Annotated in this window: 60 protein-coding genes and 1 tRNA gene (2 of these 61 cut by a window edge); 18 read left to right on the forward strand and 43 right to left on the reverse strand. The window is 59.3% G+C overall.

Annotation, left to right across the window (positions count from 1 at the left end):
• From PBDP_RS20715 to PBDP_RS20730, 4 genes are all read right to left on the reverse strand, one after another.
• Nucleotides 1-44, reverse strand: partial view of an SMI1/KNR4 family protein gene (locus PBDP_RS20715; protein WP_212801257.1) — the 5' end (the start) only. The gene continues 580 nt to the left of window position 1, outside the view; only the first 44 of its 624 coding nucleotides appear in the window; its start codon is at nt 42-44; its stop codon lies beyond the left edge, outside the window.
• An 88-nt stretch (nt 45-132) separates the two neighbouring features.
• The gene (locus PBDP_RS20720) at nt 133-945 is read right to left on the reverse strand and encodes a suppressor of fused domain protein (RefSeq protein ID WP_212801258.1); all 813 of its coding nucleotides are present in this window, start codon (nt 943-945) and stop codon (nt 133-135) included.
• A complete protein-coding gene (locus PBDP_RS20725; RefSeq protein WP_212801259.1) occupies nt 902-2038 on the reverse strand; it encodes a sterol desaturase family protein in 1137 nt (378 codons plus the stop codon). The genes PBDP_RS20720 and PBDP_RS20725 overlap by 44 nt, the downstream gene beginning before the upstream one ends.
• 100 nt (nt 2039-2138) lie before the next feature.
• Nucleotides 2139-2627, reverse strand: coding sequence for a GNAT family N-acetyltransferase (locus PBDP_RS20730; RefSeq protein ID WP_116833120.1), 489 nt, complete (start codon nt 2625-2627; stop codon nt 2139-2141).
• A gap of 101 nt (nt 2628-2728) precedes the next feature.
• Between PBDP_RS20730 and PBDP_RS20735 the strand changes: the two genes are divergently transcribed.
• The gene (locus PBDP_RS20735; protein ID WP_109754522.1) at nt 2729-3301 is read left to right on the forward strand and encodes a nucleotidyltransferase family protein; all 573 of its coding nucleotides are present in this window, start codon (nt 2729-2731) and stop codon (nt 3299-3301) included.
• A gap of 6 nt (nt 3302-3307) precedes the next feature.
• Here PBDP_RS20735 and dapF read toward each other — a convergent pair whose 3' ends face one another.
• The 3 genes from dapF to PBDP_RS20750 all read right to left on the reverse strand — a co-directional run bounded on the left by dapF (nt 3308) and on the right by PBDP_RS20750 (nt 5758).
• On the reverse strand, nt 3308-4111 hold the full coding sequence (gene dapF, locus PBDP_RS20740) for a diaminopimelate epimerase (RefSeq protein ID WP_109754286.1): 804 nt from the start codon (nt 4109-4111) through the stop codon (nt 3308-3310).
• Entirely contained in the window at nt 4102-4467 is a 366-nt protein-coding gene (locus PBDP_RS20745) for a VOC family protein (RefSeq protein WP_109754287.1), read from the reverse strand. The genes dapF and PBDP_RS20745 overlap by 10 nt, the downstream gene beginning before the upstream one ends.
• A gap of 127 nt (nt 4468-4594) precedes the next feature.
• Complete coding sequence (locus PBDP_RS20750; RefSeq protein WP_116833122.1) at nt 4595-5758, reverse strand: PDZ domain-containing protein; 1164 nt, start codon at nt 5756-5758, stop codon at nt 4595-4597.
• Nucleotides 5759-5900: 142 nt separating this feature from the next.
• On the opposite strand from PBDP_RS20750, the gene PBDP_RS20755 reads away from it, so the two are divergent.
• Nucleotides 5901-7070, forward strand: coding sequence for a S1C family serine protease (locus tag PBDP_RS20755; protein WP_212801260.1), 1170 nt, complete (start codon nt 5901-5903; stop codon nt 7068-7070).
• A gap of 34 nt (nt 7071-7104) precedes the next feature.
• On the opposite strand, the gene PBDP_RS20760 is transcribed toward PBDP_RS20755, so the two are convergent.
• Complete coding sequence (locus PBDP_RS20760; RefSeq protein WP_109754290.1) at nt 7105-7665, reverse strand: GNAT family N-acetyltransferase; 561 nt, start codon at nt 7663-7665, stop codon at nt 7105-7107.
• A 253-nt stretch (nt 7666-7918) separates the two neighbouring features.
• On the opposite strand from PBDP_RS20760, the gene PBDP_RS20765 reads away from it, so the two are divergent.
• Complete coding sequence (locus tag PBDP_RS20765) at nt 7919-8887, forward strand: DMT family transporter (protein ID WP_109754291.1); 969 nt, start codon at nt 7919-7921, stop codon at nt 8885-8887.
• A 16-nt stretch (nt 8888-8903) separates the two neighbouring features.
• Here PBDP_RS20765 and PBDP_RS20770 read toward each other — a convergent pair whose 3' ends face one another.
• Nucleotides 8904-9542, reverse strand: a complete 639-nt coding sequence (locus PBDP_RS20770; protein ID WP_109754292.1) for a helix-turn-helix domain-containing protein — start codon at nt 9540-9542, stop codon at nt 8904-8906.
• Nucleotides 9539-9871, reverse strand: a complete 333-nt coding sequence (locus tag PBDP_RS20775; RefSeq protein WP_109754293.1) for a type II toxin-antitoxin system HigB family toxin — start codon at nt 9869-9871, stop codon at nt 9539-9541. The genes PBDP_RS20770 and PBDP_RS20775 overlap by 4 nt, the downstream gene beginning before the upstream one ends.
• A 155-nt stretch (nt 9872-10026) precedes the next feature.
• On the opposite strand from PBDP_RS20775, the gene PBDP_RS20780 reads away from it, so the two are divergent.
• A complete protein-coding gene (locus PBDP_RS20780; RefSeq protein ID WP_109754294.1) occupies nt 10027-10377 on the forward strand; it encodes a DUF7079 family protein in 351 nt (116 codons plus the stop codon).
• A 43-nt stretch (nt 10378-10420) separates the two neighbouring features.
• On the opposite strand, the gene PBDP_RS20785 is transcribed toward PBDP_RS20780, so the two are convergent.
• The 4 genes from PBDP_RS20785 to PBDP_RS20800 all read right to left on the reverse strand — a co-directional run bounded on the left by PBDP_RS20785 (nt 10421) and on the right by PBDP_RS20800 (nt 14352).
• A complete protein-coding gene (locus PBDP_RS20785) occupies nt 10421-11377 on the reverse strand; it encodes a 2-hydroxyacid dehydrogenase (protein ID WP_163857509.1) in 957 nt (318 codons plus the stop codon).
• Between the two features lie 31 nt (nt 11378-11408).
• Nucleotides 11409-12167: an SDR family oxidoreductase gene (locus tag PBDP_RS20790; protein ID WP_212801261.1), complete on the reverse strand. Its 759-nt coding sequence runs from the start codon at nt 12165-12167 to the stop codon at nt 11409-11411.
• Nucleotides 12168-12208: 41 nt separating this feature from the next.
• Nucleotides 12209-12901, reverse strand: coding sequence for a fumarylacetoacetate hydrolase family protein (locus PBDP_RS20795; RefSeq protein WP_109754297.1), 693 nt, complete (start codon nt 12899-12901; stop codon nt 12209-12211).
• 101 nt (nt 12902-13002) lie between these two features.
• Nucleotides 13003-14352: an MFS transporter gene (locus PBDP_RS20800; RefSeq protein ID WP_109754298.1), complete on the reverse strand. Its 1350-nt coding sequence runs from the start codon at nt 14350-14352 to the stop codon at nt 13003-13005.
• 572 nt (nt 14353-14924) lie between these two features.
• Between PBDP_RS20800 and PBDP_RS20805 the strand changes: the two genes are divergently transcribed.
• The 3 genes from PBDP_RS20805 (at nt 14925) to PBDP_RS20815 (ending at nt 17398) form a co-directional block, all read left to right on the forward strand.
• Nucleotides 14925-15860: a helix-turn-helix transcriptional regulator gene (locus PBDP_RS20805; RefSeq protein ID WP_109754299.1), complete on the forward strand. Its 936-nt coding sequence runs from the start codon at nt 14925-14927 to the stop codon at nt 15858-15860.
• A gap of 75 nt (nt 15861-15935) precedes the next feature.
• Nucleotides 15936-16412, forward strand: coding sequence for a GNAT family N-acetyltransferase (locus PBDP_RS20810; protein ID WP_212801262.1), 477 nt, complete (start codon nt 15936-15938; stop codon nt 16410-16412).
• Nucleotides 16413-16582: 170 nt separating this feature from the next.
• Nucleotides 16583-17398, forward strand: coding sequence for a DUF1206 domain-containing protein (locus tag PBDP_RS20815; RefSeq protein WP_212802528.1), 816 nt, complete (start codon nt 16583-16585; stop codon nt 17396-17398).
• 6 nt (nt 17399-17404) lie between these two features.
• On the opposite strand, the gene PBDP_RS20820 is transcribed toward PBDP_RS20815, so the two are convergent.
• A complete protein-coding gene (locus tag PBDP_RS20820) occupies nt 17405-17884 on the reverse strand; it encodes a nuclear transport factor 2 family protein (protein ID WP_249411815.1) in 480 nt (159 codons plus the stop codon).
• A 147-nt stretch (nt 17885-18031) separates the two neighbouring features.
• The gene (locus tag PBDP_RS20825; protein ID WP_212802529.1) at nt 18032-19012 is read right to left on the reverse strand and encodes a helix-turn-helix domain-containing protein; all 981 of its coding nucleotides are present in this window, start codon (nt 19010-19012) and stop codon (nt 18032-18034) included.
• A 256-nt stretch (nt 19013-19268) separates the two neighbouring features.
• On the opposite strand from PBDP_RS20825, the gene PBDP_RS20830 reads away from it, so the two are divergent.
• Entirely contained in the window at nt 19269-20075 is an 807-nt protein-coding gene (locus PBDP_RS20830) for an SDR family NAD(P)-dependent oxidoreductase (RefSeq protein WP_109754304.1), read from the forward strand.
• A 26-nt stretch (nt 20076-20101) separates the two neighbouring features.
• Nucleotides 20102-20398, forward strand: a complete 297-nt coding sequence (locus PBDP_RS20835) for a YciI family protein (RefSeq protein ID WP_116833130.1) — start codon at nt 20102-20104, stop codon at nt 20396-20398.
• Nucleotides 20399-20501: 103 nt separating this feature from the next.
• Here PBDP_RS20835 and PBDP_RS20840 read toward each other — a convergent pair.
• Nucleotides 20502-20591, reverse strand: a tRNA-Ser gene (locus PBDP_RS20840).
• Between the two features lie 307 nt (nt 20592-20898).
• On the opposite strand from PBDP_RS20840, the gene PBDP_RS20845 reads away from it, so the two are divergent.
• The 3 genes from PBDP_RS20845 to PBDP_RS20855 all read left to right on the forward strand — a co-directional run bounded on the left by PBDP_RS20845 (nt 20899) and on the right by PBDP_RS20855 (nt 23793).
• Complete coding sequence (locus tag PBDP_RS20845) at nt 20899-21588, forward strand: crotonase/enoyl-CoA hydratase family protein (RefSeq protein WP_109754346.1); 690 nt, start codon at nt 20899-20901, stop codon at nt 21586-21588.
• Between the two features lie 375 nt (nt 21589-21963).
• On the forward strand, nt 21964-22686 hold the full coding sequence (locus PBDP_RS20850; protein WP_109754347.1) for a 1-acylglycerol-3-phosphate O-acyltransferase: 723 nt from the start codon (nt 21964-21966) through the stop codon (nt 22684-22686).
• 135 nt (nt 22687-22821) lie between these two features.
• The gene (locus tag PBDP_RS20855; RefSeq protein ID WP_092204682.1) at nt 22822-23793 is read left to right on the forward strand and encodes a magnesium and cobalt transport protein CorA; all 972 of its coding nucleotides are present in this window, start codon (nt 22822-22824) and stop codon (nt 23791-23793) included.
• Nucleotides 23794-23976: 183 nt separating this feature from the next.
• Here the strand turns inward: PBDP_RS20855 and PBDP_RS20860 are convergent, their stop codons facing one another.
• The 3 genes from PBDP_RS20860 to PBDP_RS20870 form a co-directional block, all read right to left on the reverse strand.
• Entirely contained in the window at nt 23977-24711 is a 735-nt protein-coding gene (locus PBDP_RS20860) for an amidotransferase (protein WP_116833131.1), read from the reverse strand.
• Nucleotides 24712-24800: 89 nt separating this feature from the next.
• The gene (locus PBDP_RS20865) at nt 24801-26945 is read right to left on the reverse strand and encodes a 3-hydroxyacyl-CoA dehydrogenase NAD-binding domain-containing protein (RefSeq protein ID WP_212801264.1); all 2145 of its coding nucleotides are present in this window, start codon (nt 26943-26945) and stop codon (nt 24801-24803) included.
• Nucleotides 26946-26971: 26 nt separating this feature from the next.
• Nucleotides 26972-28177 (reverse strand): acetyl-CoA C-acetyltransferase, encoded by a 1206-nt coding sequence (locus tag PBDP_RS20870; protein ID WP_109754349.1) that lies wholly within the window; start codon nt 28175-28177, stop codon nt 26972-26974.
• Between the two features lie 611 nt (nt 28178-28788).
• Here PBDP_RS20870 and PBDP_RS20875 point away from each other — a divergent pair.
• Nucleotides 28789-29601: a c-type cytochrome gene (locus PBDP_RS20875; protein WP_109754350.1), complete on the forward strand. Its 813-nt coding sequence runs from the start codon at nt 28789-28791 to the stop codon at nt 29599-29601.
• 163 nt (nt 29602-29764) lie between these two features.
• Here PBDP_RS20875 and PBDP_RS20880 read toward each other — a convergent pair whose 3' ends face one another.
• From PBDP_RS20880 to PBDP_RS20945, 14 genes are all read right to left on the reverse strand, one after another.
• Nucleotides 29765-30568: a transglutaminase family protein gene (locus tag PBDP_RS20880; protein WP_109754351.1), complete on the reverse strand. Its 804-nt coding sequence runs from the start codon at nt 30566-30568 to the stop codon at nt 29765-29767.
• Nucleotides 30565-31515 carry an alpha-E domain-containing protein gene (locus PBDP_RS20885; RefSeq protein ID WP_109754352.1) on the reverse strand — a complete coding sequence of 317 codons (951 nt, stop codon included), beginning with the start codon at nt 31513-31515 and terminating at the stop codon, nt 30565-30567. Before PBDP_RS20885 ends, PBDP_RS20880 begins: the two co-directional genes overlap by 4 nt.
• A 9-nt stretch (nt 31516-31524) precedes the next feature.
• On the reverse strand, nt 31525-32934 hold the full coding sequence (locus PBDP_RS20890) for a circularly permuted type 2 ATP-grasp protein (RefSeq protein ID WP_109754353.1): 1410 nt from the start codon (nt 32932-32934) through the stop codon (nt 31525-31527).
• 332 nt (nt 32935-33266) lie between these two features.
• Nucleotides 33267-33608, reverse strand: coding sequence for a ribonuclease E inhibitor RraB (locus PBDP_RS20895; protein WP_003179463.1), 342 nt, complete (start codon nt 33606-33608; stop codon nt 33267-33269).
• 201 nt (nt 33609-33809) lie between these two features.
• On the reverse strand, nt 33810-34046 hold the full coding sequence (locus PBDP_RS20900; RefSeq protein ID WP_109754354.1) for a hypothetical protein: 237 nt from the start codon (nt 34044-34046) through the stop codon (nt 33810-33812).
• A gap of 140 nt (nt 34047-34186) precedes the next feature.
• Nucleotides 34187-34795, reverse strand: a complete 609-nt coding sequence (locus PBDP_RS20905; protein WP_109754355.1) for an START domain-containing protein — start codon at nt 34793-34795, stop codon at nt 34187-34189.
• 53 nt (nt 34796-34848) lie between these two features.
• On the reverse strand, nt 34849-35103 hold the full coding sequence (locus PBDP_RS20910; protein ID WP_109754356.1) for a YkgJ family cysteine cluster protein: 255 nt from the start codon (nt 35101-35103) through the stop codon (nt 34849-34851).
• A 146-nt stretch (nt 35104-35249) separates the two neighbouring features.
• A complete protein-coding gene (locus PBDP_RS20915) occupies nt 35250-35726 on the reverse strand; it encodes a translation initiation factor 2 (protein WP_109754357.1) in 477 nt (158 codons plus the stop codon).
• An 85-nt stretch (nt 35727-35811) separates the two neighbouring features.
• Nucleotides 35812-37254: an aminotransferase-like domain-containing protein gene (locus PBDP_RS20920; protein ID WP_109754358.1), complete on the reverse strand. Its 1443-nt coding sequence runs from the start codon at nt 37252-37254 to the stop codon at nt 35812-35814.
• Between the two features lie 198 nt (nt 37255-37452).
• Complete coding sequence (locus tag PBDP_RS20925; RefSeq protein ID WP_116833136.1) at nt 37453-38262, reverse strand: OmpA family protein; 810 nt, start codon at nt 38260-38262, stop codon at nt 37453-37455.
• Nucleotides 38259-38618 (reverse strand): DUF4398 domain-containing protein, encoded by a 360-nt coding sequence (locus PBDP_RS20930; protein ID WP_003204190.1) that lies wholly within the window; start codon nt 38616-38618, stop codon nt 38259-38261. The genes PBDP_RS20925 and PBDP_RS20930 overlap by 4 nt, the downstream gene beginning before the upstream one ends.
• 9 nt (nt 38619-38627) lie before the next feature.
• Nucleotides 38628-39452, reverse strand: coding sequence for a substrate-binding periplasmic protein (locus PBDP_RS20935; RefSeq protein ID WP_212801265.1), 825 nt, complete (start codon nt 39450-39452; stop codon nt 38628-38630).
• 75 nt (nt 39453-39527) lie between these two features.
• Nucleotides 39528-40457: an electron transfer flavoprotein subunit alpha/FixB family protein gene (locus tag PBDP_RS20940; RefSeq protein ID WP_109754361.1), complete on the reverse strand. Its 930-nt coding sequence runs from the start codon at nt 40455-40457 to the stop codon at nt 39528-39530.
• A gap of 2 nt (nt 40458-40459) precedes the next feature.
• On the reverse strand, nt 40460-41209 hold the full coding sequence (locus PBDP_RS20945) for an electron transfer flavoprotein subunit beta/FixA family protein (protein ID WP_003179445.1): 750 nt from the start codon (nt 41207-41209) through the stop codon (nt 40460-40462).
• Nucleotides 41210-41754: 545 nt separating this feature from the next.
• On the opposite strand from PBDP_RS20945, the gene PBDP_RS20950 reads away from it, so the two are divergent.
• Nucleotides 41755-43419: an electron transfer flavoprotein-ubiquinone oxidoreductase gene (locus PBDP_RS20950; RefSeq protein WP_109754362.1), complete on the forward strand. Its 1665-nt coding sequence runs from the start codon at nt 41755-41757 to the stop codon at nt 43417-43419.
• Between the two features lie 184 nt (nt 43420-43603).
• On the opposite strand, the gene PBDP_RS20955 is transcribed toward PBDP_RS20950, so the two are convergent.
• Nucleotides 43604-44494 (reverse strand): AraC family transcriptional regulator, encoded by an 891-nt coding sequence (locus tag PBDP_RS20955; RefSeq protein ID WP_116834261.1) that lies wholly within the window; start codon nt 44492-44494, stop codon nt 43604-43606.
• A gap of 178 nt (nt 44495-44672) precedes the next feature.
• On the opposite strand from PBDP_RS20955, the gene PBDP_RS20960 reads away from it, so the two are divergent.
• Nucleotides 44673-45725, forward strand: a complete 1053-nt coding sequence (locus tag PBDP_RS20960; RefSeq protein ID WP_212801266.1) for an NAD(P)-dependent alcohol dehydrogenase — start codon at nt 44673-44675, stop codon at nt 45723-45725.
• 6 nt (nt 45726-45731) lie between these two features.
• Here the strand turns inward: PBDP_RS20960 and PBDP_RS20965 are convergent, their stop codons facing one another.
• From PBDP_RS20965 to PBDP_RS20985, 5 genes are all read right to left on the reverse strand, one after another.
• Entirely contained in the window at nt 45732-46535 is an 804-nt protein-coding gene (locus tag PBDP_RS20965) for an IclR family transcriptional regulator (RefSeq protein WP_013693986.1), read from the reverse strand.
• Between the two features lie 59 nt (nt 46536-46594).
• Nucleotides 46595-47905 carry an MFS transporter gene (locus tag PBDP_RS20970; protein ID WP_109754365.1) on the reverse strand — a complete coding sequence of 437 codons (1311 nt, stop codon included), beginning with the start codon at nt 47903-47905 and terminating at the stop codon, nt 46595-46597.
• Between the two features lie 187 nt (nt 47906-48092).
• Nucleotides 48093-49241: a galactonate dehydratase gene (dgoD, locus tag PBDP_RS20975; protein ID WP_003179439.1), complete on the reverse strand. Its 1149-nt coding sequence runs from the start codon at nt 49239-49241 to the stop codon at nt 48093-48095.
• A gap of 49 nt (nt 49242-49290) precedes the next feature.
• Nucleotides 49291-49911 (reverse strand): 2-dehydro-3-deoxy-6-phosphogalactonate aldolase, encoded by a 621-nt coding sequence (locus PBDP_RS20980; RefSeq protein WP_047228220.1) that lies wholly within the window; start codon nt 49909-49911, stop codon nt 49291-49293.
• 19 nt (nt 49912-49930) lie between these two features.
• The gene (locus PBDP_RS20985; protein WP_212801267.1) at nt 49931-50914 is read right to left on the reverse strand and encodes a 2-dehydro-3-deoxygalactonokinase; all 984 of its coding nucleotides are present in this window, start codon (nt 50912-50914) and stop codon (nt 49931-49933) included.
• A 188-nt stretch (nt 50915-51102) separates the two neighbouring features.
• Between PBDP_RS20985 and PBDP_RS20990 the strand changes: the two genes are divergently transcribed.
• Nucleotides 51103-51735 (forward strand): glutathione S-transferase family protein, encoded by a 633-nt coding sequence (locus tag PBDP_RS20990; RefSeq protein ID WP_212801268.1) that lies wholly within the window; start codon nt 51103-51105, stop codon nt 51733-51735.
• A 5-nt stretch (nt 51736-51740) separates the two neighbouring features.
• On the opposite strand, the gene PBDP_RS20995 is transcribed toward PBDP_RS20990, so the two are convergent.
• Nucleotides 51741-52223: a GNAT family N-acetyltransferase gene (locus tag PBDP_RS20995; protein WP_109754368.1), complete on the reverse strand. Its 483-nt coding sequence runs from the start codon at nt 52221-52223 to the stop codon at nt 51741-51743.
• A gap of 184 nt (nt 52224-52407) precedes the next feature.
• Here PBDP_RS20995 and PBDP_RS21000 point away from each other — a divergent pair, with 184 nt between their 5' ends.
• A complete protein-coding gene (locus PBDP_RS21000) occupies nt 52408-52749 on the forward strand; it encodes a hypothetical protein (protein ID WP_212801269.1) in 342 nt (113 codons plus the stop codon).
• A gap of 32 nt (nt 52750-52781) precedes the next feature.
• A complete protein-coding gene (locus tag PBDP_RS21005; protein ID WP_212801270.1) occupies nt 52782-53162 on the forward strand; it encodes a Rho termination factor N-terminal domain-containing protein in 381 nt (126 codons plus the stop codon).
• Nucleotides 53163-53702: 540 nt separating this feature from the next.
• Here the strand turns inward: PBDP_RS21005 and araH are convergent.
• Nucleotides 53703-54671 (reverse strand): L-arabinose ABC transporter permease AraH, encoded by a 969-nt coding sequence (gene araH / locus PBDP_RS21010; protein ID WP_003204223.1) that lies wholly within the window; start codon nt 54669-54671, stop codon nt 53703-53705.
• 10 nt (nt 54672-54681) lie between these two features.
• A protein-coding gene (gene araG, locus PBDP_RS21015) for an L-arabinose ABC transporter ATP-binding protein AraG (RefSeq protein ID WP_212801271.1) crosses the window boundary here: on the reverse strand, nt 54682-55130 show its 3' end. It continues 1096 nt past the right edge of the window; 449 of the gene's 1545 nt are visible here — the last part of the coding sequence; its start codon lies beyond the right edge, outside the window; the stop codon is at nt 54682-54684.

Below are 55130 nucleotides of genomic sequence, written 5' to 3' on the forward strand. Positions count from 1 at the left end.
CCTTCACGGGTGTCTTCGAGGATGAGTCCGCGGTAGTCAGTCATTGATATCTCGAAAGGTATTGGGTGGGATGGGGTACCAAATCTAGCGACCGTTCACTTGGGCATTTTGTGGGGGCGACTCCATTCGGTATCACACCACACTCGCCCGATGCAGGCTGCTCATGTGCCCTACCCCCGCCGCCTTCAAACGGCTCACCAGATCCTCCCGCGCCGCTCGCCCACCGGAACGGACGTATTCCAGCTCCGCCGCCGTGATCAAGACCACCGGTACCAATCTGACCGGGGACAAGGGCATGTCATCCAGCTGGGTAGGGAAATCCGGCTCGGGGGCGCCGAGCAGGACGCCGGTGGAGTCGTCATCGGTCACGAAGAGCTTGGGCAGTTGATCGCTCATGTGGTGCGATTGGCTGAGCCCGGGAAGCTCAAGGGATAGCGCCCCGTACTGGTCGAGTTGGTGGGTGATGCCGCCAGCGTCGGCCACCGTTTTAGCGACGTGCTCCAGGAGCTCGAATACCCAACTGCGCTTGAAAGGATCGACCTCACCCACGGCGCCGCGGGCGTGCTCGGGGATATCTGCGGTTTCGACGAACAATTCCATCTCGAAACCGTTGCCCATTCCTTCCGTATCATCGAACGGATCGGACAGGCCTTCGGTGGCGAGGATGATCGTGTCGCCACGGCGAACCACGCGGTAGGCCTGGCGGGTCGAAGGCCAGTATGGGCCGCCGGAAAAGCTCGGGCTGATCAGGTAGGAAAGGACATCCCGCTCGACCGTGCCGACAGAATTCCAATGACGATCCAGGCAAGCTTCGCCGGCTTCCCGGACGGCCAGGTTGGCCGCTTCAGCCTCGGTCAGGTTGCTCTGTTCGTGGGGTTGCGGCACGTCTTGGGCTTGGGGCTCAGGACTTTTCGACGAACCGAGGAGCTTCTTGAAGAAATTCATGGGCGTTCCTTGCTGGATTTCGCTCGGCCTCTCTCGTCTCAGCACTCACTGATCCGATGGCTGGCGTGGCGTGCATTGTGGCGTGTTGGCCTGGATATGAAAACGCGGGCAGGCATTTGCGAGCAGTTTCGACGAAAGGCGTGACAATCAAGCTATACACCGTCAGGTAACGCTGGTGGTCCTGTTCTCCGGTGCCGAAACGCAAGTGCTCGGGCTGCGAAGTGGTGACATAAAGCGTGCCGAACATCCAGTCCCATAGCGACAGGTTGACGCCGAAATTGCGGTTGAAATGACGGGGCGCATCGCTGTGGTGGATCTGGTGCTGGGCCGGACTGTTCAGCACGTGTTCCAGCACCGGGCCAAAGGACAGCCAGACATGGGTGTGACGCAAATTCGCCGCCAGGCTATTGAAAATGAACACCAGGTACGTCACACCGAACAACGTGTAGCGACTGATCTCCCCCCCACAGGCATACCAGAAACCACCCGCGAACAGGCCCAGGCAGGCGGTGATACCGAGTTTCTCGACGATCTTCTCCACGAAATGCACACGACTCGCCGTGGCCGGCACCAGTACGGGCGCCGAATGATGCACCTTGTGAAAGGCCCAGAGCCAGCGCGAATGAAACGCCCGGTGCGCCCAGTAGTGGACGAAATCCTTCACCAGAAACACCCCCAGCCCATAGAACAACGCCAGCGAAAGGTTCTCCCCCAGACGCGGACGAGCGCCCCAGAGGTTGCTGAAAAAAGCCGAGTAATCTCCAGAGCGCAGAATGTACGGGTCCACCAGATGAACAATGGGCAACACCAAGGCAATCTTGAGAATGGCCCGTACGAAGTAGTAGCGATAATCCAGCAATGCCGAACGATGCAGATACACCTGGCTGCCACCGATGAATTGCCAGAACGAACGAGCATCGGTCAGGCGGCGGTGTTTTCTGAAACGAAACAGGCCATAGGCGACACCGTAGGAGGCGCAGAGAAACAGGACTCCGAACCGACCGTTCAGGTTGAAAATGCCGAAGAACTGCTGGGTGACGGGCGCGATGACCCACGCATTCAGGTGTTGGTAGACAAGGGAAAACGCATCCACGAAATGCCGGCCTCTGTCGAAGGAGCGGTATTGTAAATCAGTCGCGTTGGGCTCGGCTTGGGTTTTCAGGCATTTTCTGGGGGTGGCCGCTCAAAAGAATCTAGGGGCGGCCCGATCTAACGCGACGCATATGAATGAGTGCGGTTCTACGATTATCTGGAGAAACTCGCTCTTCGACAGCGAAGGGCAAAAAGCCCAACTTTGGATAAAGCAGCAAGCCTGCCGTATTTTCATTGAAACACGATACTTGCACCTCAGTGGCGTCATAGCGGTCGAACGCCAGGGCCGTCATCGTTTCCACAAGAAAGGTTGCAACGCCTTTACCTCGAGCCTCTTGGGCAACGATGACATTGCCGATACAGCAAACCCCACCTTTTTCAGCCCGATAGAAGTTAGCAAAACCAACGACACGGTTCCCAGCCTCGATGATCGTCGAATCGAATCGTTGAGCGATGGCGTCAGACATCTGAGCCTCAGTCAGAGGGTATTGAGCTTTCGGGAACATATAGAACAGTTCCCGAGCGTCCTGCGCCAAACTACAGAGGGTCTTGATGTCATCAGCCATCACTGGCCTGCTTTGCAATATCATTGGGTGTCCTTGAGATCTATGCACTTGGTGCCTTGGCTCACCTGATTTTGCTCAAACATCTGTCGGGGCGCCAGGACCGGACCGATTCCAAAAGGATGAATATGACATTGACGGTCGAACGGTTGGTCAGGATAGCAATGACCAATCCAATCAACGCGCATATCACCTCGCGCCTACCTTCACTCGGTTTGAATCAATGCATGCTCACCGCTGGCTGCCTGTTCCAAGCCGTCTGGAATCTTCAGTCGCAACGGCCACCGGCTTGGGGCGTGAAGGATTACGACGTTTTTTACTTCGACCCTGACCTGTCTTGGGAAGCCGAGAATGAAGTGATCAACGCCGCCCAGCGTCTCTTCCAGGACCTGGACGTCAACATCGAGGTCAAGAACCAGGCCCGCGTCCACCTTTGGTACGGTCAGCGGTTTGGCAAGCCATATCCTCAGCTTCAGTCGGCCAAGGATGGCATTGATCGTTACTTGATTGCGGGGACGTGTATCGGGTTGGATGTTGAAACCGGTGACGTCTATGCGCCCTATGGCCTGGACGACATAGAGCAAGGTGTTCTTCGTATCAATCCAAAGAACCCCCAGCCAGATTTGTTCGATGAGAAGGCGAAAAGTTATCAGGCTCGCTGGCCGTGGCTCAGGATCATGGAGACCAGAGGCGTTCGCTGATCCGACTCAGCCTTGGCTCATCGTCCCCGAAAAACTTGCCTCCACCGGCCCGATAAGAAAAACCGCCCCCACGCCATCCCATCGCACCGTCACGCTTCCACCATCACATTCAACTTCAACGGTGCTGTCCAACAAACCACGACGAATCCCGTTAACAACCGCCCCACACGAACAAGAGCCTGAACCCAGCGCAATACCCGCCCCGCGCTCCCAAATACGCAACCGAACACGCGTGCGATCAATGATCTGTACGAAATGCACGTTGGTCTTGAGCGGGAACAGCGCGTTGGTTTCGATGGCCGGGCCGATCGTCGCGATATCCACGCTAGCCAGGTCATCGACAAAATAGGTGCAGTGAGGATTTCCCATGCTGCACGCGGCTGGACTGCCGGCCAGTGGCAAGGCAGCGGTGTCCAGTTCCTGCGCTAAAGGAATGTCCGACCAGCCGAAAAGCGGCACACCCATGTCGACGGAAATGTCGCCGGTTGGGGTACGTTCGCAAGTAAGCAACCCACGGTTAGTGCGCAAGGCCACCGAAGTAACATTAGCTTCGCGCATGAGCAGGTCCGCAGCCCCCCGCGTCGCGCTGCCACAAACGTCCAGCGCGGAGCCATCTGCGTTCCAGAACATCACACGCGCATCGGCATCGTCGCAATCGAGCAGTACCGCCAGTTGATTGAACCCAACACCTCGGTTCCGATCCCCCATGCGCCGGGCCATGGCACTTGTCACCGGGTTGGCCGAATTTCGCGAGTCGACAATGACGAAGTCATCGCCATTGGCATGCATCTTATGAAAGCTCAGTTGCATGCAAACGCTCTGCTGGAGATGGAAATGGAATTGCCGTCGGGGTCTTTGGCGTTGGCAAAAGAGTAACCATCCGCCTTGTGGGTAGCGCCAAACTTCAGGCCCTGGGCCAGGCACTTTGCCTTGAAGCCCTCGACATCCTGGAGATCAAAGACCAGCTTTACGGTGACTTGTCCTGTTTTAACGGCCTTGCCCGCCGGGTGAACCATCAGGATCGCGCCACCGTTTGCAGGGCTCAATTCGGTGACGCGGTCATCGGCTTTTTTTTCATGGCTAAAGCCGAAGTGACGCTCGTAAAAATCACAGGTCGCTTGAACGTCCCGGACATACAGCATGATTCGATTGAGTGACGGTTGCATGTGGTCTTCCTTGATCGCTGTTGAAGATGAAGCCCTTTGCACGAAGCATGATTGCCCAGTGCCTTGGCATCACGGGCACTCCAGCGCTTCAAACCGTCCGATCATAACCGCAGAGAACGATTACAGCTCAAGGCCAATCAACAAGCACCGCTTTCGGATCCCCCTGGCGCATCTGGGCCAGTTCAGCATCTGCCTTGGCTTGTGTCGCATGGCAGAACTCGAAAGCGTTCTGTGTCTTGCCGGTCGGTCCCTTGGCCTCGGCCATGCAAACAACAGCGCCGGGGGCACAAACGGCACTGTTGAGTTTGAAATCCCCCCAAACGCCGGGCTGTTCCTGCTTCACTTTGGCGATATAGCTTTTGAGTGAGGGTTGCATGTCGCTCGTCACTCCGGCGATCAATTTGACCGGGCTGACGGCAGCGCCGTACGTATGCTGGGTGGTCAGCACGGCAGTGCAATACATTGCATTCGCCGGGATCGCAGCCGCTACACCGTTCGCCATCACCGTTGGGGTCATCGAGACTTGAGTGCCGCCAGGCCCCACCAGAACCGGAACGACGCTAAACGCGTTGTTTCGCCATACTTTCAGACTCACCCGCGAGCCAATTGACGCTTTTGCAACGGCTACCCTGAAATCGATTGAATCGGCGATAGGCCGATCATCAACTGCCACGATCACGTCCTGAGGCACTATCCCGGCCTGTTGAGCACCACTACCCGGAACGGTCGCCAACACAACAACACCGGCAGGTGGCTGCGCCAAAGCCATGGCCCGCTTCGGATCGATGGTATCGATGCTGGCGCCGATCTTACCGCGAGGTAAATTGGCAAGCTGGCAACCCTTCTCAAGCCATACCTGGCTGGCCGCTTCTTTTCGAGCCGTGGCGACCTGCTTCATGATCGGCTCAGCGCTTGCCTGGTACATCGGCACCTCGCTGAGGGACATTTCGATGTACTCACAGGACTTGGAGCGATACCGGTCAGGTGTTTCCCGGGTCACCAGTTTTTGCAGGTCAATGGGCGGCAGGCCTTGGGGCACGGCGACCGTGGAAGTCGCGGGAGAGACGCTGGCAGAGTCCGCAGTCGCGACCGAAGAGACCACGTAGGCGCCGGCCGCCAGGCCTACGGCACTGGTCATTACGCTGGTGTCGACGCCACCCGGCATGGGAAGCAGCATCGCACCGACCACTGCGGCCTCACCGAGCCCACCATCAGAGGCACAGCCCGTCAGGCCAGTGAAAGACAGTACAACGGCGAGCCTGGCGCTTGATTTGAAGGCGGTAGCAAACATTTCGCTTCTCGGTGCTTGATTCGAATGGATCGTGCCGCATCATGGCAAAGTGCCTTTAAGTTGTATATCGAATGCACGTTTGCCCGGATGTCACTCGCCTCAATCACCACGACAGCACAGTGCCTGGTTGAGGTTGGACAGAATGATGGCCAAAGAGTACCTTGCCTGGACCTGCCTAAACGTCACGACCTCAGAGAAGCCCATGTCGACAAAATGCCTTGCCGGAATGCTGGTGCTCCTCCCTCTCCTGGCGTCTTGCGTCAACCCCATGTACAGCGCCGCCGAGCGAGCCGAAACAGCGGAATACCTGCGCAAGGTCAGAGACCCGGCGACCTACTACGCCATGGATTGTGAAACGTTCCTGGCTACCAAACGGGGTTGGGAACAACATCCCAACATGGCGGCCGACCCCGTCAACCTGGTGATCCAACAGGTCGCCACACAACGCGACTGTTCCGCTGGCAGCGTCCCTGCGCCCAGTGCTGTTGCGGTGGCGCCAACGCCCGTGACGTCAGCGGCAATGCCCGTACCGATGTCTAATCAGTCGGGTGTATTGGGCCTGCACATCACCCCTGTGACACCAACGGTGGCTCGGCAATTCGGCTTAGCCGCGGTTAGCGGCGTCTTGGTCTTGGGGCCAGTGCCAGGAAGCGGCGCTGAAAAAGCAGGCATGTTGGCCGGCGATATCGTTTTGCAAATTGCCGGGACCTCGGTCAATAGCCCGGCCGAACTGACCGCTGTCGCCAGCCGTATTCGACCTGGTTTCACAGCGCCGCTGAAGGTATGGCGTTACCGGGCCCCCATCGACGTGCTGGTGGAAATAGGCGACTCATCGGGCTTGGCCCCCTCGGTGGCGCCTGCGGCTGTCGCTGCGCCGACGCGTCCCTTGGCCACTGCCGTCACTTCCCCGGCGAGCAATAGCGCAGCAAATATTTCGTTCTGTTTTGCCCTGTTCGAGGCCAGGCAAGTCCAGGGACTGAGCGACTATCCATCAAGAGGCCTCATCACCCCCGTCTGGCAAGGCCCGGCACTGACCGGCACACCGGCTCGCCTGGCCATGCCAGAGTTCCAGGCATTCACCCGGGCCCAAGGCTACGACGTGAAAATGCAACCGATGTTCTGCCAACCCATCGGCGCCAGCGAGCAGTGCCAGGCGATGGGATCGGAGAGTTTCATGCTGACCACTCGCAGTTTTACCGCGATGGTCAATTGCACTGAAACCTTGCAGGACGTAGAAACAACGCGCGGTCTACTGCTCAAACAGTGGCCTTATCTGCAGACCACCGCGTGGCGTCCCTTGGCGGGTCAGTAACCACCTCGAGGGGATGCTCTGGGCGACGTGGGAATCAGGTGTTCGATAAAGCTTTCGCTTTAAGCCATCCCTCACGCGTCATTTCCCAAACTTCCTTGAGCAATGTCCCACAGACAAAGTCCCCCTGCTGCGTCCCGATCATGCGCATGCCTTCGCGCTCCGAAATCCTGCGCGAAGCATCATTGCCCACCGCCTTGGGGACCTGCATGACGGGACGCTCCAGCGTTTCAAACCAATAGGCGTTGATCGTCTCGCACGCTTCGCTCATGTAGCCTTTCCCCTGCCATTGCGGCGCCAGCCAGAAACCCCGGTTGTTGCCGGGCTGGTCGTACAGGCTGATGCTGCCGATGCTCTGTGCCGGATTTTCGGCAAGACGGATCATCCAATGCCACTCGCGTCCGGCTGCAATCGCGCGGAGCGCATGGTCGCGCACGTACGTCAACGCACCGTCATCCGGGTAAGGCCAGGGCACGCGGCTATCCAGGTAACGGACCACTTCCCAGTGTGGAAATAACCGTTGAATCGCCGGCGCATCCGTCAGTTCAAGTGGGGTGAGGATGAGGCGGTGGGTTTGGAACGTGGGGATGGCTTCCAAGATGAATTCCTTTTCTAACGTTTTACGTCCAGGGGAACTTCCCTATCGAAATTACTCGTCGACCTGCAGAACGGATGTCGGAAAAACCAGGTTGCACATCCAATCATGTCACTTCGCGGCCTACACTGGATGCGCTCAGCCCCATTGAACCGCATAAGGACATCACCTTGCGACAACTTACCCTCAGCGACAAAAAACTCCGAGGTACCCCCTTTAAAGTCGACGTTCATTGGTGGTTTGACGGGGAATCCGCGTGACAGTGAAGCCCCACTCAAACCTCATCGCCGGATTGGCCCTCGCAGTCGTCGCGACGCTGAGCTGGGCGTTGAACTTCATTGCGCCCTACGTCACCGGCGCCTACACGATCTATGACTTGATGATCGTCCGGTTCCTGATCGCCGGCACGCTGGGGCTGGGTGTCGTGCTGCTCTATCGCGCCCAACTTCGGCTCCTGCGCCGCGATCAAGTGCTTCTGGCCGCCGGCCTGGGCGTGATCGGCTACCTTGGCTATAGCGCCTGCATCGCCGCCGGCATCATCTTCGGCGGGCCGGTGCTGACCCCAGCCTTCATTGGAATGGTGCCGGTCTTGCTGGCACTGCTGGGCAACGCCACGACCAAGACCCTCCAATGGCGAAAGCTGGCGATCCCACTGGTTTTCTTGACGGTTGGTTTGCTGCTATCGAATCTCGGCGCCATCCATCAACCCGTTGCAAGCGATGGCTCGTGGCTGATGGGCTTGTTGTTTTCAATCGGTGCCGTGCTCCTGTGGCTCGCCTTCAGTTGGTTGAACCAGCGCGCCCTGCTAACGCTGCCACCCCACGCGGCAGGCGCATGGACGGGCCTGATGATGGCTGGCGCCGGAATCGGTACCTTGTGCTTGTTACCGGCGGTACAAACGCTCGACCTGCTCAAACTGCCGAGCCTGGGTTTTGGTGTCTCCGTTGCGGGGGATTTATATCTCTGGGGTTTCGTGATTGCGCTGATGTCATCCGTTGTCGGGGCCTGGGCCTGGAACGCCGCGTCCCGGCGTTTGCCCATGGTGCTTTCCGGACAATTGATCGCCCTGGAGTCGCTGTTCGCGACGCTACTTGGCTTGTGGTTTCATGGTCGGCTGCCGACACTTCTGGAGATGTCAGGTCTTGCGGCTGTGCTTGTGGGAGTGATCATGGGGGTGCGGATCATCCTCAATTCCCGTGGATCGACAAGCGACCCTGCCCCTTGATCAGCAGACGATTGCCCTACTCCTTGTCTGGCTCTTTGACTGTCTTTCTGCGGGCCTTCGAAGCCATCACTTTGTATTCACCGGCGCCGGCCTCTTCCACTGAATGTGCAACCATGGAGTCACTGCGAAAACGGTCATACGTTGAGGTTTTCCTGACGGGAAGACGAACAGTTTCGATATGAGCCGCCTCTGCCGGGCCTGCGGTCAAGAAAGCACTCGGCTCCATCGCAAACCGCTCTGCCAGCGCGTACGCCATCTTGTGGCTGATAGGCCGATCGCCATTGAGGACCTTGGACACTGCCGTCTTATCGCCGATTTCAGGGAGGTCTGAACCCGTGAGCCCGTGCGTCTCCATCAGATCCTTGATCAATTGCACAGGCGTGCAGGTCGCCTCAAAAGCAGCATTCGATTCGCGAAACTGGTCGGAGTCGCGCTGGTAGGCCAGGATTTCATCCTCGAGTTCAACGAGAACTCTCTCCTCGGTCTTGCTCAGTTCGCGCCCGTCGGTGAGCTCATCGAGCAAATCGGTCGCACGCTCATAGTCGGCAGGGGTCTTGATGCCATGCACAAACTCACCGCGCAGGCGATCCAGTACGGCGTGTAGTTCGCCAAGCGTTGCGATCACGGTTTGAAAGTCGTTCCGGGCTGCGCTCATCGTCTTACCCCTTTGTTTCTTGCATACCAGACATTGGCAACGTCGTAATCGGCATGCGTGTAGATGTGTTTGACGTAGAACTTCTGCCGGGCGTAGTTGACTCCGCCTATCACCCTGAGGTTATTGCCACCTACGTCGATCACCACCCAATTCATTACGGCTCTGGGCTTGAACAAGTCGACACCGTGCGTACCGAAAAGCTTTTGCAGGTCCGCGAACGCCTTGGGGCGAGCCATCTTCAAAATGCGCAGGCAACGATCAAGCCCGGCCTTGTCGTTTGGGTACAAAATCGCAGCGTCGTCAAAACGTGATGGCGTGAGTATATCCATGGGCGTCCTTGTCTTTGAGCCGATGGTACTCTGGTTGTGTTTTTTCACAACTACGGTTTATTGGCGGCAACTGGACTCATACTGTGGCAAGCAGGCGATTGGGCCGGCAGCATTGGGCCATACGGGTTATCACCTACACATCCCGAGACAAAAACATGAACCCTGTCGACCCGACCCGCCTGAAAATCTGGCAAGCCCTTTCATCGCTCTTCCTGGATACCGAGATCGACGAGTTGACCTACGATTACATCGCTCGCGTGGTCGTTGAAACCGATTATTCGCCAAAGGAAATCCACAGCATCCTGTGGAATGAAGTATTCCCGGTGCTCGAAGCCAACCTCAGGTCCGTTGCGGGTGAGTGGGCGGGATGGACGGATGAGTGGCTGCTGGAGCACCTCAGTGCAAGCGATGGGATTGAGCCCAGGAAAGGCCGCGGCAGCATTGCCAAGGAGATTGTCAGGTGTTGGAGCCAGGTCGCGACGCGGCTCCCACCCGGATATGACTGACGCGATGCATCGCCCCTTCAAGCTTCCCTGAAGAGGCACCCGTTCAACCCGTCACACACCCCAACGGCACCTTCCCGGCAAAACTATCCACCAGACTCGCCACCACCATCTCCCCCATCCGCGTGCGGGTCTGCAACGTCGCACTCGCGCGGTGGGGTTGCAGCACCACCTGTTCATTACCAAACAATGCCTCAGGCACATGCGGCTCATCGACAAACACATCCAGCGCCGCACCGGCGATTTCCCCGGCGGTCAGCGCCACCACCAGGTCGGCCTCGTTAACCAGTTTGCCGCGGGCCACGTTGATCAGGTAGCCGCCCTTGCCCAGCGCTTGCAGCACCTCGGCATCGATGATGGCTTCAGCCTTGTCGGCAGCCGCCGCGAGGATCAGGGCGTCGCTGTCGCGGGCCAGTTGCTTGAGGTCGGCGACGTAGGTGTGGTTCACGTCGCTCATGGGCTGCAGGTCGGTGTAGCTGATCGGGCAACCGAACGCGGCGGCGCGGGTTGCCACGGCGCGACCGACCCGACCCATGCCGACAATGCCGATGCGCATGCCGGATACTTGGCGGGCCAATGGCAGTGGGGCCAATGGCGTCGGGCTCTGGGGCCATTGGCCGGAGCGCACGTAGCGATCACTGGTGCAGAGGCCGCGGCACACGGCAATCAATAAGCCGATGGCCAGGTCGGCAACGTCTTCGGTCAGCGCGCCAATGGTGGCGGTCACGCGGATTCCGCGATCCCTGGCGTAGGCCAGGTCAACGGCATCGGTACCGACGCCGTTGACCGCCACCACTTCCAGCTTGGGCAGTTGTGCCATGAGCGCCTGGCTGATGCCGGTGTGCCCGCCAGTGATCACGCCACGAATATTGGCACCGTGCTCTTGTAGATAGGCTTGTTTGTCGGCCTGTTCGAAATAGCGTCGTATCGTGAACAGCTCGCTGAGCCGGGCGTTGATTTCAGGGATCAGGATCGGGCTGAGCTGTAGGACTTCTGGCTTCATAAAAACCTCGTGCAGCGAATAAAAAACCGGCTCAACCGCGACCGGCAAACGGCATGGCCGTGGCCATGACTGTCATGTTCAAAACGTTGGCCGACAACGGCAGGCCGGCGATGTAGCGCACCGCGTCGGCCACGTGCTTGACGTCCACCATCGGCTCCACCGCGATGGTGCCGTTGGCCTGGCGTACGCCTTTGGTCATGCGCACCGACATTTCGGTGAGGGCGTTGCCGATGTCGATCTGGCTGCAGGCAATGTTGTATTCACGCCCGTCCAGGGCCAGGGATTTGGTCAGCCCCAGCACTGCGTGTTTACTGGCGGTGTAGGCACTGCTGAATGGCCGCGGAGTGTGGGCCGAAATCGAACCGTTGTTGATGATCCGTCCACCCTGGGGCTGTTGTCGGCGCATCAGGCCGAAGGCGCCACGGGCGCAGAGGAAGACACCGTTGAGGTTGGTGTCGATCACGTTTCGCCACTGCTCGAACGTCAGCTCATCCAGCGGCACGGCAGGCGCGTTGACCCCGGCGTTGTTGAACACCACGTCGAGGCGTCCGTAGACCTCGGCGATGGTTGCAAACAACCCATCGACACCGGCCGGATCACGCACATCGGTGGGCACCGCCAAGGCTTCGCGGCCCTGGCTGGCCGCCAATTCGGCCAATGCTTGCAACGGTTCTGGACGGCGGCCGGCCAATACCAGCGTGTAGCCGTCTTCCATCAGGCCCAGGGCCACCGCACGGCCAATCCCGCTGCCGGCACCGGTCACCAAGGCCACTTTCAATGTGTTGGACATGTGGGTTCTCCCCTCTCGAAATCAGTAAGACAAACGCGGACTCAAGGTCGCGGACCAACGCGCATTTCCAGTTGACCGATGCCGTCGATGCCGGCGCTGATGACATCGCCCGGCTGTAGCACATCGACGCCGGCCGGGCTGCCGGTCATGATCAGGTCGCCGGCCCGCAGCGCCACCGACTGGGAGATGCGGGCGATGACTTCACTGACCGACCAGATCTGACTATCGAGGCTGTCGCGCTGGCGCTCTTCGCCGTTCACGTTCAGCCACAACTCGCCTTCGGGGTGCCCCGCCCGCGAGACCGGCACGATGGCGGTCATTGGCGCGGCGCCGTCGAACACCTTGGCGCCCTCCCACGGCAAACCGTTGCGCTTGGCCATGCGCTGGACGTCACGCCGGGTCAGATCCAGGCCGGCGGCATAACCCCAGACATAGGCCAGCGCCTGGCTTTCCGGGATATGAGCGCCGCCCTCGCCGATGGCCACGACCAGTTCGATTTCGTGGACAAACTCCTCGGTCACCGATGGAAACGCCACTTCGCCGACCGCCTCCACCACGCTGCTGGCAGGTTTCATGAAAAACACCGGTGGCACCCGGGACTCACCCTGGGTATCAGGCCAAGGGTAGTTGCGACCGACGCAAAAGACCCGGCCGACGGGAAAACGCTGTTGGGTGCCGACAACCGGCAAGGTCACTGGCAGGTCCGGGGTAAAGACATACTCGAGCATGTTCATCCTGATAAAAGTCCTGTTGGAAGCGTCAGCGTACGGCGGCAATCCGTGGCGAAGTTGGAGGAATGCCGCCTCGTGTTGGAGAAAAACGGTTTTTTCCGGGTTCAGCGCGCCTTGAGCTCAATGCGATACAAGCGGCCGAGCAGCAACGAATAGGACAAGGTGCCGACCAGCGCCACACCGCCGATGAACCAGAAGGCCAAGGCAAATGAACCGGTCTTGTGGACGATTGCGCCAATCACGATGGGGGTGACGATGCCGCCGATGTTGGCCGCCAGGCTGGTGATCCCGCCGGTCAGTCCGATCAGTTCCTTGGGCGCCACTTCCGACACCGCCGCCCACGAGGACGAAGCGATGCCCTGGGCAAAGAAGGCAATTGTCAGCACGGCGATGCAGATCACGTTGGAATCGGTGAAATTCACCAGCACGATGGACATACCCAGCATCGAGCCGACCACCAGCGGCAACTTGCGGGCAAAAGACAGCGAATAGCCGCGACGGATCAGCAGGTCGGAGACGATCCCGGCGAGCAGGATGCCCACCGTCGCGCCCACGAACGGCAGCACGGCGAAGATCCCGGCCTTGATCATGGTCAGTTGACGCTCTTCGATCAGGTACGTGGGGAACCAGGTGAGAAAGAAGTACAGCGCCGACGTGCTGGCGAACTTACCGATGCAAATCGCCCAGACCTGCCGATAGCTGAACAGCTCGGCGATCTGCCGCCAGTTGAACCGCGTGCGCTCTTGACTGCTCTTGACCAGCCCGCCCCCGGCTTCGATGTACTTGAGTTCTTCCTTGCTGACTTTCTTGCAGTTCAACGGGTCGCGATACAGGAACAGCCAGGCCACACCGAAAACGATGCCGAGTGCGCCGGTGCTGTAGAACACATGGCGCCAGTCGTAGGTGGTCGCCAACCAAAGCAGCGCGCCGGTAAACAGCGCCGTGCCCAGGTACTGGCCGCAGACGTAAATGCTGCTGGCCAGGCCCCGCTCACGCGCCGGGAACCACACCGTGACCGCACGGCTGTTGGCCGGGAACGCCGGCGCTTCCATCGCGCCGACCGCCAGGCGCAGGCCGAACAGCGAAGCGAACCCCGTGGCCAAGCCTTGGCACACGGTAACGGTGGACCAACTGATCAGCGATACCCCGTAGGTGAAGCGAGAACCAAAGCGATCGGCGATGAACCCGGCGGGCACCAGCGCAATGGCGTAGGTCCAGGCAAATGCAGAAAAAATCAGGCCCATTTCGATCTTGTCCAGGCCCAGGTCCTTGGCGAGGAATGGTGCGGCAATCGAGATGTTTACCCGGTCGATGTAGTTGATGATCGTTGCGATCAGCAGCAACGACAGCATGAACCAACGCCGACGCGATGGCAGCCGCTGCGGCACTATGGCGTCCCGGGCGCCGGCAATCACCGGCGCGGCGGTGGCCTGGGAGGTGTGGGAATTCGACATGAAAAACCTCGTTATTGTTAGAAGAGTCGAAATGTCTACGAGCAGCCGAAGCCATTGCCCTCGATGCCGGGGCAAAACAATCGCTACTGGAATGAGAGGCGTGGACAGCCGATGTCAGATGTTCGAAAACGCTCTGCAACAGGATCTGTCGAGGGAGGTGCCGGGAGGATCAGCGAGGAATCGAAATAGCTTCATGATGTGCGCACCTTTGGATTTGTTTTTGGATAAGGTCGGGTTGCGTGGCCTCAACAGTGGTCGTACAACCATCCAAAATCAACCAAGGCGTTAGATCATTTTTCCCCGTAAAAACAGCGTCGGAGGAACCTGTCCAAAAAAATCAAATCTGCTGTTTTTTTCATCCTCTTTTTAAATTAAATCTAACCATATGTTTTTAAAGAAAAAACTATAGATCCAGTGGCTTATCGTTTTTGGACAGCCGCCCTTCTCCCTCAGGACTGCGAAAATTCACTCACAGCGCCTCATCATCGTATAAGTTCTTGAAAGTCGGCCAGATGCACCGTCACAATCCGCTTCATAGTCGTCGCCATGCACCTGTAGAGGATTCCCAGGAGATGTCAACACCGAGCCGAGTCCCTACCTACGTCATGCAGCAACGCAGCGAATTGACGGACTTCTACATCCGCGACAAAAAGGGCCGGCGCGCCGAAACCAGCCCCCATCGCCACGAGTACTTCCAGATCCAGATCAACCTCGGCGGCGACACCGTGCAGCACATTGGTAACGTCGAGCGCCCGTTTCCACGCAACACCCTGGCCTTCATCCTGCCCCACCGCGTGCATGTGATCCCGCACCCGGCCGAGAGCAATTTCATGGTGATCAATTTTTCCCAGACCTTTCTTCTGCCGCATTTGCAGTGCGACCCAATGGACCTGGAAGAAGTCTCGATTCTGCTGGCGCCCGAACTTTCGCCGTTCCGCTTCCAGGAACACCTGGACTTCATTCTGAGCGATGAGGACTTCGCCAAAGTCTGCGCCCTGATCGAACAGATGCGAGTACTGGACGAGAACCGCCAGTTCGGCACCCGCGAGATGCTCAAGGGCTTGTTGCTGCAATTGATCGGCAGCGTCTGCGCCTTGTACGCCGAGCCGCTCAAGCGCCTGGCCGAAGAGAACGCCGCCGAAGTCAGCCGGCGCGATGCCCTGGGCCGGATGTCCGAATACCTGCGCAAGAACATCGCCGACCCCGACCTCAACCTGATCAAGGTGGCAGCGGCGACGTACTTGTCCCCCACATACCTGACTCACTGGCTGCGCAAGGAAATCGGCAAGACCTTCACCGAGCTGGTACTTGAACGTCGAATGCACGCGGCGCGCAATTACCTGCTCAACGGCACGCGCCCGGTGGGTGAAGTGGCGAGGTTGTGCGGGTTTGCCGACGAAGCTTACTTCTCCCGGCGCTTTCGCCAGATACATGGCCAGCCGCCGGGGCAGTTCAGGCGCCAGCAACTGAATCCGGACAGTCCGCAGTTGCCGTTGAACAATGGCTAGCTGCATTCCACGCCATGAACCGGCATCGTCAGGTTATCTATACTGGCTTCCCGGACGAAAAACAGAGCGTGAATAATGCCCCACAAACCCAATCAAAACGCTCCCGTCATTTTGGTCCCTGCTCAACAAAGCGACGCGGACGCTCTGGTGAGTGTTCGAATCGAGGCCATGCGCGAAAGTCTGGAGCGTGTGGGGCGATTTGATCCAATACGCGCACGCGAGCGGTTCCTTAGTGGTTTCGAACCTCGCAACACGCGCCACATAGAGGTGTCGGGAGAGAGGGTTGGATTCGTTGTGGTCAAGCATCACAACAATGAGCTTTTGCTTGACCACTTGTATGTGAAACCAGATTCGCAAGGGTCAGGAACAGGCTCTGCTGTCCTCGACCATATTTTCAAGGAAGCGGATGCGGCCGCGCTCCCGATAAGGGTTGGCGCCCTTAAAGAAAGCGCTTCGAATCGCTTTTATATCCGCCACGGTTTCCAATTCGTCGAAAGCAGTGAGTTCGACAATTATTATGTTCGGCAGAGCGTTAGTGAAACCTCTGGGTGAGTGGCGTTTGAGTTCAGAAAAGACTAGCCATTTCCGGTTTTTATTCCTGGATCAAGCGTCGCTTTTGGGTTGCGCTGTGTGGAAAAGCGAACGGCTCCATGGAAATGCCAATAGAACCCCGCACAACGCCATAGGTCTGCTCCTGTATGACCTATCCGGAATTCAAGCCTATGTCCCCCCACCAAAGCCTGGTTTTACTTGCGCGCGGCGGTTATGCCGCTCGAGGCGTTATTTACCTGATCATCGGCATCTTCGCCTTGCTGGCGGCGCAAGACTCGAGCAAATCGAAGGACAGCCACCGCAGCCTGGAAGTATTGTTAAGCCAGCCATTCGGCCACGCTTTAGTCGGCCTGGTGGTGATGGGTCTACTTGCCTTCGCCGGATGGCGGGTGTTGCAGGCAACCCGTGATGTCGATCATCACGGTAAAGAACCCAAAGGCTTGGTGATTCGGGCAGGCTTGTTGGCGGGAGGTTTGATCAACGGCGCATTGGCATTTTTTGCGTTGGGTTTGCTGATCAGCGGCCTCAAAAGCTCAGGCGGCTCAGGCGGCGATCAAACCCAGGACCTACTGGCGCGCCTGTTGTCCTGGGATCACTCGAATGTGCTGATTTACCTCATTGCACTGATACCGCTTGGCGTCGGCATTGCTCACATCATCAAGGGTTGGAAGGCGTCGTTCGAGAAGTACTTCGAAGCTGACGAGGACGTCATGCGCTATGTACGCCCGGTGTCGCGCTTCGGGCTGATCGCCCGCGGGGTCGTCTTCATTGAAATCGCCCTGCTGCTGATCATCAGCGGCTCGACTTATAAAGCCATGGACCCACCCGGCATGAAAGACGCCCTCGATGCACTGCAAAACCTGCCGGCCGGTGGCGTGGTTTTAATGGTCATGGCGTTGGGGCTGATCGCGTTTTCGGTCTACAGCTTTTCCGAAGCGGCCTGGCGCAAGATAAACATGGATGTGCCTGGAATGTCGGGAACATAGCGTTATTTATTGCCGAACAGGTTTTACACGACGCAAAAGATCGTCCAGTACGTAGGTATCCAGAAAGGCTGTTACTTCAGTGACCCGGCCATCCTTGAAAGTCATGTGCCAGAGGTAAGTGTTGTTGTAGGGCTTTTGATCAAGGGCCGTGGCCTTACCGTTCCATAGAACGACCACGACATCGTCCTCGGCAATGATGCTTTGGACGGTGGGAGAGATAGGGCTGGCCAGCCGAGCGCTGATCGGCTTAACGGCCCGCTCCATTAAATCGGTCTTGCTGTTATATACAGCAGACACCGGGCTTGATCCGGCAACAGTCCATACAGCGTCAGGCGCCAGCAGATCGAACACAGTGCTTTTGCCTTGTTGCCAGTTCGTGAAGGCTTGGCGCACCTGATGTGCATTGGCGTCTTGTGTCATTGTTTCCGACGCGTTAACTGTGTTGATCGAAAGTAACAAACACAGTGCGGCAGCCTGAAGACGCATCGCCGAACTCATCCATATAGTCATGATCTTCTCTCACGCCCGTTGATAGGAATCTCTTCAAAAGAACCTTAACGGCTTGCGCCCAGAAGTCCGTGCTCAATACTGCTGCGGGGTTGCCTGATACTGTTTGGCGGTGCTCCAGCCAATTCAGCGCAAATGGTCAGTCATATCGGATCTCGCCATTCGTGGTGTTTTTCCAGTCCACGATTGAAAGGCCCTGGCAAAAGAATTGGAGTCTTCAAAACCCAAGAGGAAGGAGATCTCCGCGCTCGACATCGCCGTGGTACGCAGATAGTGATGTGCCAAAGAATCACGCAGTGCATCCAGTGTCTGCTGAAATGTCGTTCCCTCCTCCTGCAACCTGCGCTGGAGAGTGCGGGTACTGACCCCGAGTTTTCGGCTGACGGCCTGCATCGAGACTTCGCCCGCAGGTAACGTTTCAAGCAACGTGCTGCGCACCCGATCGACCATGCCAGAAGTCCTATCCAAGTCGGACAACCGTTGCCGTAGACTGGGCTCGAAAAACAACCACATCTTGTGGTTTTCCGTCAGGAAAGGCCGCTCGACGTCTGTGGTAGCGAATACTACGGTGGCCAACGGTGTGTTCATCACCGGCACGCCGAAGTAGGCGTGATACGCGTGGGACTTCAATTCAGGGGTTGGCGGCGATGGCCAACTCACTTGCAATGGTTGTACAGGACTGCGCGTTGCCAACCTTGCCAGTTGGACAAAGAAAACCAGTTTGAACGCCAAAAACACGCTCGGCGCCGGCTCCGTGGAATCCAGAAACTCCATCGTCACTGTCGTGTGCGCGCTGGTCCGCACGACCCGGATAGCCATGGGCGCAATCAACCTTACGTACTTGGCGATGCGATCCAGAGCACCGGCCATATTGGTGCTACACAGTGCAGCGAAAAGCTCTGGATCGAACCAGTCGGAAGACATGACATGGGCAATTTGCAACGGCGCTGGCAAGTCCGCATTGACAGTTTGCGCCTCCTCTTCTATCGCTCGCCATAGATTGAAGAAGTTCTTCGAATCCAAGCGCACGTTTTGCCGCGTAAACAAGTCGCCTGGCAGTTGTGCACGTCGCAGGACAGGAGCGGTCGCCAACCCAGCATCCTGCATTAATAACCGCCACCCTGGCCAAACCGAGTAATCCAAAGGTGAGCTGCGCTTGCCATTCATTGGAGTTCCACTTCCCACGCCCAACGTTGAGTTCAAACTGCAAGGGCTCAGTCTAGGTCGCCAATCAAGCCATCACAACGGCGGATGGCGCCAAATAACCTTGGCGTCATTCGCAGTCAGGTTGGCGCGTTAGGCGAGTGCCAATCATCAAGAGAGCAAGCAATCTATGGCCTGATTCAACTCATTAGGCCACAACATGAAAAAGACAATTTTGATCACGGGTGCATCCTCCGGGTTTGGCTTGATGCTTGCGAAAACCCTTCATCAACAAGGCTTCTCTGTCATCGGTACCAGTCGCAACCCGGAAAAATATGCGAGTCACGTTCCATTCAAATTGTTGCGTCTCGACATCGCCGATGACAATTCCATCCAGACGTTCCCTGATGAACTGTTCAAACACACCCAGCACCTCGACGTGTTAGTGAACAATGCCGGCTACATGGTCACAGGGATCGCCGAGGAAACACCCATCGCGGCTGGCAGGCAGCAGTTCGAGACGAATTTCTGGGGTACCGTCAAGATAACGAACACCTTGCTCCCCTATTTCCGTAAGCAAAGAAGTGGTCAAATCATCACGGTCAGCTCAATCGTGGGCTTGATCGGGCCACCTAACCTTTCTTATTACTCAGCCTCAAAACACGCCGTCGAAGGGTATTTTAAATCCCTGCGTTTTGAGCTTGATCAGTTCAACATCAAGGTCAGCATGATCGAGCCGGTCTGGTTTAAAACCAATCTGGGCCACAACGCTTTCGTATCGACTGAAGGCAACATTACAGCCTACGATGCGTACCGAAAAAAAGTGAATGCCGCCACGCAAAAAGGCTTGGACGAGGCAGAAGCACCAGATGCAGTGGTCCATGCCATCACTAAACTTATCCGGGCTAAGGCACCGCAGTTCAGTAATCCGGTAGGAAAGATGAGCCGGATGATTGTATTTCTTCAAACCTACGCGCCGAAGATATTCGAGGGTTCAATATTGAAGAGCGTGACCTCTGCCAAATAACAGCATGGCGATTATAGGAGCCGACAATGAAATACTATCTGTGCAAGTACATCCCGCCACGTGCGGACTTCCTGGCTACCATGACCGCCGATGAGCGTGAATGGATGATGCAGCACGGCACCTACCTGAATGATCTCCTTGAACAGGGATTGGTCGTGGCTCATGGTCCCGTCATGGATGATTCCGGTGGTTACGGTGTCTCGTTGTATGAAATTGCCGACGATCGGGATATCGAGGCGATCACGTCGCAGGATCCTATTGTGAAGCATGGTGTAGGGCATTATGAGCACTACCCTATGCTTCATCTGAAGGCGCGTGGTTGACGAACCTGACGTAGCGGTCCGGGACGCCAAGGCCGAGACAAAATGCACAAGCAACAAAAAACCCCTGAAACTTACGCTTCAGGGGTTTTTAGTACGTCGAATTTGGCGGTGAAGGAGAGATTCGAACTCTCGATACAGTTTCCTGTATACACACTTTCCAGGCGTGCTCCTTAAGCCACTCGGACACTTCACCGTATCTCGGCAAACTGTTCAGTCTGTCGAGGCGCGCTAATGTAGTCGAAAGCTTTTCCGATGGCAAAGGTTTTTTTCAGAATTTTCATGCGGTTAAGGTAGTCAGGCATTTCAAACGCTTCGGAGCATGGCAAATCGGCCAATCTCCGGGTTTGTGTCTGCGCGGCTCTATAGACGAAGGCATGGCCGGTTGGGCAGGCCAGGTTGTTTGCGGGGCCTGGGGCTGACCGGTGAGTCAGTCACGGTGCTTTACCTGGCCTGCGGCGGTGGGTAACGTCGGCGTCACTTCTCTTACAAGGAATAGCGTCATGAGCGACTTGATTGCCTACCATCTCGAAGACGGTATCGCGACCCTGACCTTGAACAACGGCAAGGTCAACGCCATCTCGCCGGATGTGATTGCCGCGTTCAACGCTGCGCTGGACCAGGCGACGGCGGATCGGGCGGTGGTGATCATTACCGGGCAGCCGGGGATTTTGTCCGGTGGTTACGATCTGAAGGTGATGACCGCCGGTCCCAAGGAAGCGGTGAGCCTGGTCACCGCTGGCTCGACGCTGGCCCGTCGCCTGTTGTCGCACCCCTTCCCTGTCGTTGTCGCGTGCCCCGGGCATGCGGTGGCCAAGGGTGCGTTCCTGCTGCTGTCGGCGGACTACCGCATCGGTGTGGAAGGACCGTTCAGCATCGGCCTGAACGAAGTGCAGATCGGCATGACCATGCACCACGCCGGTATCGAGCTGGCCCGTGATCGCCTGCGCAAGTCGGCGTTTCATCGCTCGGTGATCAATGCCGAGATGTTCAACCCGCAGAGCGCGGTGGATGCCGGTTTCCTCGACAAAGTGGTGTCGGCCGAAGAACTGCAGGGCGCAGCCCTGGAAGCGGCGCGTCAGTTGAAGAAAATCAACATGACCGCCCACAAGAACACCAAGCTGAAGGTTCGCAAGGCCCTGCTGGAAACGCTGGACAGTGCGATTTTGCTGGATCAGGAGCATATGGGCTGACGCTCCCTGGTCACTCAAGGCTTACACGGATCACCGTGGCGAGGGAGCTTGCTCCCGCTCGGCTGCGCCGTAGTCGTAAAAAACTGCATGCCGCTTTTTCATGATGCACTGCGGCGTGTGGTTTTGGGGCTGCTGCGCAGCCCAGCGGGAGCAAGCTCCCTCGCCACGGGGTAGTGACCTTCCTTAAACCCTCAGCACTGGGCATTTTTCCTACACGCCCCGTTTAGAAGTCCGCAACCGCTCTAGGCCGCTTCTGTCGCGCCATGTGGAAACATGCGCTTAAACATCGTCCATTCCCTACCTCTATAGGGGCAATTGCCGAAAACAGTGCACATCCGTACACTGCGCCACCTTTTGTCCCGATGGGGCCTGTAGATGCTGTTTGTACTGCGTATGTCGTTGATGGGCCTGCATTTTGTCCTGGCTGGCGTGCTCGGGGTGATTCTGGGCCTGTGCCGGCCGTTCAATCCGGACAACAGCCGTTTATGCGCAAGGTTGTACGCATTGCCGGCGATGTGCATTTTGCGTTTGCGGGTCCGGGCGCAGGTCGACACGCTGGTGGACAAGCCCAACGGCTGCGTCATCATCGCCAACCACCAATCCAACTATGACCTGTTCATGTTCGGCAACGTGGTGCCGCGCCGGACCGTGTGCATCGGCAAGAAGAGCCTGAAATGGGTGCCACTGTTCGGGCAATTGTTCTGGCTGGCGGGCAACGTCTTGATCGACCGCGGCAACGCGATCAAGGCGCGAAAGTCGATGCTGACCACCACCCATACCTTGCAGCATGAGGACACCTCGATCTGGGTTTTCCCGGAAGGCACGCGCAATCTGGGCGAGGACCTGCTGCCGTTCAAGAAAGGCGCATTCCAGATGGCAATAGCCGCCGGGGTGCCGATTATTCCGGTGTGCGTCAGCAGCTACATCAAGCATATGCGCCTCAATCGCTGGCGCAGCGGTGACATCCTCATACGCTCATTGCCGGCAATTCCTACAGCCGGGTTGAGCATGGATGACATGCCCCGGCTCATCGCCCAATGCCGTGAGCAGATGCGCGAGTGCATCGCGACAATGGACCGGCAGTTGCAAGCCGCCTGAATGGAAAACCCGCCTCTCGGCGGGTTTTCTTTTACCGCCGAACTCCGCGGATTTTGCTGACTCTCAAACTACAGGGCGCGTTAAGCTGGACGCTCCCTGTCACTGCCATTTTCCAATAAGAAGTGAACCACCATTATGGGTAGAGTCGTTGCTGCTGCGGTCTACAGCGCCGGAAAGAAAGTCACCAATATCACCCTCGACGAAGGCAGTGCCTGGGCTGCCAAACCTGGTCATTTTGTGTGGATCGGTCTCGAAGAACCCAGCGCCCTGGAGCTGACCAACCTGCAGCGTCAATTCAACCTGCATGAATTGGCGATCGAAGACGCCATGGAAAAACACAGCCGGCCCAAGCTGGAGACCTTTGGCGATGCGCTGTTTATTGTCACGTATTCGCCGATACGCAAGGACGGCAAGCTGCAGTTCATCGAAACCCATATCTTTGCTGGCAAGGGTTACATCATCACGGCTCGCAACGGGCACTCAGCGTCCTACGCCCACGTCCGGCAACGCTGTGAGGCACGTCCTCTCTTGCTGAAACACGGGGAAGATTTCGTCCTCTACGCCATCCTCGATTTCGTGATTGAAAACTACCAGCCCATGGGAGAAGCCATTCACGCCGAGATCGATGAGCTGGAGCGCAACGTCATGTGCAGCTCCCTGAACGAGCGGGATATCCAGAACCTGCACAGCTTGCGCCGCGACGTGTTGCGCCTGCGTCGCTACGCGGCGCCGATGGTGGAGATCAGTGAAGAGTTGCAGAGGTTGGACTTCCCCTTCATCGACAAGAACATGAGCCCGTATTTCCGCGATGTGCAGATTCATGTCACGCGGCAAATGGAAGACCTGGCGACCCTGGCCGACATCGCCAGCCAGACCATCGAAGTCGGCGTGCTGCTCGAAGCGTCGCGCCAGAGCGTAGTGCAGCGCAAGTTCGCGGCTTGGGCGGCGATCCTGGCGTTTCCCACGGCCGTGGCCGGGATCTATGGGATGAACTTCCAGGACATGCCGGAGTTGAGTTGGCAATACGGCTATTTTGCCGTGCTGGGGGTCATTGCGGTGGGATGCTCCTCGTTGTGGTGGAGCTTCAAGCGATCGGGGTGGTTGTAGGCAAACAATGGGATTTGTGTGGGATTCATCGCGAGCAGGCTCGCTCCCACAAAAGGTAACTCCCAATCCGAAACAACTGTGGGAGCGAGCCTGCTCGCGATGACGGCGGCCCATCCAACATCAACGCCAACTGATCCACCGCTATCGCGAGCAGGCTCGCTCCCACATTTAGACTTCAGCGAATTAGCCTTGGCTGGTCTCGGCCTGTGGCTTGTGAGCAACGAAACGCATCATCCACTCCGCCACCGTGGTGCCATGGTGCTCATGGGCGAGGCTCGCCACGCCCTGGCTGTAGATCTGCTCGCCGAGGTGTTGCTGGCGAATCTCCAGCAAAGCCCGGGAGTAATCGTGGATGAATTCCGGATGGCCCTGGAAGCACAGCACCTGGTCGTTGATGTGGTAGGCGGCGAACGGGCAGAAATCGCTGGAGGCGATGACGGTCGCGCTTTCGGGCAGTTCGGTGACCTGGTCCTGATGGCTGATCAGCAAGGTCAGTTCTTCCATCACCGGGCTCATCCAAGGCGCCTTGGCGGCGAGTTTGTAGCGATGGGTGCCGACACCCCAGCCTTGGGTGGCGCGTTCAGTCTTGCCGCCCAGCAACAACGCCAACAATTGATGACCAAAGCACACGCCCAGCAATTTATCGCCGCGCTGGTAGCGCTCCAGCAAGTAGGTCTTGAGGGTTTGAATCCACGGGTCGGTGCCGAAGGAGTCCGCCTTGCTGCCGGTCACCAGATAAGCGTCGAACTGCTCGTCATCGCTGGGGTAATGCCCCTCCATCACGTTGTATACGACGAATTCGGCCGCAATGGGCTGCTGTGAAAACAGACGCTGGAACATCTGCCCGTAACCCTGATATTGGTCGACCAGTTCCGGACGCAGGATATCGGTTTCCAGAATGCAGATGCGTAGCGACATAAAAAATACCTGACACGATGATGGGAATATTGCACACCCCAGAGCCTGCCCTGAAACACGGTTCCAAGGCAAGCCCCTCCCCGGGTCTGTCAGAAAAGTTCATGCCTGGCGGCTTTCTCCAACAACAGGGTCGGCGGTGAGAAGCGCTCGCCGTATTGCTCAGCCAGATACTGGGCGCGGCCGACAAAGTCCTGCAAGCCGTATTGATTGATGAATTGCAGCGCACCGCCGGTCCAGGCCGCGAAGCCGATGCCGAAGATCGAGCCGACGTTGGCATCGGCCGTCGACGTCAGTACGCCCTCCTCCATGCAGCGCACGGTTTCCAGGGCCTGGATGAACAGCAGACGGTCACGGATATCCTGGGGGGAAATCTGCCCACCGGCTTTCTCGAAGCGGCTCTTGAGCAGCGGCCACAAGTACTTTTGCCCATTGGCCGGATAATCATAGAAACCGGCGCCAGCGGCCTTGCCGGGGCGTTTGTATTCGTTGAGCAGCAAGTCAATTACGGCGAACGCCGGATGCTCCATCGGCCTTTTCCCTTCTGCACGCAGGTCCTTGGCGGTTTGCGCGCGGATATGGCTCATCAGGCTGAGGGAAACTTCGTCAGAGATCGCCAGAGGCCCGACTGGCATCCCGGCCTTGCGCGCTTCGGTCTCGATCATCGGCGCACTCACGCCCTCGCCGAGCATGGCGATGCCCTCGTTGGTAAAGGTGCCGAATACCCGGGACGTAAAGAAGCCGCGACTGTCGTTGACCACAATCGGCGTCTTGTTGATCTGCAGGACAAAATCAAAACCCCGGGCCAGGGTCGCGTCACTGGTACGTGCGCCCTTGATGATCTCCACCAGGGGCATTTTTTCCACCGGGCTGAAAAAGTGCAGGCCAATGAACTTCGTCGGGTCCGGCACGGCCATGGCCAGGCCGGTGATCGGCAAGGTCGAGGTGTTGGAGGCGATCACCGCATCATGTCCCACCACTGCCTGGGCGGCGGCCGACACGCTGGCTTTCAGGGCGCGATCTTCAAACACCGCTTCAATGATCAGGTCGCAACCGGCCAGGTCCGCGTCGCTGTCGGTGGTGCGAATCCGCGCCAACGTAGCTTCGCGCTGCTCGGCGGTGAGTTGGCCACGGGCGACTTTTTTATCCAGCAACGCCGCCGAACGGGCCTTGCCCTTCTCGGCGGCTGCCAGGTCGACATCCTTGAGTACCACGGCAACGCCGGCCACAGCACTGACATAGGCAATACCCGCCCCCATCATGCCCGCGCCGAGCACGCCGACTTTTTTCGTCAGATAAGGCGCAAAACCCTGTGGGCGAGAGCCGCCGGCCTTAATCTCGTTGAGCTGGAACCAGAAGGTACCGATCAGGTTCTTCGCCACCTGGCCGGTGGCCAGTTCGGTGAAGTAGCGGGTTTCGATCAGGTGGGCGGTGTCGAAATCAACCTGGGCGCCCTCCACCGCTGCGCAGAGAATTTTCTCCGGAGCCGGCAAACAGCCCTGGGTCTTGTTACGCAGGATCGAGGGGGCGATCGCCAACATTTGCCCGATTTTCGGGTCGGACGGCGTGCCGCCCGGCAGTCGATAGCCCTTTGCATCCCAGGGTTGCACGACGCTGGGGTTGGCAAGAATCCAGGCCCGGGACTTGGCCAGCAGTTCATCCCGATCCCGGGCCAGCTCATCGATCAAACCGGTCTGCAGCGCTTGTTGCGCATTGATCTTCTTACCCTCGAGCAGATACGGCAAGGCCTTTTCCAAACCGAGCAGGCGCACCATCCGCACCACCCCGCCACCGCCCGGCAACAAGCCAAGAGTGACTTCCGGCAGACCGAGCTGCACCGATGGCAAGTCCAACGCCACACGATGATGGCAGGCCAGGCAGATTTCCCAACCACCGCCGAGGGCAGCGCCATTGATGGCCGCCACTACGGGCTTGCCCAAGGTTTCCAAGGCACGCAATTGCGCCTTGAGCAGCAGGACCCTGTCGTAGAAAGCCTTGGCCTCGGACTTGCCGACCTTGACCAGTTCGTTGAGGTCACCGCCCGCGAAGAAGGTGTGCTTGGCCGAGGTGATGATCACACCGGCAATCGAGTCCTTTTCTGCCTGCAAACGGGCGACGCAGGCGGCCATGGCCTCACAGTACACCGCGTTCATGGTGTTGGCGCTCTGGCCCGGCATGTCCAGGGTCAGGACGACGATCCGGTCCTGGCCGATTTCGTAACGGATGGCATCGGTCATGAATAAGTGTTCCTTGAAGTCGGGGCTCAGAGGCGTTCGATGACGGTGGCGATGCCCATGCCGCCGCCGACACAGAGGGTCGCCAGGCCATAGCGCAGGCGACGCGTCTCCAACTCGTCGAGCAACGTGCCGAGGATCGCGCAACCCGTGGCGCCCAAGGGATGTCCCAGGGCGATGGAGCCACCGTTGACGTTGACCTTGGCGGGGTCGATGGCCATGTCCTTGATGAACTTGAGTACCACCGAGGCGAAGGCTTCGTTGACTTCGAACAGGTCGATGTCCTCGACCCGCAGCCCGGCCTTGGCCAGAGCCTTGCGGGTGGCCGGCGCCGGGCCGGTGAGCATGATGGTCGGGTCGGTGCTGGTGACGGCCGTGGCGACGATCCGTGCCCGGGGTTGCAGGCCCATGGCGCGCCCCTTGGCCTCGGAACCGATCAGCATCAACGCCGCACCGTCGACGATGCCGGAACTGTTGCCTGGCGTGTGCACATGATTGATCCGTTCGACATGGCTGTAGACGCGCAGCGCCGTACCATCGAAGCCCATCTGGCCCATGGCTTCGAAACTCGGCTTGAGCTTGCCCAAACCTTCGAGGGTGGAGTCGGCGCGGATGAATTCGTCGTGGTCCAGCAGCACGATGCCATTCTGGTCCCGTACGGCGACCAGGGATTTAGCGAACGAGCCGTCGGCCCGGGCGCGCGCCGCTTTTTGCTGGGAGTGCAGCGCGTAGCGGTCGACATCCTCGCGGCTGAAGCCTTCCAGGGTGGCGATCAGGTCGGCGCCGATGCCCTGGGGAATGAAGTGACCGTGCAGGTTGGACTGCGGGTCCAACGCCCATGCGCCGCCATCGCTGCCCATGGGCACCCGGGACATGGATTCGACACCGCCCGCCACCACCAGGTCTTCGAACCCGGAACGCACCTTCATGGCCGCCAGGTTCACCGCCTCCAGGCCTGAGGCGCAAAACCGATTGAGTTGCACCCCCGCCACGCTGACATCCCAATTGGCCACCAATGCAGCGGTCTTGGCGATATCAGCCCCCTGCTCGCCCACTGGCGTCACGCAACCGAGCACGATGTCATCGACCTGGCTGGTATCCAGATCCATGCGCTGCTGCAAGGCGCTGAGCAAGCCCCCCATCAGGTTCACCGGCTTGACACTGTGCAAGGCGCCATCGGCCTTGCCCTTGCCACGGGGCGTGCGTAATGCGTCGAAAATCAAAGCTTGGGTCATGACATCCTCGAAAACCACGGGCGTAATGCGATGAGCTCAACCATAAGCCCAGCGGCGCCGGATTCAATGACCACAGTGCTCAATGGCGTTGACGGCCACGCTCAGACGAACGGTAGCGAGCTATCGGGTTAACCGATTCAGGAAAGCAAGCTGTCTAGCAAAAGGGCCGGCAGGAAGGTGGCAATAGGCCTCATAGCTTTTTTAGAGCTATGCGCACCAAGCTGATACGAATTGGATCTAAGCCAAGGCCGCTGCGGCCCCTAATGTAATCCTTGTACAAGAAAGTCGTCGGGTTTTGCCGAGGCGCTTGTCGGACAGGAAGTGCAACGCCAGTCGCCACGGATATGCAGGCTGGCTTTTAGGAAATAACAATAAAGGCGGGTCAGCCATGTTCAAACATTCGAAAGTTCGCCAAGCCGGACTCATTCTCTTCGCCACGACGCTGCTGTTGATTTTGCCGAATATCACCAAGGTGATTGGCTGAATCCTGAGCGTAGGCATCTGCATTATTCCACTGGCTGTATCGCCAAAAAATGTGACGGGTTCGCTGTTCGAGCTGCGATGGCTGTGCCAACCTTTGCGGCACCCCCTCGACATGGAAGGCGATCGACTTGAAAGCTCTCATTGTGTTCGGGGCGTTGCTACTCAGCACGCCCCTTTACGCCGCGCAACTGGTGCTGGAGTTGGGCGCAAGCTCGCGCACCTGGCAAACCGAAGAACTGCTCAAGCACCCGGACGTTCAAACGGTCCAGATCACGGATGACGTTTCCTACAAGAAACCCATGAGTTATCGAGCCGTGCCGCTGACGACGTTATTGACGGGCGTTCAAGCGGACGATCATCTGCAAGCCGTTGCCCTGGATGGCTTCGCTGCCGAAATGCCCGCAGCACCGTTACTCAACAAGAGCGGGGCCCGGGCCTGGCTGGCGATCGAGGACCCGGCCAAGCCCTGGCCACCGTTGGGGGAAGGCAAGCACAGCGCCGGGCCTTTCTACCTGGTCTGGACCGATCCGCAGGCTGGCCATATCAGCCCGGAACAATGGCCCTACGCAGTGGCGACCATCAAACGCCTATCGGCCGTGGCCGACCGCTTTCCGGCCCTGCTGCCGGCGCCCAACCTGGCCAAGGACGACCCGATCAACAAAGGTTTCGAGCTGTTCCAGAAAAACTGCCTGGCGTGCCATCGACTCAACGGCGCGGGCGACGCACAGTTCGGTCCAGACTTGAATATCCCCTTCAATCCAACCGAATACTTCTCCGGGGATTTCCTCAAGCGCTACATTCGCGACCCGCAAGGCCTGCGCCACTGGCCCCAGGGCAAGATGCCCGGGTTCTCGGCAGCGGTGCTGCCGGATTCAGAGCTGGATTTGCTGGTGGGTTATTTGAAGCATATGGCGGGACGTAAGCAGCCATTAGCCCCGTAAGATTGCTTTTTTGTGGCGAGGGGATTTATCCCCGTTGGGCTGCGAAGCGGCCCCCAAACCAGGCAACTCGGTGTGCCAGCAAGATTGAGTTCACTGCTTTAGGGCTGCTACGCATCCCAGCGGGGATAAATCCCCTCGCCACAAAAGCTCGCTCACCAAGCAGTTATTGTTGTTGCACGGTGATCACTGGTGCCGGAGTCGCGACCAGCTTGGCGTGCATCTGCTCGTAACCGCCGCCGCGACGCATGCCACGCACCGGGCAGGCGTCCAGGTAGTCCAGGCCCACGGCCAGCTTCAGGTGTCGCTCCGGACGGGCCAGTTGGTTGGTCACGTCGAAACTGTACCAGGCGTCGTCAAGCCAGGCTTCTGCCCAGGCATGGCTTGCCAGGTGCTCGCTCTCTTCGCTGAACAGATACCCCGACACATACCGCGCCGGCACTCCCAGGCTACGAGCGCAGGCCAGGAATGCGTGGGTGTGATCCTGGCATACCCCGCTACGCCCGGCAAAAGCCTGGGCCGCGCTGGTTTCGACCGCCGTAGTGCCCGGGGTGTAGATCATGTGCTGGTTCAGCCCGTGCATCAGGTCGATCAGCGCCGTACGATCGCGACGCTGCTGGCAGAGCTGGGCGGCGAAGACGCGAAGGGCCTCGTCCGCTTCGGTCAGCCGGGTGAAGCGCAGGAACGGCAGCGCTGACTGGCTCTCGTGCTCGGCTTCGCGAGACGGGTCGATATCCACCTGTCCGCGAGCACCGATGATGACTGTTTCGTGGGGCTCGTCCAGGGTCAGTACGTGAAGGATGTTGCCAAACGGATCCAGCTGCGCCCGCACCGGCCGTGGTAAATCCAGTTGCCAGCTCAGCACATGCTGGCGTTCGCTGTCGTGGGGCGTCAGGCGCAGGTACTGGATGCTGGCGCGAACCTGATCTTCGTAGTGGTAGGCCGTTTCGTGGCTGATCGAGAGTCTCATATGACCTCCAGGTAGGAACTGTGGATGGCATTGCCCAGTTCACGGACCAGTGGGATGAATTCGGTAAGCCAGGCATGCAGGCCCCCGTCGAGGATTTCGTTGATGCCGGTGTAGCGCAGGCGGGCGTCCATTTCCGCCGCCAGTCGTTGTGCCTGCCGGCCATTGGTGCCCGGCAGGCTTGCGAGGATCTGGTCGATTTCTTCGGTACAGGCGCGCAGCGAACGCGGCACGTCGGCGCGCAACAGCAGCAACTCAGCCACATGGCGAGCGCCCGGGGCCTCACGGTAGATCTCGGTATAAGCCTCGAAGGACGACAAGGCCCGCAACAAGGCGCTCCATTGGTAATACGCGTGGGCCGTGCCATCACTGACCGCGTCGGCCTGGTCACCGGCCATTTCGTAACGGGCATCGAGCAAGCGCAAGGTGTTGTCGGCCCTTTCGATGAAAGTCCCCAGGCGAATGAACCTGAATGCATCGTTGCGCATGATGGTGCCGTAGGTTGCGCCACGAAACAGGTGGGAGCGCTCCTTGATCCACTCGCAGAAACGGCTCATGCCGTAGCGATTCAAGCCTTGCTCGGCGATACCACGAATTTCCAGCCAGGTGGCGTTGATGTTTTCCCACATGTCGGCGGTAATTCGCCCACGTACCGCATGGGCGCTGGCTCGCGCGGAGCCGAGGCAACTGTAGATGCTGGCCGGGTTGGCCGCATCCAGGGCAAAGAAATGCAGCAGGCGCTCGGCGTGCAGATCGCCGTGTCGCTCCCGGTAGTCATCCAGCGTGCCGGTGATCAGCAATGGCATGGCCAACTCGTGCAGGCCATCCCCACGCCCGTCCTGGGGCATCAGCGACAACGAATAGCTGACATCGAGCATCCGCGCGAGGTTTTCCGCACGCTCCAGGTAGCGCGACATCCAGTACAGGTCCGAGGCGGTTCTACTTAGCATGGCAGCTCCTCAATCCTCGACCACCCAGGTGTCCTTGGTACCCCCGCCCTGGGATGAGTTCACCACCAGGGAGCCTTCGCGCAACGCCACTCGTGTCAGCCCGCCAGGGACCACGCGGGTCTCGCGGCCGGCCAGCACAAACGGACGCAAGTCGATGTGACGCGGGGCGATGCCGTTTTCGACAAAGGTCGGGCACGTCGAAAGCGACAGCGTCGGCTGGGCGATGTAGGCGTGCGGCTTGGCCTTGATTCGCTCGCCAAAGGCTTCGATTTGCGCCGCCGTCGAGGCCGGTCCCACCAGCATTCCGTAACCGCCGGAGCCCTGGGTTTCCTTGACCACCAGATCGGGAAGATTCGCCAGCACGTGGGAAAGCTCGGCAGGATTACGACATTGCCATGTAGGAACGTTCTTCAGGATCGGCTCCTCGTCCAGGTAAAAGCGGATCATGTCGGTGACGAACGGGTACACCGACTTGTCGTCCGCCACACCCGTGCCAATGGCATTGGCCAGCACTACGTTGCCGGAACGGTAGGAGGACAACAGGCCCGGTACGCCGAGCATCGAATCCGGGTTGAAGGCCAGTGGATCAAGGAAGGCGTCGTCGAGGCGACGGTAGATCACATCCACCGCTTTCGGGCCGTCGGTGGTGCGCATGAACACTTTGTCGTCCCGTACGAACAGATCGGCGCCTTCTACCAGTTCCACGCCCATCTCCCGGGCCAGGAAGGCGTGCTCGAAGAACGCACTGTTGAAACGTCCCGGGGTGAGCACCACGACGCTGGGATCATCCAGCGGGCTGGAGCTTTTCAGGGTGTCGAGCAGCAGGTTCGGATAATGGTCGATGGGGGCGATGCGCTGGGCGGCGAACAGCTCGGGGAACAGGCGCATCATCATCTTGCGGTCTTCGAGCATGTAGCTGACGCCGCTGGGCGTACGAAGATTGTCTTCGAGTACGTAGTACGTGCCGTCACCGTCGCGCACCAGATCGACACCACAAATGTGGGCATAGATGTCACGGTGCAGATCAAGCCCTTGCATCGCCAGTTGGTACTGCTCGTTGGCCAGTACCTGTTCGGCGGGAATGATCCCGGCCCGGATGATCCGTTGTTCGTGGTAGAGATCGGCAAGGAACATGTTCAGCGCCTTGACCCGCTGGATACAGCCACGTTCGACCACCCGCCATTCGCTGGCCGGGATGCTGCGCGGGATCGTGTCGAAAGGGATCAGGCGCTCAGTTCCCTGCTCGTCTCCATAGAGCGTGAAAGTAATGCCGGCACGATGAAACAGCAGGTCGGCTTCACGTCTGCGTTGTGCCAGCAGCTCGTCAGGCGTTTCAGCCAGCCAGCGGGCAAAAGCCCGGTAATGCGGGCGGACCTGGCCGTCAGCATCGTACATTTCATCAAAACCACTGCGGATCATGCCGTACTCCTTGTCACCCTGGCAGCAAGGCTTCGCAAGCCCCGTGCCATCGGCATAAACGCTTTACAATCAACGGGTTGGATTCTCCACTGACAGGCTGTGCACTTTTGTAGTGCAGCAAATACCCTCCACCCCGCTGCCCCCGCTTCATTGCGACGCAGGGGGGGTCGCTCCCCTGAGCATAGTCACGGAAAAACGAAGCGGCTTGATCTGGATACAGTTAGGTACAAAACCCGGAGACGTGATAGTGGTGGGTCGGATATAAATCCGTTTCACATGAAAACGGCCGACACAAAGGTCAGCCGTTGCTGTAGTTGCAGTGAGTGTATTTGTCAGGCCTGCAGGCGCCGGATCTCTTGCTTGACACCCCAGCCCTCGATAACGCCGCCCAAGGGTTCGACGACTGCCTCGAAGTCTTGCTCGAAGTCGCCAATGTCATCGTAAGTGGCGTACATCACCCGGCTCAGTTCCAATGACCAAGCCCCGTCGTCCCGTGCACTGATCTGCGCGTTCAGCGATTCTCCCCGAAAATGACCTGCCGCCCTGCGCGCCCGCTCCTCGTCCGGGAAAATGGCGTAGAACTCGATGGGATGGAATCGGGAAAAATCGAAACCGCCTTCTTTCATGCGGCGCAATACGCTGGTGCTGATGTCTTCTTGATAGGCTGTGCTCATGAAACGTCCTCCTAAAACCGATGGATAGACTTTCCGTCTTCCCGTGCATGAAGCCCTCAGGCTGCAAGCGATACGGCATCAAATAGCCGTCGGGACACAAGCATGTAGCTGACAAGACCGGACCTTGGCGATCCTTTCGCTGATCTCAGTTGCAGAGTAGCCGCAAGTGATGGCCACTGCCAAGCGAGGCCAGGCAACGTTTCATGAAATCGGTGTAATGCTGAGGATTTCGATACTGTTTTGGGACTTGAGATTCTTGACTGTAGGGTCTTCGGTACGGTCCTCCAAGTCGTTGAGGTCCAGTCGCTCGAGCACTGGTAGCAACCTTTCGCGAATCAGTTGGGCGGCCTGCTCCATGGTGGGCTTCTGGTCATAGTCGAACTGCTCGACGGTTTTTTCACCGTGATCGTCAATGAAAGTAATTTCCCACTTTTGCATCAGTGTCTCCTTGATCAATTCAGGGCCTGGCTTACCTTTATCTCGACCTTGAGGGCCGGCCAATCGTTCCGCTGGGCCTCTGGACGGCACACATGAAAAGACCGCCTCTGGGGCGGTCTCTTTAGTGCAGCCTTGGCCGATCAGTTTTCGGCAAGTTTTTTCAGGGCTTCCAAGGTGTTGAATGGCGCGTCCACCACGAACTTGTTCGCCAGCCAGGACGGCACGTCACCACCCGGTTCGGTGTGGACCTGATAAACGACTTCGACCTGGCCCGCGCCCTTTGGCGTGAACTTCCAGAAACCATCGACCTGGGCCACCCGTACGAAGCCCTTTTCCTCAGGCAGGTACTTGGGCACGCCCTTGAGCTTGCGGGTCAGGCTGCCATCGGCACCATCCTCGGTGGTGACTTCCAGCACCGAGTCACGGGGCGTTACCGGCCATGGCGTGTTGAACTGGGTGTAGGTCCAGCTCTTGCTATCTTCGTGCTTGAGCAGCTTCTGGCTCTTGCATTCGTGAATCCAGGCGCAGGCGCCGGAGACGTCTTCCTGCAAGGCACGCAGCTTTGCAACGCTGGTCTTCATGACCGTCACACCACGGTAAGCCTTATATTTGGAGCCGGCCACCTCACTGAGGGAAACCTTGATACCGTCCTTCTCCTTGGCAACCTGCCAGTCCTCTGCCTGAGCCGTGGCCGTTGCCAGCAATACGGTCAACCCACACAACACAGCCATACGATGCAGCGAACCCATAGTTTTTTCCTTATTGTCCAAGTTCGTTCATTTCGGATCTGTTCATTGACTCATTACGCTGCCGTGACTTGTTCCCACCAACCGATCAGCCGGATGGCCTCTTCATTGCTGCTGCCGCAAACCTCGATGTCGGCTTCGAACGCCGAGCACACTGCCGGACGCTCTGGCTGGCCGAAGATCCGGCACAGGTTATCGACCGACAATTGCACGCAACGTTCTCCCGCCGGTTTGCCTTGGGGCATGCCAGGAATAGGTGAGCTGATGGAAGGGGCGATGCAACAGGCGCCACAGCCTTCACGGCATTTCATGACGACAACATCCTCACGGCAGGTAATAGTTGGTAACAGAACACAGAGTAACGACTAAAACACTCGTTTTAAATTCCGTCTGGGTATTTTTTGCGACCGCCGAGATGACCGGACAGTCAGCACCGAGCTGCGTGCCTGGCGAAGGTCTATTGCTTGAATTCGAAATCCAGTGCCGCGCCCTCCACCTCATTGCGCTCCTGGTTGCGCAGTGGCAACTGCATTTCATTGCTCAACAAACGGCCATTGAGCTGGAACGGTCCGGGTTTCTCGCCAAACATGGACGGCAGCAGTGGTTCACGCTTGGGCACCGTCACCTTACCTGGTGGCTGCAGCTCCTCGACCATGTCGTGGGGCAGGCTCAGGTCCAGCTTGGCTGGCGGCAATGGGGTCTTGGCGACCTCATGGGCAGATTTGCTCTTGGAGGCGATGGGCGCGCGCTTTTTCTTCGCGGGTGCCGCCTTCTTCGCGGAAGGCTTCTTGGCCACCGCGTTTTTTTTCGGTGCATCCTTCGTGGCACTGGCGACCGGTTTTTCCTGCGCCGGCGCTGCCGCGACGACGCCTCCCATTTGGAAGGCACTCAACAGCCCAATCAAAACCCAGGCAGCAGGGGCAATGGTTTTCATAGACACAACGGCACTGACGGCAGGGACCCCCATGCTCGCCTGATAATGAGGCGCTGACAAGCACATCGAGCTAAGTCGCTGACACCTAAAGAATTCCGTTGGCCGTCTCTTGGCACAATTGAGTGGCCAACAGCCCGAGAGTCATCAAGGCCCGCTCCGCCTCACGGTTCCAGGGTGTACCGCAGTTCAAGCGGATGCAGTGATTGAACTGTTCGGTGTTACTGAAAATCAGCCCTGGCGCGATACTGATGCCTTGTTGCAACGCCCGCACATGCAACTCCTGGGTATTGACCCGCCCCGGCAGGCTGACCCACAGGATAAAGCCTCCCGTGGGACGGCTCATCTGCGTACCTTCGGGGAAGTACTGTTGCACCGCCAGTTGAAAGGCACTGAGGTTCTTGCGGTACTCCTGGCGGATATAGCGCAAGTGCCGGTCATAGCCGCCGTTCTCCAGGTACGCGGCAATGCCCATCTGCGTAACGCTGCACGCCGAGTGAGTGCTGAAGGTCTGGAGCCGCTGGATTTCCTGCTGGAATTTCCCGCCGATCATCCAGCCGATGCGCACACCTGGCGACAACGTCTTGGAAAAACTCGAACAGTAGATGACCCGGTCCAGTCGGTCGTAGGCCTTGAGGGCCTTGGTGCGGCCCTGCTCGAACATCAACTCGCCATAGATATCGTCCTCGACGATCTGGATGTCGAAGTCCGACGCCAGGCGCAGCAGCTGCTTTTGCCGCTCCTCAGGCATGGTACCGCCCAGTGGATTGCTCAGGCGCGTGGTCAGCACCAGCGCCTTGATCGACCACTGGTTGGCGGCCAACTGCAAGGCCTCCAGGCTCATCCCGGTGACCGGATCGCTGGGGATCTCGATGACCTTGAGACCCAGCAGATCCGCCAGTTGCAGCAAGCCGTAATAGGTCGGCGACTCGGCGGCGATCAAGTCCCCTGGCCGCGTCAGCACCCGCAGGGACATCTGCAGCGCATCGACACAGCCGTGGGTGATCACCACCTCGGAAGGGTCCACCACCACGCCCGCATCGCGCATGCGAATCGCCACCTGACGTCGCAATGGCTCGAAACCTGGGCTGAACATGTAGCTGAACGCCCGCGGGCTGTGGAAACGCGTGACCTTGGCCAGTTGCTGATGCAAGGCCCGCACAGGCAGATAGTCGACGCTTGGCACCGCCGCACCCAGGGGAAACACGCCTTCGCGGCGTGACTCGACCAACACTTGCTGGATGATGCTGCTGCGCGTCACCAGCCCCGGACGCTCTACCCGGGCAATATCCGGCGTCGACGCCGTCAGGGCCGGCGTCTGGTGCACGTAGTAGCCCGACTGCGGCCGCGCGCGAATCAGCCCCTGGTCTTCAAGGTTCGCGTAGGCCTGCAGCACCGTGGCATGGCTGACGTTGAGCTGCGAGCTCATCTTGCGCACCGACGGCACGCGTTCGCCAGGCTGATACACACCGCGCCGGATGTCTTCAGCCAGCTGTTGAGCAATACGTTGATAGAGCAGAAGGTTGGTCATGACGCAGCACTCGATTTCACGGGCATTTTATTCTTGTCGGAAACGATACCGGAACAGTTTAGAAGTGTACTGGGACAGTTGCCAGATTACTCGACAGCACAGTGGAGTGACAGCTCTAACTGTACCCCTACAGACAATCTGCGAGCCCAAAAAAACCCGGCGCCGTTGAAGGGGCCGGGTTTTCCAGTGACGCAGCCCTCAGCGGGCGGCGCCGAGCTGGCCTTTTTCGTCGGAAAACACAATTTCAACGCGACGATTCTGTGCCCGGCCACGCTCCGAAGCGTTGACGTCCACCGGGTATTGATCACCGTAACCTTCGACCTGGATGCGCTTTTCATCTATCCCCAGGTCCACCAGCACATCCGCCACCGCTTGCGCGCGGTCGCGAGACAGCTTGAGGTTCTCCTGCTTACCGCCAGTGCTATCGGTGTATCCCTCGATACGCACCACACGCTTGGGATTGAGCTGCAAGAACTGCACGATCTTGAGCACGACCCGATTGGCCGAGTTCTTCAGTTCCGCTTCACCGGTATCGAACAGCACATCACCCAGGGTCATCACCAAGCCGCGATCGGTTTGTGTGGTCGCCATCGCCATGATCTGTTCTTCAAGCCATTTGCCCTGCTGCTGCACGCTCAGCAACTTGGATTCACGCAGGGCCAATTGCAGGCGCTGGCGCTCCAGTTCGAGCTTCGCCGCACGCTCTTCGTTGAGCACCTGGTCGCTGTGCTCCCGGGCGATCGCACTGTAGCGCTGGCTCAGGTAAGCGTAATGCTGCACATCCTCACCGCTGCCCCAGTAGGTGGACAAACGATCGGCACGGGCCAGGGATTCGCCAGCGCGGATCACGTCCCGGGGCGCGGCGCGCAATACGTTGGCGTCTTCCTTGACCTTCTGGAAGTCGGTGCTGGCCTGTTCGAGCGCCGCTTCGCTACGCTGGCCGGCGCAGCCATACAAGCTGGCAAGGCCTGCGAGGACCAGGCCGCCCAATACGTGGGAGTGCTTCATTGGGCATCCTCCCGCAACTGTTTGCGCAAGCGCTTGATGCGGGTGTCGAGCACGTTCAGTTGCTCCTGGCTCTTGAGGGTCAGCACCTTCGCTTCGGCCAGACGGGCGTCCAGTTCGGCCTGTTCGGCCCGCATGCGCGCCTTCTTGTAGGATTCGTCGGCCATGTTGGATTTGGCGCGAGCGAACTTTTCTTCAGCCAGTTTCAGTTCCGGCACTTCGTCGGCAGTGGCGCCAACGGCCCGGGCTTGCTCCAGTGCCTGTTCGGTCAGGCGGATCTGTTCATTCGGCGCCGGATCGGCTGCGCAGCCCGCCAGAGCCAGAACGGCCAGGGCAGCGAAAAGAGGTCGAATAGTCACTAATGTTCCCTACTGTTTTGGGGCACTGACAGGTGGCTGCAACTGTGTTCTCCAACGCTCGAGATTGCGCTGCAACACAGCCTCCGTCAGGCCGGACGCGGCCAATTCTGTCATCTTTTGCGCCAGCTGTCCGCGTAACCATGGGTCATTGCAGGCGGAGTTATGGGAAATCGCCAGGAACAGCCCGGGTTTGTCCACCGGTTGCGGTACGGCTTGCAGGTCGTTGGCCATCCCCTGTGTCTGCGCCATTGCCAGGCCCGAATAGCGCCCCGCCAAGACGTATTCCACCTCTCCCAGCAGAAGTTTCTGAAAGGCCTGGGTCAGGTTGGGCGTGCGCACCAGGGATAATTTCTGTTCGGCAAAAACGCCGAATCCCTGGGTCATACGCGCCTTTTCCGACAAGGCGCCGGGATGACCATGAAGATCCTCCGGCTGGTTGATGACCAGCGTCGAGTCCTTGCGAGTCCAAACCAGATAATCGTTTTCGAGCAAGGGCGGGTGAACGTAGTCCAGCACTTCAAGCCCGGTAACGGTCAGCGGAGCGTCGGTGAGCAGGTCCATGCGTCCACTGCGCACTTCGTCCAATGCCTGGGCACGCTTGCCGGCATACAGCAGTTCGATCTTGATCCCCAACTCTTGCGCCACGTGCGCCAACAGGTCGGCACCGGCGCCAATCAAGTGCTTGGGGTCCTGGGGATCTTGCCACAGATAGGGCGGCGCATCCGGGCTGCCGGTGGCGATCAGTCGCTCACATTTGCCCGCGGCAACAGACAGGCCTGGCACCAGTGCCAACGTCCACAGCAACGACCAGCCGGCCAAACGGCGCAGATCCATGGCGATACGCTCCTCTGATGCAGAAATAAAAAGCCCGGCCAAAGGGCCGGGCTCTTTATAAGTGAAGACGCCGGATTAGACCAGCTTCTCCAGCTCTGGGATGGCTTCGAACAAGTCCGCTACCAGGCCATAATCGGCCACCTGGAAGATCGGCGCTTCTTCGTCCTTGTTGATCGCAACGATCACCTTGGAGTCTTTCATGCCGGCCAGGTGCTGGATCGCGCCGGAGATACCGACGGCGATGTACAGCTGGGGTGCAACGATCTTGCCGGTCTGGCCGACCTGCATGTCGTTGGGTACGAAACCAGCGTCGACCGCCGCGCGGGAAGCACCGACGGCAGCGCCCAGCTTGTCGGCCAGGGCATACAGGTGCTTGAAGTTGTCACCGTTCTGCATGCCACGGCCGCCGGAAACGACGATCTTGGCAGCGGTCAGTTCAGGACGATCGGACTTGGCCAGTTCTTCGTTGACGAAGCTGGAGATGCCGGCGTCGTGGGCGGCGCCTACGGCTTCAACGGCAGCCGAGCCACCTTCGGCGGCAACCGGGTCGAAACCGGTGGCACGCACGGTGATGACCTTGACCGCAGCGTTCGATTGCACGGTGGCAATGGCGTTACCGGCGTAGATCGGACGCTTGAAGGTGTCGGCGCTTTCTACCGAGATGATTTCGGAGATCTGGTCGACGTCCAGTGCAGCGGCAACGCGCGGCAGGATGTTCTTGCCGTTGGAAGTGGCGGCCGCCAGGATGTGGCTGTAGCCCTTGCCCAGCTCTGCAACCAGCGGAGCAACGTTTTCCGGCAGTTGGTGTGCGTAGGCAGCGTTGTCGGCCGCCAGCACTTTGGCCACGCCAGCGATTTTCGCAGCGGCTTCGGCAACGGCGCCAGCGCCCTGCCCGGCTACCAGGACGTGGACATCGCCACCGATTTTGGCAGCGGCAGCAACGGTGTTCAGCGTGGCCGGAGCCAGCACCTTGTTATCGTGTTCGGCGATTACCAAGATAGTCATAGTCAGATTACCTTCGCTTCGTTTTTCAGTTTCTCGACCAGTTCAGCCACCGACTTGACCTTGATGCCCGCGCTGCGTGCAGCCGGCGCTTCGACTTTTACGGTCTTGTTGGTGGAGGCGGTGGAAACGCCCAAAGCGTCAGGAGTCAGCACTTCAAGCGGCTTCTTCTTGGCTTTCATGATGTTTGGCAGCGACGCATAGCGCGGCTCGTTCAAACGCAGGTCGGTGGTGACGATGGCAGGCAGTTTCAGGGAAACGGTCTGCGCGCCGCCGTCGATTTCGCGGGTCACGGCAACGCTGTCGCCGGACACTTCGACTTTCGAAGCGAAGGTGCCCTGACCGTAGCCGCTCAATGCAGCGAGCATCTGGCCGGTCTGGTTGTTGTCGCTGTCGATGGCTTGTTTGCCGAGGATCACCAGCGATGGCTGTTCCTTGTCGACAACGGCCTTGAGCAGCTTGGCCACGGCCAGGGAAGTCAGGTCTTCGGCGGATTCGACGAGGATGGCGCGATCGGCACCCAGTGCCAGCGCGGTGCGCAGTTGTTCCTGGGCAGTGGTCGGGCCGATGGAGACGACGACGATCTCAGTCGCCACGCCTTTTTCTTTCAGGCGTACGGCTTCTTCTACGGCGATTTCGCAGAAAGGGTTCATCGACATCTTGACGTTGGCGAGGTCGACGCCGGAGTTGTCCGCCTTGACGCGAACCTTGACGTTATAGTCGACCACTCGTTTGACAGCTACAAGAACCTTCATGGATTCCTCGTTACTCTCCGGTGAAAAAAAGTCGCCTAGGCGAACCTGGCGGTTGATGCTCATGGGCGCAAGGGCACCTCTAAAAACGCCGGCATGAACCACACATGACCCTGCTCACGGGAGTGAAGACCATTCGTCAGTGATGACTGATGAGTCATTCATTATCGCGGCGTGTAAACTGCGCGTCAGAACCGCGCAATACGTCACTTTGTGCTGCCTTCGCCCTGTCTTTAGAGGTGCTCTTGGAACCAACAGTCAGCCTACGGCGAGCGCAAAACCGCCCGTATCTTGACCGGAACGCCTATTCCGGTCAATACGGCAAAATGGTCAGTCATAAGCCGTACGTCAGTGATTTATCTGGGCTGCGGCAATTTCAAACAAACGTTTGTATTGGACCCTGAGAGTGGTGTAGATATAATGCGCCGCTTAAGAGAGACCCGCGTCTCATCCATTGTCGCTTTCGTCGCTTTTCGCGAAGGAAACAACGGATGCAACGCCAAACCTCCAATTAGAAAAACTGTGAGCCTTGAGTAGGAGATAGCCCTGTGGAACGCGAATACATGGAATTCGACGTGGTCATCGTCGGCGCCGGCCCCGCTGGCCTGTCTGCCGCTTGCCGACTGAAACAGAAGGCCGCCGAAGCCGGTAAGGAAATCAGCGTCTGCGTGGTCGAAAAAGGCTCCGAAGTCGGTGCGCACATCCTCTCCGGTGCGGTGTTCGAACCCCGCGCTCTGAACGAACTGTTCCCGGACTGGAAAGAACTCGGCGCGCCGCTGAATACACCGGTCAAGCGTGATGACATTTATGTCCTGAAAAACGCCGAGTCCGCGCAGAAAATCCCTGACTTTTTTGTGCCCAAGACCATGCACAACGAAGGCAACTATATTATTTCCCTGGGCAACCTGTGCCGCTGGCTGGCCCAGCAGGCCGAGAACCTGGGCGTGGAAATCTACCCGGGCTTCGCCGCCCAGGAAGCGCTGTTCGACGAAAACGGCGTGGTGCGCGGGATCATCACTGGCGACCTGGGTGTCGACCGTGAAGGCCAGCCAAAGGAAGGCCTCTACACCCCTGGCATGGAACTGCGCGGCAAGTACACGCTGTTCGCCGAAGGCTGCCGAGGCCATATTGGCAAGCAACTGATCAAGCGTTTCAACCTCGACAGCGATGCCGACGCCCAGCACTACGGCATCGGTCTCAAGGAAATCTGGGAAATCGACCCGGCCAAGCATCAACCGGGGCTGGTGGTGCATACCGCCGGCTGGCCGCTGGATATCATGGGCACCGAAAACACCGGCGGTTCATTCCTCTATCACCTGGAAAATAATCAGGTGGTGGTCGGCCTGATCGTCGACCTGTCCTACAGCAACACCTTCCTGTCGCCATTCGACGAATTCCAGCGCCTCAAGCATCACCCAGTGCTCAAGCAGTACCTGGAAGGTGGCAAGCGCGTCAGCTACGGTGCTCGCGCCATTTGCAAGGGCGGCCTGAACTCGCTGCCGAAAATGGTCTTCAAGGGCGGCGCGCTGATCGGTTGCGATCTCGGCACCCTGAACTTCGCCAAGATCAAGGGCAGCCACACCGCCATGAAGTCCGGCATGCTCGCCGCCGACGCCGTGGCCGATCGCCTGTTTGCCGAGTCCGAAGGCGGTGATGAACTGACCGCCTACGTCGACAGCTTCAAGAACAGCTGGCTGTATGAAGAACTGTTCGCCAGCCGCAACTTCGGCCCGGCGATTCACAAGTACGGCGCGATCATCGGCGGTGGCTTCAACTGGCTCGACCAGAACATCTTCGGCGGCAAGCTGCCGTTCACCCTGCACGATACCAAGCCCGACTATGCCTGCCTCAAGCTGGCGGCCGATTGCAAGAAGATCGACTACCCGAAACCGGACGGCAAGATCAGCTTCGACAAACTCAGCTCGGTGTTCATTTCCGGTACCAACCACGAAGAAGAACAGCCCTGCCACCTGAAGCTGACCGATCCGAGCATTCCGATCAGCAAGAACCTGCCGCTGTACGACGAACCGGCACAGCGCTACTGCCCGGCCGGCGTGTATGAAGTGGTGACCAAGGAAGACGGCGAGAAGCGCTTCCAGATCAACGCCCAGAACTGCGTTCACTGCAAGACCTGTGACATCAAGGACCCTGCGCAGAACATCACCTGGGTTTCCCCGGAAGGCGCTGGCGGGCCGACTTACCCGAACATGTAAGCCGATTCGCTGAACATCTAGGCTCCCGCAATGGGGGCCTTTTTGTTGCCTGCTATTCCGACGACCACACCGAACCAATGTGGGAGCGAGCCTGCTCGCGATAGCGTTTTTCCATTCAACACAGATGTCGACCGATACACCGCTATCGCGAGCAGGCTCGCTCCCACAAGGGAACATCACAGGCTCAAGCTGCGCGCTCTTCCCCGGGGTTGCGTTCGAAGTAGCGCTTGTACTCCCGACTGAACTGCGACGGGCTCTGATACCCCACCTGATGCGCCACCTGGGCCACGCCCATGCCTTCGATGAGCAGCAGCCGCTGGGCCTTGAGCAGGCGCAAGCGCTTGAGGTACTGCACCGGCGAGAGCAAGGTGCTGCGCTTGAAATGCTCATGGAAGGTTGAAGCGCTCATGTTCGCGCAACTGGCCAGTGTCTCGACGTTCAGTGGCTCGGTGAAGTGCGCATGCAAATGGCTCAAGGCCACGGCAATCCGAGCGAACTGGCCTTGCTGCTCCACCAGCGCCCGCAGCACATCGGCCTGGGGCCCGCGCAACGCGACGAACAGCAACTCCCGCAGCCGCGCCTGGCCCATGACCTGGCACTCCAACGGATCGTGCAAACAGCGCAACAAACGTTCGACACACCCACGCATGGCGTCATCAAGCACGGCGCAGGTCATCGATTCCGGCGTCTGCGGCGCCAGGTTCCGACCCGGTACCAACCCCATGGCCAGCACCAGTTCCCCCAGCATCGCCCGATCGATCGCAACGGAAACCCCAAGCAGTGGAGCATTGGGCATGGCGTAGGTTTCGCATTCGAACGGCACCGGCAAGGCCTGGATCAGATAATGCCCGGCGCCATATTCCAGCGTGCGAGGCCCCAGGTACGCCAGTTTGCTACCCTGGGCAATGATCACCAGACTCGGTTCGTAGAGCTGTGGGCCACGGGCGACGTCCTGACTGGCCCGAAGCACATGTACGCCGGGCAGTGGCGTCGGGACGAAACCGTCGCGGGTCGCCAAAGGTTCTATCAATGAAACCAGCGTAGCGTTGGCATCGAGATGGCGGGTCAACAACATGGACGAAAACTTCACGAAAAAAGGGATGAAACCATCATCGCAGGTCTGGCGCCACATAGGATCAAATCCTGGCCAAGACCGGAGGATTAGGCATGACAGGCGGAGGAATCGCCATCGCCGCCGGCCGCCAGGACTCCCAGAATGAACCTTCACCGTTCACTGCTTAGCGAGGTCCATCATGTACACAGCCATCGGATATGCCGCCCAGTCGGCCACCACTCCCCTCGCCCCCATGAAATTCGAACGCCGCAGCCCGCGAGCCGACGATGTGGCAATCGACATTCTCTACTGCGGCGTCTGCCATTCCGACATCCACCAGGCCCGCAATGAATGGGGTATCGCCGTTTATCCGCTGATGCCCGGCCATGAGATTGTAGGAAAAATCACCGCCGTCGGTGCGAATGTCACCCGCTATAAGGTCGGCGACCTGGTGGGTGTTGGCTGCATGGTCGACTCCTGCCGCGAGTGCGAAGCTTGCCGCGCTGACCTGGAGCAATACTGCTACCAGGGCATGACGCAGACCTACGCCAGCCCGGACCGTATCAGCGGCGGCCACACCATGGGCGGTTACTCCAACAGCATCGTGGTCAGCGAGCACTTCGTGCTGCGTATTCCGGAAACCCTCGACCCGGCCGGTGCCGCGCCGATTCTCTGCGCCGGCATCACCACCTATTCGCCCCTCAAGCACTACGGCGTGAAGGCCGGCGACAAGGTCGGCGTGCTGGGCATGGGTGGGCTCGGGCACATGGGCATCAAGTTCGCCAAGGCCATGGGCGCGGAAGTGACGTTGTTCACCCGCTCGGCGAGCAAGGCTGAAGAAGCCCGTCGCCAAGGTGCGGACCACGTGATCGTGTCTACCGACGCCGAGCAGATGGCCGCTGCCGCCGGACGTTTCAACTTCCTGCTGGACACCATTCCGGTGCAGCACGACCTCAATCCATACCTCGACACCTTGCGTTTCGACGGCGTGCATATCCTGGTAGGTCTGGTCGAGCCGATTGATCCGCCGGTGCATGCCGCAAAACTGATCATGGGTCGTCGAGTCCTGGCTGGCTCGTTGATCGGCGGTATCGCAGAGACTCAGGAAGTGTTGGATTTCTGTGCCGAACACAACATCAGCTGCGACATTGAAATGCTCGACATTCGCCAGATCAACGAGGCCTACAGCCGCATGATCGCTGGGGACGTGAAGTACCGCTTCGTCATCGACATGGCGACCCTCAAGGCCTGACGTTCGTCAGACCTTGGCACCCAGCTCCGCCGATAGCCGGGCTGTAACCCCTTTGACCAGGGGAATCAGCTCGGCCATTTTTTCCAGCGGCATGTACGGCACGGTGCTGGCGATGCTGATACCGGCGACAATGCGCTTGCCAGCGTCGCGAATCGGCGCCGCCACGCAACGAATCGACGGTTCGTTGTCTTCCAGATCGAAGGCATAACCTCCCGCCACGTACTCCACCATCCGTTGCTGGAACTGTTCCCAGGATTGCTCCTGATGCTGGGGCCAGAACTGATTCTTCCCGCCGGCCGGCAGGCTGATTTCGTACAGCCTTTTCCATTGTTCTTGCGAGTCATCGAGCATCAGCGCCTTGCCAATCCCGGTGCGCGCCAAAGGCATGCGATGGCCCACGCGCGAGCGCATCTCCGGGCCGTTGCGCCCCGGATTTTTCAGCAGGTACAAGACTTCGTCGCCCTCGCGAATCGCCAGGTGAACGGTGTCGCCGGTAAGAGCCGACAACTCATCCAGATACGGCCCGGCCAGGCTCACCAGTGGCAGTTCTTCCCGGGCCTGGAAACCCAGTTCGATCAGCTTCGGCCCCAGCAGGTAACCCACTTGCGGCACCACGCGCAGGTAACGTTCGTCCACCAGGCAACTGGCCAGGCGATGGGTGGTGCTGCGGGTGGTGCCGATCAGCCGGGCGATTTCCTTCAAGTCACGGGCGCCGCTGGCGACCGCCTGAACCACACCCAGGCCACGCAGCAATGTCTGCGTGCCTGTAGGCGCGGCGTCCTTGGTGATTTTTGGATCGTCTTGCTGCATATCCGGCCTTCAACAGTGAGCGGGGAACGGGCGGCATTATGGTCGCCCGCCCCGTCGGACTACAACTCGATGCGCTCGACCTTCCCCACCAGTAGGATGTAGGACAGCGCCCCCACCAATGCCAGCACGGAGATATAGGTGATGGCCGGGGCAAACGAATCGCCGCTGGCAAGGAAGCCAATGACGATAGGCGTGGCGATGGCCGCCAGGTTACCGATGAAGTTGAACACCCCACCGGTCAACCCGAGCAGTCGCGCCGGCGCCAGTGTCGAGACCAGCGACCAGGTGATCGACGCCAGGCCGTTGCCGAAGAACGCCAGGGCCAGGAAGGCGATGACCAGCGGCGTCGACTCGACAAAGTTGGCGCCGATGATCGATGTGGAGATCAGTAATCCGCCAATGATCGGCAGCTTGCGCGCGAACCCCACGCTGCTGCCACGACGAATCAGCCAGTCGGAAAAGAACCCGGAACACAGCACGCCGACAAACGCCGCGAGAAATGGCAGCGATGCCAAAAGGCCGGACTTGATGAAGTCCATGCCGCGATATTTCACCAGGTAGGTCGGGAACCAGGTCAGGAAAAACCACAGCGTGGAGTTGAGGCAGAACTGCCCCAGGTAAATGCCCCACAACTTGCGTTGGGTCAGGACAATACCCAGGTCGGTCCAGCTGAATTTCGCCTTGGCCTTGGCGGTATCGGCCTGGATATCCACCAACCCACCGCCTTCGCGGATCAGTTCGATTTCAGCGGCGTTGGCGCCTTTGAAATCCCGTGGCTCGCGATATACCGCGTACCAGATCGCCGCCCAGATAATGCCCACCGCGCCCGTGGCGACAAACACCATGTGCCAGCCGAAGGCGTGTTGCAGCCAGGCCAACACCGGCGTCAGGAAAGCCAATCCGACGAACTGCCCGGAGGTGTAGAAACCGATGGCCGTGGCCCGCTCACGTTCAGGGAACCAGGTAGTGACCACGCGGCTGTTGATCGGATAAGCCGGCGCTTCCAGGGCACCGACCGCCATGCGCAGCACGAACAGCGCGATGAAACTGGCGGCGAAGCCAAGCATCACCGTGGCCACCGACCACAACAGCAACGCCACGCTGTAAAGAATGCGCGGCGGTACTCGGTCCACCAGCCAGCCACCAGGGATCTGCATGGCCGCGTAGGTCCAGCCGAACGCCGAGAAAATCAGCCCGACGTGGATCGGATCGATGCCCAGGTCACTGGTCAGTGCGGGCGCGGCAATCGAGAGGTTACTGCGGTCCAGGTAATTGATCACCACGGTGATGAACAGCAGGACCATGATGAAAAAACGCTTGCGGCTGGGCGTCACCAACGACGCTTGCGCGCTCAGGGTGTGCGCTTGCATGTGAGGTGCCTCTTTTTATGTTTATTGAGGAAACGGGCATACCGAGAAGGATCTCCCTGTCTACGGAGATCAACCTGTGGGAGCGAGCCTGCTCGCGATAGCAGTGGGTCAGTCACCCATAAGCCAATTGACACACCATCGCGAGCAGGCTCGCTCCCACAGGGGAACTGGGTGGATCAGGCGTGACTCACCACTCGGCAAAACTGCCATCGGCATGGCGCCAGATCGGGTTGCGCCAGCGATGGCCGATAGCCGCGCGTTCGATGACGTATTCCTCGTTGATCTCGATACCCAGGCCCGGGCCATTGGGGATTTTCACGAAGCCTTTGTCGTAGTCGAACACCTGTGGATCCTTGATGTAATCCAGCAGGTCGTTGCTCTCGTTGTAGTGGATGCCCAGGCTCTGCTCCTGGATGAACGCGTTGTAGCAGACCGCGTCCAGTTGCAGGCACGCCGCCAGGGCGATCGGGCCCAGTGGGCAGTGCAGGGCCAGCGCCACGTCGTAGGCCTCGGCCATGTTGGCGATCTTGCGGGTTTCGGTGATACCGCCGGCGTGGGATGCATCCGGTTGGATGATGTCCACGTAGCCTTCGCTGAGGACTCGCTTGAAGTCCCAGCGCGAGAACAACCGCTCGCCCAGGGCAATCGGGGTGCTGGTCAGCGGCGCCAATTCCTTGAGGGCTTCGTAGTTTTCGCTGAGCACTGGCTCTTCGATGAACATCAGTTTGTAGGGATCGAGCTCCTTCATCAGCACCTTGGCCATCGGCTTGTGCACCCGACCGTGGAAGTCCACGCCAATGCCGACGTTCGGCCCCACCGCGTCCCGCACCGCCGCAACGTTGGCCAGGGCCAGGTCGACCTTTTCAAACGTGTCGAGAAATTGCAGCTCTTCGGTACCATTCATTTTCACCGCCGTGAAACCCCGCGCCACCGCCTCTTTCGCCGCGCGAGCGGTGTCCGCCGGTCGGTCGCCGCCGATCCACGAATACACGCGGATCTTGTCGCGCACCTGGCCACCGAGCAAATCGCTGACCGACACACCCAAGGCCTTGCCCTTGATGTCCCACAACGCTTGGTCGATACCGGCCAGGGCACTCATGTGGATCGCCCCACCGCGGTAGAAGCCGCCGCGATACAGTACGGTCCAGATGTCTTCAATGTTGCGTGGGTCTTTGCCGATCAAGTAGTCAGACAGTTCTTCGACGGCCGCCGCCACCGTATGGGCACGGCCTTCAACCACGGGCTCGCCCCAACCGGTCACGCCCTCGTCGGTTTCGACCTTGAGGAAGCACCAGCGCGGCGGAACGATAAACGTGGTCAGTTTGGTGATTTTCATCTTGTTGTCTCTCTTATCAGATGCAGCGCCCGGGGCGCTGGAAAAGTCTTCAGTTCAAGGCATTCCACGCGGCCACGTAGGCCTTGGCGCGCACCGCCACCTCATCTGCCGTCAGGCCTGGCTTGAACAGCCCGGAACCGAGGCCGAAACCCTTGACCCCGGCCTCGACGAACACCGCCATGTTGTCCGGCGTGATCCCGCCCACCGGCACCAGCACGGTCCCGGCCGGCAGCACCGCGAGCCAGGCCTTGACCACCGCCGGGCCCATTTGCTCGGCGGGAAACATCTTCAGCACGTGGGCGCCTTCGGCCAGTGCGGCAAAGGCTTCGGTGGGCGTGGCGACGCCTGGCGACAGATACAAGCCCGCCGCTTTCGCCGCACGCAGCACCTTCGGATCGCTGTGGGGCATGACGATCACTTGTCCGCCAGCGGCTTTCACCTGCTCGACCTGTTCCGGCGTCAGCACGGTGCCGGCACCGATCAGGCAATCGGCGGGCAAGGTACTGCGCAGGATGCGGATACTTTCGTACGGCTCGGGGGAATTGAGCGGTACTTCGATGACGCGAAATCCGGCGCCGTACAGGACTTCGCCGATGGCCGCCGCCTCTTCGGGACGCAGACCACGCAGGATCGCGATCAGCCCGTTGTGTGCCAGTGCTTGTGTGAGCATGTCAGACCTCCAGTCAGGTTTAACGCGATGCGGTGGAATCGAGCAGCCCGGCCGCCACGGCCAGTTGCCACAAACCACGTTCGGTGGCCTGTTCGGCCAGGGTCACCCGGGCGAAACCGCAGGCGTCGAGAGCCCGTTGATAACGGGCGCAGAGTTGGGAATTGCCGATCAACACCACGGCGGGCAAGTGGATGCTGTCGCGTCGCCGACGCTGCACGGTAGCCAGCGCCGTCAGTTCATGGCCGATCAACAGGCCAGAGAGATAGTCCGCCTGGGCGCTGGCAGCGAGTTCGCCGGTCAAGCCCAGGCTGCGGGCGCTGAACACGGTGGACAACGGACCGATCTCGCCGTCAACCGACAATGCCACCTGCACGCCGCGATCGAAGGCCTGGCCGTCGAGCGTCGCGCCGCGCTGCTGGGTACGGCCGAGAATGCTGTGGTCACTGAGCACGGCGAAGATCTCGCCGGTCATGAAGGTGTCGAAATGCACGATGCAACCATCGGCCACTTCCACCCATTTCGAGTGGCTGCCGGGCAGGCCGATCAGCACCGCTCCGTCCGGCAGGTTATGCAAGGCGCCGAGCACCTGAGTCTCTTCGCCGCGCATGACGTTGGGCAGCCGTGAACGCTGGATCACGCCGGGTACGATGTGCACATCGACACCGCGAAGACTACGAACGGTTTGTAGGGAATGTCCGAGATTGGCGACGTTGGCGGGCGTGTCGCAGTAGGGTGCTTCGCGCCAGCCCTGGGCGCTGCCGACCATACCGCAGGCTATGACAGGCAGGCCCGGCTGAGCATTGAGCCAATCGCCACAGGCCTCATCGAAGGCCAATTCGAAGCCGTCGATGCACACCTGGCCAGCCAGGGTTCGTGGCCCGGAGGGCAACTGCATGATCCCCGATGACAGCGAACGCTGTTCGAGCACCTCGCCCCCGGCGGCGAGTTTGTAAGCCCGTAATGAGGTGGTCCCCCAATCGAGCGCAATCAATTGCGCCTGCATCCGTTTCACCTGTTCTGTTTTTTGGCAGTGAGTGGGACGGACTATAAACCTGAGCGCAATAAAATCTCAATATATAAATATCACTCCCACATATTGGGATCTAGTACATCAACAACAAAGCCAATCGCCATCCGCCCAAGACCCTGCTACGTTTCTGCCCGGACGCCAAAAAACTCAGGGACAAAGTGATGGGACAACAGTTGAAAATCCTCGGCCGCACTTCTTCAATCAACGTCAGAAAAGTGCTGTGGACCTGTCAGGAACTGGAGATCGCCTTCGAGCGCGAAGACTGGGGCATCGGCTTTGCCTCGACCCAGGACCCGGCGTTCCTGGCCTTGAATCCCAATGCCCAGGTGCCGGTAATCATTGATGAGAATGGCGTGCTCTGGGAGTCCAATACCATTTGCCGTTACCTGGTGGGCAAACATGGGGCCGGCGATCTGCTGCCTGTCGAACCTGCCGCCCGAGCACGCATCGAACAGTGGATGGATTGGCAGGCCACGGAACTCAACCCGTCATGGGGCTACGCCTTCCACGCCTTGGTGCGCAAGAATCCGGACTTCCAGGACCCGCAGCGCATCGCCGCTGGCATCAAAGGCTGGAACCAGAAGATGGGTTTGCTCGAACAGCAGTTGAACCGCACCGGCGCCTACGTGGCCGGTACGAGATTTTCCCTTGCGGATGTGCTCATCGGCCTGTCCGTCCACCGCTGGCGCCAGACGCCCATGGAGCGTCCTGACTACCCGGCCGTGGCCGCCTATTGCAAGCGGCTCGAACAACGGCCGGGGTTTGCCGAGTACGCTGGCGACGCGTACTCCTGAGACGCTCAATTGCCTTGGGCGAAATCCCGGAGCACCTTGCCGTCCATTCGGTAGCGCACCCACTCTTCCTGGGGTTGCGCGCCGAGGGATTTGTAGAAGTCGATGGCCGGGGTGTTCCAGTCCAGCACGCTCCATTCGAAGCGACCGCAATCGTTGTCACAGGCAATTTTCGCCAGATGTCGCAACAACGTCTTCCCCGCCCCGCCACCGCGCTGTTCAGGGGTGATGTACAAGTCTTCGAGGTACAGGCAGTTGCTGCCCAGCCAGGTGGAGTAACTGAAGAAAAACACCGCGAAACCAATCGGCACGCCGTCACGCAGGCAGATCAGCCCGTGGGCGGTCGCGCCCTCGCTGAACAAGCTGCGCTCGATGTCGGCCACACTGGCGATGACTTCGTGGCGGGCCTTTTCGTAATCGGCCAACTCGGTGATGAAGGCAAGGATTTGAGGCGCATCGCTGGGTTGCGCAGGACGGATCTCGATGGACATGAACAGGCCTTGTAGCCAATTGAAAGCGCCATACTAAGCCGCCACGTGCCGCTCGTCACATATCGATCGATTTGATCGCGACACGAACCCACCTTCAAAAGCGCCATTCGTCGCGCCCCAGGCACCAACCCAAATCCAGTGCAGCCCAAGATCAGGCAAGCATTCTAAAAATGGAGGCGACACCATGATCACTTCAAGGCTGACTGCATTCACATTTGCCACGCTGCTGTCCTCGGTCGCTTTCGCGGCATCCACCGCTGGCACCGGGCCGACCGATCCGGTGCAGCCACCCAACTCTCCCGCAACCGAAGGCATGCCCAAGTTGAATACCGACGGCACTGGGGACCTGAACAATGGCCAGCCTCCCGCCACTGGCACTGATCCGCGCGTACAGGGCAATGACATGGGACGCCAGGGTGGAATGAATACGCCGGACTCCACGGCCCCCGACAACGCAGGGACCGGCGTGGGCTCGAAAACCACGACCGGAGGTTCGGGTTCCGAAGGTGGCGCCGCCAGCCAATAGCCTCTGCTTAGATATTTGAGGAGGAACATCCCATGCCTCGTGGAAGCAAAGACAAATACACCGCCGAGCAAAAGCGCAAGGCCGAACACATTGAAAAAAGTTACCAGAAAAAAGGTGTGTCCGAAAACGAAGCCGAGGCCCGAGCCTGGGCGACAGTGAACAAACAATCCGGTGGCGGCGAGCGTTCCGAAGGCTCGGGCAAGGACAAACCCGCGGCGGCCAAGAAAACCGATCGTAAGGAATCGGCCCGACGCGCCGCCAAGACCCGCGAAGGTCATCCACGCACCAGCAAAGCCTCCCATGGGACCCAGACCGTGGACAGCCTGATGAAGGAGGCCCGGGCGAAAAATATTCCCGGGCGTTCGAAGATGCGCAAGCAGGAGTTGGTCGAAGCATTGCGCAAGGCGGGGTGATGTTGGCGTCAGGGAGGACGCTATCGCGAGCAAGCTCGCTGCCACATGGGGTCCGCGTTGTGCCGAGGTTCTGGGCTCTGACACAAAGACCTGTGGGAGCGAGCCTGCTCGCAATGGCGGTGGGTCAGGTTAGAAAGTATTGAATGCACTGACGCCTCGCGAGCGGGCTCGCTCCCACATTGGATCTTCGGTGCGCCGGAATTTTGCGGCTGACACAAAACCTGTGGGAGCGGGCTTGCTCGCGATGGCGGTGGGCCAGGTTAGAAGGTGTTGAATGCACTGACGCCTCGCGAGCGGGCTCGCTCCCACATTGAATCTTCGGTGCGCCGGAATTTTGCGGCTGACACAAAACCTGTGGGAGCGGGCTTGCTCGCGATGGCGGTGGGTCAGGTTAGAAGGTGTTGAATGCACTGACGCCTCGCGAGCGGGCTCGCTCCCACATTGAATCTTCGGTGCGCCGGAATTTTGCGGCTGGCACAAAACCTGTGGGAGCGAGCCTGCTCGCGATGGCGGTAGATCACTCGCCAGCGATCTCTGGTTTCAGCGTTGTTTCAAGCGGTCAATCACCACCGCCAGCAACAGGATCGAGCCGCGGATAACGTATTGGTAGAAGGTGTCGATGTTCTTCAGGTTCATCGCGTTTTCAATGATCGCCAGAATCAGCACGCCCGCAATGACATGGCGAATCATGCCGATACCACCGCTCAACGACACCCCGCCCAGCACGCAGGCCGAGATCACGGTCAGCTCGAAGCCCTGGCCAATCATCGGCTGGCCCGAGGTCATGCGCGACGCCAGGATCACTCCGGCCAGGGCGCCGATCACGCCATGCACGGCGAAGATGATGATCTTGGTGCGATCAACGTTCACCCCTGCCAACAACGCCGCTTCCTGGTTGCCACCGATGGCCATGGTGTTGCGCCCATAGGTGGTGTAGTTCAGCAGCCAGCCGAAAAACAGGAAGCAGGCGATGGTGATCAGGATCGGCACCGGCACGCCGAACAATTGGCCGTTGCCGAATACGAAGAACGATTCCTGGGACACACCCACCGCTTTGCCGTTGGCGAAGATATAGGCCAGGCCCCGGACGATCTGCATGGTCGCCAGGGTGGTGATCAAGGCGTTGACCCGCAGCTTGGCGATGACGATGCCATTGATCAGGCCGACGATCAGCCCCATCACCAGCGCAGCGCTGACACCGAGGAATACGCTGTTGGTGTCGCGCATCACCACCGCCGCGACCACGCCGGCACAAGCAATCACCGAACCGACCGACAAATCGAAGTGCCCGGACGCCAGGCAATACAACATGGTGCAGGCCGCGATGCCGGTGGTGGAAATCGCCAGGCCCAGGCCACGCATGTTCAGCGGCGACAGGAAGTTATCGATCATCAGGGTGCAGAGCACGAAGATGCCGATGGCCGCCAGCAGCATGACCCAGTCGTCCAGGAAACGGCGCAAGTCCAGGGGTTTGCGTGCCGTTGGCAGTGCATTGTTTTGAATGGTCATGATTTACCTCTCAGTTCGCCGCGTCGGCAACGCGTTGGCGCGGCAGCGCCAGTTGCAGCAGGTTGGATTCGTTGGCCTGGTCACGCGGCAGCTCGCCGCGCATGGCCCCTTCGCACAGGACCAGGATTCGGTCGGAAATGCCCATCACTTCCATCAGGTCGCTGGACACCACGATCACCGCGATGCCCTCGGCCGCCAGGTTGTGGATAATCTGGTAGATCTCCGCCTTGGCGCCGATGTCGATGCCACGGGTCGGTTCGTCCAGCAGCAGGACTTTCATCGGCATCGACAGCCAGCGACCGAGAATCGCCTTCTGCTGGTTGCCGCCGGACAGGTACATGATTTTCTGGCTAGCCGCCGGCGTCTTCACCTTCAGCGACTTGATCTGCTTGTCAGCGTTGCCCCGCTCCCAATCACCGCGCAACAGGCAGCCAAGGGCGGAATGAGCCGGGCGCGCAC

This window comes from Pseudomonas sp. St290 (genome assembly GCF_018325805.1).
Classification (GTDB): domain Bacteria; phylum Pseudomonadota; class Gammaproteobacteria; order Pseudomonadales; family Pseudomonadaceae; genus Aquipseudomonas; species Aquipseudomonas bijieensis.

Excerpts from the sequence above, each read along its gene's own strand:
- PBDP_RS20790 (WP_212801261.1), bottom strand. The coding sequence starts at position 12,167 with ATGTCCAACACATTGAAAGTGGCCTTGGTGACCGGTGCCGGCAGCGGG.
- PBDP_RS20810 (WP_212801262.1), top strand. The coding sequence starts at position 15,936 with ATGCCCCACAAACCCAATCAAAACGCTCCCGTCATTTTGGTCCCTGCT.
- PBDP_RS20985 (WP_212801267.1), bottom strand. The coding sequence starts at position 50,914 with ATGCAGGCGCAATTGATTGCGCTCGATTGGGGGACCACCTCATTACGG.
- PBDP_RS21000 (WP_212801269.1), top strand. The coding sequence starts at position 52,408 with ATGATCACTTCAAGGCTGACTGCATTCACATTTGCCACGCTGCTGTCC.
- PBDP_RS20885 (WP_109754352.1), bottom strand. The coding sequence starts at position 31,515 with ATGCTAAGTAGAACCGCCTCGGACCTGTACTGGATGTCGCGCTACCTG.
- PBDP_RS20925 (WP_116833136.1), bottom strand. The coding sequence starts at position 38,262 with ATGAAGCACTCCCACGTATTGGGCGGCCTGGTCCTCGCAGGCCTTGCC.
- PBDP_RS20960 (WP_212801266.1), top strand. The coding sequence starts at position 44,673 with ATGTACACAGCCATCGGATATGCCGCCCAGTCGGCCACCACTCCCCTC.
- PBDP_RS20965 (WP_013693986.1), bottom strand. The coding sequence starts at position 46,535 with ATGCAGCAAGACGATCCAAAAATCACCAAGGACGCCGCGCCTACAGGC.
- PBDP_RS20845 (WP_109754346.1), top strand. The coding sequence starts at position 20,899 with ATGAGCGACTTGATTGCCTACCATCTCGAAGACGGTATCGCGACCCTG.
- PBDP_RS20785 (WP_163857509.1), bottom strand. The coding sequence starts at position 11,377 with ATGAAGCCAGAAGTCCTACAGCTCAGCCCGATCCTGATCCCTGAAATC.
- PBDP_RS20980 (WP_047228220.1), bottom strand. The coding sequence starts at position 49,911 with ATGCTCACACAAGCACTGGCACACAACGGGCTGATCGCGATCCTGCGT.
- PBDP_RS20865 (WP_212801264.1), bottom strand. The coding sequence starts at position 26,945 with ATGACCGATGCCATCCGTTACGAAATCGGCCAGGACCGGATCGTCGTC.
- PBDP_RS20775 (WP_109754293.1), bottom strand. The coding sequence starts at position 9,871 with ATGGATATACTCACGCCATCACGTTTTGACGACGCTGCGATTTTGTAC.
- PBDP_RS20815 (WP_212802528.1), top strand. The coding sequence starts at position 16,583 with ATGTCCCCCCACCAAAGCCTGGTTTTACTTGCGCGCGGCGGTTATGCC.
- PBDP_RS20780 (WP_109754294.1), top strand. The coding sequence starts at position 10,027 with ATGAACCCTGTCGACCCGACCCGCCTGAAAATCTGGCAAGCCCTTTCA.
- PBDP_RS20970 (WP_109754365.1), bottom strand. The coding sequence starts at position 47,905 with ATGCAAGCGCACACCCTGAGCGCGCAAGCGTCGTTGGTGACGCCCAGC.
- PBDP_RS20735 (WP_109754522.1), top strand. The coding sequence starts at position 2,729 with ATGACATTGACGGTCGAACGGTTGGTCAGGATAGCAATGACCAATCCA.
- PBDP_RS20895 (WP_003179463.1), bottom strand. The coding sequence starts at position 33,608 with ATGAGCACAGCCTATCAAGAAGACATCAGCACCAGCGTATTGCGCCGC.
- PBDP_RS20995 (WP_109754368.1), bottom strand. The coding sequence starts at position 52,223 with ATGTCCATCGAGATCCGTCCTGCGCAACCCAGCGATGCGCCTCAAATC.
- PBDP_RS20905 (WP_109754355.1), bottom strand. The coding sequence starts at position 34,795 with ATGGGTTCGCTGCATCGTATGGCTGTGTTGTGTGGGTTGACCGTATTG.
- PBDP_RS20750 (WP_116833122.1), bottom strand. The coding sequence starts at position 5,758 with ATGTTTGCTACCGCCTTCAAATCAAGCGCCAGGCTCGCCGTTGTACTG.
- PBDP_RS20730 (WP_116833120.1), bottom strand. The coding sequence starts at position 2,627 with ATGATATTGCAAAGCAGGCCAGTGATGGCTGATGACATCAAGACCCTC.
- PBDP_RS20920 (WP_109754358.1), bottom strand. The coding sequence starts at position 37,254 with ATGACCAACCTTCTGCTCTATCAACGTATTGCTCAACAGCTGGCTGAA.
- PBDP_RS20990 (WP_212801268.1), top strand. The coding sequence starts at position 51,103 with ATGGGACAACAGTTGAAAATCCTCGGCCGCACTTCTTCAATCAACGTC.
- PBDP_RS20805 (WP_109754299.1), top strand. The coding sequence starts at position 14,925 with ATGTCAACACCGAGCCGAGTCCCTACCTACGTCATGCAGCAACGCAGC.
- PBDP_RS20835 (WP_116833130.1), top strand. The coding sequence starts at position 20,102 with ATGAAATACTATCTGTGCAAGTACATCCCGCCACGTGCGGACTTCCTG.
- PBDP_RS20755 (WP_212801260.1), top strand. The coding sequence starts at position 5,901 with ATGATGGCCAAAGAGTACCTTGCCTGGACCTGCCTAAACGTCACGACC.
- PBDP_RS20880 (WP_109754351.1), bottom strand. The coding sequence starts at position 30,568 with ATGAGACTCTCGATCAGCCACGAAACGGCCTACCACTACGAAGATCAG.
- PBDP_RS20800 (WP_109754298.1), bottom strand. The coding sequence starts at position 14,352 with ATGTCGAATTCCCACACCTCCCAGGCCACCGCCGCGCCGGTGATTGCC.
- PBDP_RS20915 (WP_109754357.1), bottom strand. The coding sequence starts at position 35,726 with ATGAAAACCATTGCCCCTGCTGCCTGGGTTTTGATTGGGCTGTTGAGT.
- PBDP_RS20945 (WP_003179445.1), bottom strand. The coding sequence starts at position 41,209 with ATGAAGGTTCTTGTAGCTGTCAAACGAGTGGTCGACTATAACGTCAAG.
- PBDP_RS20745 (WP_109754287.1), bottom strand. The coding sequence starts at position 4,467 with ATGCAACCGTCACTCAATCGAATCATGCTGTATGTCCGGGACGTTCAA.
- PBDP_RS20935 (WP_212801265.1), bottom strand. The coding sequence starts at position 39,452 with ATGGATCTGCGCCGTTTGGCCGGCTGGTCGTTGCTGTGGACGTTGGCA.
- PBDP_RS20955 (WP_116834261.1), bottom strand. The coding sequence starts at position 44,494 with ATGTTGTTGACCCGCCATCTCGATGCCAACGCTACGCTGGTTTCATTG.
- PBDP_RS20795 (WP_109754297.1), bottom strand. The coding sequence starts at position 12,901 with ATGAACATGCTCGAGTATGTCTTTACCCCGGACCTGCCAGTGACCTTG.
- PBDP_RS20910 (WP_109754356.1), bottom strand. The coding sequence starts at position 35,103 with ATGAAATGCCGTGAAGGCTGTGGCGCCTGTTGCATCGCCCCTTCCATC.
- PBDP_RS21005 (WP_212801270.1), top strand. The coding sequence starts at position 52,782 with ATGCCTCGTGGAAGCAAAGACAAATACACCGCCGAGCAAAAGCGCAAG.
- dgoD (WP_003179439.1), bottom strand. The coding sequence starts at position 49,241 with ATGAAAATCACCAAACTGACCACGTTTATCGTTCCGCCGCGCTGGTGC.
- PBDP_RS20770 (WP_109754292.1), bottom strand. The coding sequence starts at position 9,542 with ATGAGCGCAGCCCGGAACGACTTTCAAACCGTGATCGCAACGCTTGGC.
- dapF (WP_109754286.1), bottom strand. The coding sequence starts at position 4,111 with ATGCAACTGAGCTTTCATAAGATGCATGCCAATGGCGATGACTTCGTC.
- PBDP_RS20850 (WP_109754347.1), top strand. The coding sequence starts at position 21,964 with ATGCTGTTTGTACTGCGTATGTCGTTGATGGGCCTGCATTTTGTCCTG.
- PBDP_RS20900 (WP_109754354.1), bottom strand. The coding sequence starts at position 34,046 with ATGCAAAAGTGGGAAATTACTTTCATTGACGATCACGGTGAAAAAACC.
- PBDP_RS20870 (WP_109754349.1), bottom strand. The coding sequence starts at position 28,177 with ATGACCCAAGCTTTGATTTTCGACGCATTACGCACGCCCCGTGGCAAG.
- araH (WP_003204223.1), bottom strand. The coding sequence starts at position 54,671 with ATGACCATTCAAAACAATGCACTGCCAACGGCACGCAAACCCCTGGAC.
- PBDP_RS20860 (WP_116833131.1), bottom strand. The coding sequence starts at position 24,711 with ATGTCGCTACGCATCTGCATTCTGGAAACCGATATCCTGCGTCCGGAA.
- PBDP_RS20890 (WP_109754353.1), bottom strand. The coding sequence starts at position 32,934 with ATGATCCGCAGTGGTTTTGATGAAATGTACGATGCTGACGGCCAGGTC.
- PBDP_RS20940 (WP_109754361.1), bottom strand. The coding sequence starts at position 40,457 with ATGACTATCTTGGTAATCGCCGAACACGATAACAAGGTGCTGGCTCCG.
- PBDP_RS20830 (WP_109754304.1), top strand. The coding sequence starts at position 19,269 with ATGAAAAAGACAATTTTGATCACGGGTGCATCCTCCGGGTTTGGCTTG.
- PBDP_RS20825 (WP_212802529.1), bottom strand. The coding sequence starts at position 19,012 with ATGCAGGATGCTGGGTTGGCGACCGCTCCTGTCCTGCGACGTGCACAA.
- PBDP_RS20855 (WP_092204682.1), top strand. The coding sequence starts at position 22,822 with ATGGGTAGAGTCGTTGCTGCTGCGGTCTACAGCGCCGGAAAGAAAGTC.
- PBDP_RS20720 (WP_212801258.1), bottom strand. The coding sequence starts at position 945 with ATGAATTTCTTCAAGAAGCTCCTCGGTTCGTCGAAAAGTCCTGAGCCC.
- PBDP_RS20820 (WP_249411815.1), bottom strand. The coding sequence starts at position 17,884 with ATGCGTCTTCAGGCTGCCGCACTGTGTTTGTTACTTTCGATCAACACA.